This window comes from Yersinia artesiana, assembly GCF_902726545.1.
GTDB lineage: Bacteria > Pseudomonadota > Gammaproteobacteria > Enterobacterales > Enterobacteriaceae > Yersinia > Yersinia artesiana.
Genome location: NZ_CACVAD010000002.1, coordinates 1 through 57,671 on the forward strand (window position 1 = coordinate 1; position 57,671 = coordinate 57,671).

Sequence of the window (57,671 nt, forward strand, 5' to 3'; positions counted from 1 at the left end):
GGGTTGATCAGGTAGATAATAGCAATGCTGAATAGTAGCCAACTTTGTAGAAAATAGCCCCGCTTGAAACCATCTTCATTGATAAAGTAGAAAAGCACGTTCCAGAAAATGATAATAGTTATGATGGATTTTAATTTTCTGAGTATATCTGCTTGATCTATCTCATCATTTGAGTCGATATAGCCAATAATCATAAAAAACAGTGGAGTGGCGATAATCGACAAAAAGTAGAGAACACTCATCACTTCACCACCTAAAAAACACTGTTCGGTACAGGTTTTACTGGCAGAGTAAAAGGTAACGGCAGAAAAGCAGCTTAATGTCTTTAGCGCATGTAAACCGACATTTCTCATATAATCGTTCGGCTTAAAATAGGGTTAAATGAGATATCCAGCTGGTGATGGCGGAGGTATAGCATTAGAACTTTCCTATTTAGGTTACTAATTTTTCTCTATTTTCACATACTATCCAAATGCTGTCACGTCTGACAGATTTAACTCTAAATAAACAAATGAGAAATATTCTTTTGAGAAAAAGACGTTTCCTACATCCTCCGGTGTTGACTTCCTATATATCTCATTGCGCCTCTATGGTTTACTCAAATGTAAGGTGTTTCCGGGCTATCTTCATAATATTTAATAGTTTTTATTTCATCACAAACAGATGTGAGTTAACAATTCATAGAGTGCTGAAGCACTAGCGGGTGTGGCCAATATGATAAGCTGTATGATCGTTGATAATGATAAATATCAAACGCTAGGTATGGTAACTATCGTAAAAAAGATATTTACATCTCTAGGATTCAAAAAAGAGATCAAATTCTATCGTAAAGCATTTTATTCAGCAGATATCATTTTTATTGGGGTTGATGAGTTCAGTTTCTTCGATGCTCTAAAACGTTTGGATAAAGCGCCTTCAGAAGCCGATGTTTTTTTAATTTGTGATGCTCGTTTGAATAGCTTCTTGCAGGGTATCCCAAGATTCGGCAATGTAACAATGATCTTCAGAGAAGACTGTGTAGATACTGTTACTAATAAGATTACGACTGTTTTCAAACGTAAGCTTCGCGGACTTAAAGATAATTTATCTGAGCGAAAATCCACGAAAATTCTAAGCTTGCCGTCGTCAGAACGGCAGTATTTGACACCCAATGAAAATATCGTGTTGAAATTGTTTAATGAGGGCTTTTCTGGTGGTGATATCGCCAGGATTTTGAAAAAAAGTGAGAAGACAGTCAGTGGACAAAAAAGGTCTGCCATGAAAAAACTGGGGGCCCGTACTGACGTTGAGTTAATTAAAATGTTTATGTTCAAATAGTTAATACAAATAATGGACTGAATTTTTGGTTGCTTTTTCCGTCAACATCAGAGAATACCAAAGGGATTGTCTAGTGCTAGCGGGCAGGGATGCCAGCTTAAAAAACCGGGAATACCCGGACAGCCCCAAAGCTATTTGGGGCTGTTTATGGGGCCGCTTTGTTTTAGTAAAAGCAAATTGTGATTAAATACTCTTCAATTTGGCGATGGTACTGTCAATATCAACTTCATGTTCAGAGAATGTGTATGTGACATTTTGGAATGTTGTAATCGATAACATTTTCAATGGCACTGTTTTTTCTGAAATATCCTCTTCTTGCGGTCGGATTTTATTCATTAGTAAATTGACCGAAAGGATGGTATTGGCTTTATCGACTTCAGCCTGTGCAGGCACTTCTTTAGTGAAGGTATTGAAGGACTTGATGCTGGTGAGTTTAATTCTTTCATTGGCAATAAAAATGTATTTGCTCTCTATAGCCACTTTCACCGCAAATGCTGACAACCCTTTTGTATTGGTTGTTGGCTCGAAAGTCACCTCCGCACCTTTTTTAATCATCTCGGGATTAGCAACTTTAATAACGTGAAAATAACGGTTATCTCCATTTTCATCGGTGATGAAACCAAAACCTTTATCTTCAAAAAAAGTTGTTATTCTACCGTTCATCATGCATCTCGTATTAGCGTATCCAATGGACAAGTATAATACAGGTGAAATGCTTTCAGATACAGTCTGACCCTTTTTTAGGGCCAGTTAGGGTGAATTGTAAAAGAGAGAAATATGGATTTCTGTGCTAAAAATTGAGCATAAAAGGTGGGCTTTTCACTTTTTCTCTGTTTTTTGTGATCTCTGCCGTGGACAAAAAACAGTTCTATTGCTGTACTGTATTGGACACACATTTTGTGTCCAACATTCACGTAAAGGTAAGTTTGATGTCTAAGATTAAAGGTAGCGTAAAGTGGTTCAATGAAGCTAAAGGCTTTGGTTTCATTACCCCAGAAGATGGCAGCAAAGACGTTTTCGTTCATTTCTCAGCCATCGCTAGCAACGGTTTCAAAACTCTTGCTGAAGGCCAGCGTGTAGAATTTGAAATCACGAGCGGTGCCAAAGGGCCATCAGCTGCTAATGTTATCGCTATCTAAGTAGCCCATATTTCTTAAAACCCGCCTCATTGTTATCAGGCGGGTTTTTTATTTATAGCGTCGAAAAGTATATTGACGGGGAGTGGGCTAAAACAGATATGCCCTTAAAAAGGCAACAGTGATAGCCAGGCAAAAAATGATTGCCAGCCATTCGGTTCCGGTTTTAGGTAAACTAAACATAGGATCTATCCAGCACATCAGTCACCCCATTGGCTAACTGTTCTTTGCTAAATAATTATCCGGTTCGTAGATTAAGAAAACATTAAGATGCTGTAAACAGTGGCGCTCTTTTCTCCGCGATTATTGCCCAGCAAAGTAATTAACCAATATGAAAGCCAGCATTGTCATGGCGAGTGAACCGGCAAGATTAAGTGCAATTGTGCCAGCAGCCCAAGCTAATTTCCCATCCTGAAGTAAATAGACAACTTCAACAGAGAAGGTTGAAAATGTTGTCAGTCCACCACAAAAGCCTGTGGTAATGAGTAACTTCCAAACAGGATCAATGTGCGCAATTCGGGTGAACAGTGCTAATGTCAGACCGATAATAAAAGCACCGACCAGGTTTACAATAAGTGTTCCCACCGGGATATTGGGGGAAAAACTGTTTAGCTTCATACTGACCAACCAACGGGCGACACTGCCCACACCACCACCAATAAATACTGCAAGCAATGTATTAAACATAAACACCTTTCTTTAAATATCGCTACATCGGAATTTTGCTGTGATTTAACTTGCCAGTTCAATGCGGTTGCGCCCATTGTCTTTTGCCAGATATAGCGCTGAGTCGGCAGCTTTTAACCATTGCTGATAGTTAATCATATCATGGCGGTAATCCGCGATACCGGCACTGACTCTGAGTTGTAGGGGCGGTGCCTGGGTAAAAACTAAATCGGCCAGCCTTTCCTGAATTCGCATTAATACTTCCCGCGTTTGTTCGGCAGTCGTATTAGGTAAAATAGCACCAAATTCATCCCCACCATAGCGGCCAACAATATCAATAGCGCGTAACCCCAGCAGTAATTCTTCCGCGAGAACTGTAATAGCTTCATCACCCACTGCATGACCAAAGGTATCATTAATAGATTTAAAATTATCAATATCCAATAAAATGAGTGTTGCTCCATGTTGGTAGCGTCGGCAACTATCAAATTGATTATGGAGTTGGTGCTCCCAATGTCTGCGATTATACAGCCCTGTTAATCCATCCCTGACACTGATGCGCAATAACTCTTCTTTATTTTCGGCTAACCGTTTTGCGGTTCTATAGGTGACTAAGCCGAGTAGAGAAGGGTAGATTATTATCATCGGCAGGCAGGCATATACCTGAAGCGGAGAGGTTTCAGGTTTAAAGGGCAAATTAAATATCCACGCAGTCAGTAAACTACAGGCTATCTGCAATGCCAGTCCTTTACAAAAAACGTTTTTTCCACCAGAAGCAATATTATTCATACTCATCATTGAGAGAATAACGACGGATGGCAGAGCATTGAATGACATTATTGCAACCCAGACACCGCCTAGTGCTGAGTCTATTTTCATATTAATGATTTCTTGCTCGAGGGGTTGCTCCGAGCGTAAGGCCAGTAGGTATGCAATATGTGGCCAGGCCAATCCATTAAGGACGAGCATGAACCATAGCCATAATGAGGCATTTTGTGTGTAGAGCACGGAGCCGACACAAAACATGCCAATACCTAAGCCAAATACTCGGGGTAAATAAGTCCTTTTAGCAAAACTTAACCCGGATCGACGGGTATTGATTCTACTTGAATAAGGCAATTGGCGGCTCCCTCGTTTTTTCTGCTTTGGGGGGATGTTTACGGCAATGTCTCATCCGGGATGAGTCAAAATAAAGAAGAATAGACCCTTGAGTAAATCATAGTTCACTAACGAAATCTGTTACATATTACTCTTGTTTTAATCGGCAATTTATTCGTAAATAGCGCATGATTTAATGAACAGTGCTAATCAAGAAGGTGTGTATGGAAGGTATCAGTATTACCAAATTGCTGGTAGTCGGCATATTGATTGTGTTGTTGTTTGGTACCAGCAAATTGCGCACGCTGGGTGCGGATCTGGGCGCGGCTCTGAAAGGCTTTAAAAAGGCGATGGGCAATGACGATGCTCCTCCTGCCAATACGGCTGCGGAGTCTAAATCAGCAACTGAAGCCAAACCGCCTATTGAGCATAAAGACTGATTAAATCGCCAGGTAATAGAAATCGGGCTGAGAAACAAAAACGGATCTCCAATGGAAATCCGTTTTTGATTGTCTGCGATTTAAGGTGTAATAAAGTATTTCAATCAAACTTGCCTGAACAACTATTCAGGCTCGATTGGCTTATTTTACTTCCAACCCTTTTGCTTGCAGGTCAGCATGGTAAGAGGAGCGAACAAATGGGCCGCAAGCCGCATGGGTAAAGCCCATTGCCATTGCTTCCGCTTTCATTTCATCAAACTCCGCTGGGCTAACATAGCGCTGTACAGGCAGATGGTGACGGCTAGGTTGCAAATATTGCCCCAGTGTCAGCATCGTTACGCCGTGACGGCGTAAATCTCGCATCACTTCCACGATTTCAGCATTGGTTTCACCCAAACCGACCATCAAACCAGATTTGGTCGGAATATCTGGATGGGCCTCTTTAAAACGCTCCAATAATTTAAGTGACCATTCATAGTTAGCCCCTGGGCGAACCTGACGATATACCCGTGGAACGTTTTCCAAATTATGATTAAAGACATCAGGTGGTGTGACAGTCAAAATATCTAATGCGCGATCCATACGGCCACGGAAATCGGGTACTAATGTTTCGATTTTAATGGTTGGATTTTTGGCTCGAATCGCTGAGATGCAATCTGCAAAGTGTTGAGCACCGCCATCACGCAAATCATCACGGTCAACAGAGGTGATAACCACATAGCGCAAGCCCATGTCTTTGATAGTCTGAGCCAATTTCTCTGGCTCATTGGCATCCGGTGTCACTGGACGACCGTGGGCAACGTCGCAGAATGGGCAGCGGCGGGTGCAAATTGCGCCGAGGATCATAAAGGTCGCGGTACCGTGGTTAAAGCACTCCGACAGGTTGGGGCAGGAGGCTTCTTCACAAACCGAGTGCAGACCATTTTTACGCATTGCTGCTTTAATACCTTGAATGCGGCTGGAGTCAGCAGGAAGCTTGATTTTCATCCACTCGGGTTTGCGTAGCAGCTCTTGGCGTTCGGTAACCACGGTTTTAATCGGGATGAGCGCCATTTTATCTGCGTCGCGGTATTTGACGCCGCGTTCCATCTGAATCGGTTTACTCATAATCGTGCAGGTTCCAGTTCTGAATCTCTCAACTTGAGATTTTTAATTAAATTCAACGGGATGTGGCGTCGTTAAAAAATTTTTGAAAATTGTTTAAAAATTATATCATCTTTAGCCAGTCCCATTCAGCCCCCAATTTTGTAGGCGTTTGTAAATAGCGCCATATTGAGTCGCTGTAGGAGCGTTATTCATACTTTACATTGCTTATTGCCGGGTTATTGGACGTCTGGCGGTAAATAATCAGCCAATGACCACGGCTGCTGCTCGGCATCGGGATAACCTAGCTGGCGGGTAAATTCGTGCACCAATATCGGTTGAACATCAGCCATAGTGGTACCCGCTTTCAGCGCGCTGACTTGCGTCATTTGCATCCCTGCGTAGCCACAGGGATTAATGCGCTGGAAGGGTTCCAGATCCATTGCAACATTTAATGCCAGACCATGGAATGAACAGCCCCTGCGAATGCGCAGACCTAATGAGCAAATTTTCTGTTGACCCACATAAACACCGGGAGCATCCGGGCGAGCTTGTGATTCAATGTCTAAATGGGCTAGCGTCGCAATCACAGTGTTCTCAATAGCGGTCACTAACTGCCGTACACCCAATTTGGCCCGCTTGAGATCAATCATGATATACATGACTTGTTGGCCTGGGCCATGGTAAGTGACCTGGCCCCCGCGATCACTTTGGATAACCGGAATATCACCGGGCATCAAAACATGTTCGGCTTTTCCTGCCTGACCCTGAGTAAAGACTTGTTGATGCTCAACCAGCCAGATTTCATCCGCGCTGGCATCGGTGCGAAACTCAGTAAAATTATGCATGGCTTGAGATACGGGGGCATAGGGTTGTAGCCCTAGCTGGCGTAAAATGATCTTGTGTTGTTGCAAGCGAGGCATCATCTGGTTACAGAAATGGTGGCGCCAGTATACCAGCCCAGCCGTAAGGGGCCACCATTTTGACAAGTGAAAGCGATAATTTGGTCGTAAAAAATAAGGCCCGACGGCTGAGTAAGCTGTGTGGGCCATAGGTGAATGGTCAGTATTTGAACGGTATTACAGTACCATTCTGACCAATTCAAGATTACCTAATTCTTCATACAGCGTTTCCACTTGCTCGATGTGGGTCGCTGTGATGGTAATGGAAACAGAGTGATAGTTGCCTTTGCTGCTCGGTTTTACCTGTGGGGTATAATCGCCCGGAGCATGGCGCTGTACCACTTCAACCACCTGGTTAACCAGTTGAGGTTCAGCAATGCCCATTACCTTGTAGGTAAAGGGACAAGGGAACTCAAGCAGTTCGTTCAGTTTAGTTTTCATGTGCGCTCCTGGGGTTTGACGGACAGATTGTTGTCGGACAGGTGTTAGGATAAAAAATATCCGACTATAAAATTATAACTCCCGCCGGAGCGGGAGTTTCACATTATTTATAACGTGGGGGCAGTCTGCTGTTTTTCAAGCCCTGCGATTAGCCGAACCAGCGGTGGAACATCAGTTTGATGTAGTCCACCATGCGGCTGAAGAAACCGCCTTCTTTCACTTCATTCATGACAACCAGTGGGCGTTGATCGATGGTTTTGCCATCCAACTGGAAGTTAATCATCCCAACAACCTGGTTTTTCGCCAGTGGCGCATGGATTTCTGGAGTATTCAGAACATAGCTGGCTTTCAAGTCTTTCATTCGGCCGCGTGGGATAGTCAGATAGACGTCTTTATCCACACCTAACTGCACACGATCACTGTCACCGAACCAAACTGGCTCTGAAGCAAACTCTTTACCGACTTTCAATGGTGCGACGGTTTCAAAGAAACGGAAGCCCCAGGTCAGCAGTTTTTTGCTTTCAGTTTCACGGCCTTTATAAGTGTGACCACCCAAAACGGCTGAAATCAAGCGCATTTGCCCATCGGTAGCGGATGCCACCAGATTATAACCAGCAGCTTCGGTATGGCCGGTTTTGATACCATCAACATTCAAGCTGGTATCCCACAGCAAACCATTACGGTTCATCTGACGGATATTATTGAAAGTGAATTCTTTCTCTTTGTAGATAGCATACTCATCTGGCACATCACGAATCAGCGCTTGACCAATCAGCGCCATATCGCGTGCAGAGCTGTACTGCCCTTCGGCATCTAAACCGTGAACGGTTTTGAACTGGGTATTTTGCAGGCCCAGCGCTTTAACGTAATTATTCATCAGGTTTACGAATGAGTCCTGGCTGCCGGCAACGTAATCCGCCATAGCAACACAAGCATCGTTACCCGATTGCAGGTTGATACCACGAGTTAGTTTCGACACTGGCACACGGTCACCTGGTTTCAGGAACATCAACGACGAACCCTTGAATTCAGGATTGCCGGTCGCCCACGCATCTTTACCCACGGTAACCATATCTTCTGGCCCGATTTTACCTGCTTTGATGGCTTGCCCAATGACATAACTGGTCATCATTTTGGTCAGGCTGGCAGGATTGCGGCGTGCATCGGCATTCATTTCTGCTAATACTTTGCCGGAGTTGTAATCAATCAGAACGTAGGCTTCCGCGTCGATCTGTGGTACGCCGGGGATCATGGTTTTTAAGTTGACGTCATCAGCGTTTGCAGCAGATGCTGCGCTCATAACAATAACAGTGCCGAGCGCCAGGCTCTTGATAATACGAGAAGTAGTTACATATTTCATGATCAGGACAACAACATCCGTGGAAGTAAGTTAAAAAACGTGCCACATCATACCATAGCCTTCTGACTTGACGCTGCTGCCTTGCGACAGCGCCAATTATTTTGGCTATAAACTCATGTGGCGCTTATGCATTCAACCGTAACATTCTGTTAGCACAGGGAGTTACGGTTATTTTTGTTTGGTTGGCCTTAAATTGCTACAAGCTATGTATATTTAAGGTGCCGCAACCACAAAGGACTGCTGTTGAGCCTCGCTCGACAGGCGCTGTTGCAGTTCAACAGCCTGCTGGCGGCTACTAAATGGCCCAAGCTGAACACGGTGGACGCTGCCATTGGTAGCGACTTTCCCCGGTACACCAAAACGTTGACTCAGACTCTGCTGCCAGGTTTGGGCACGGCTTGCATCACTCAGTGCGCCCACTTGAACCACATAGCCACCAGATGATGGGACGGTGGCCGGTGTTGCTGCCACTGACGAGGTAACAGGGCCGGGGTTAGCGACTACCGGTGGCTGTACCGATTGTGAACTCAGCGCGGGTTCGGAACTTTCGAGCACACCTGCGGGTACGGGGGTTGCTGCCCGCAGGAAACCACTGCTTTGTGGTGCCACCGGCTGAGTCGCATCAGCACCGGACAAATGACTGTTATCGATAGGGCGCACAGGCGCACTTACTGCCGGAGCATCTTGCTGAATCGGGGTACCCATACCACTGGAAGTGAGGTCCGGGCGGCTGGGTAATGCATAGCTTTGCTTCGCGATGGTGGTGCCAACCATTCCGGGGCCGGATAATGAGCCATCAGGTGCTACATTGATAAAATCAATCTTCACTTTGGTATTATTCGAAATATTTAGGCGGTCAGCGGCAGCTTTGGATAAATCAATCACCCGGCCAGGGGTATAGGGGCCGCGGTCATTGACGCGCACCACAATCTGGCGACCATTGCTGATGTTAGTGACTCGCACATAGCTTGGGATGGGCAGAGTAGGGTGGGCGGCTGTTAATGCATTGGGATCAAAAATTTCGCCCGTTGCTGTAGAGTTGCCATTAGCCTCTTCACCGTACCATGCCGCCAGCCCCACTTGACTGAAGTTTTGCGGGTCTTTAACGATGCTGTAAGACTGGCCATTCACTTTATAATCCTGATTAAAGTTAGGATTGAAAGGTTCATAGCGTGGTTCTGCACCGCTTATTTCTACCACCGGGCCATTGTATGTCTGCTGCACCTGTTGCTGGGGGGCAGGAGGTTGACTGGTACATGCTGATAGCAATACACCTGCGATGCCGATCCAAAGCCATTCCTTACGCATTGCTCACCTCTATAAATTCTTAGATAACATTTTTCGATGAGTATGTATCGACATCACGATACCAAACCCGGCCATCAGCACTATCAGCGCCGAGCCTCCGTAGCTGACCAAAGGCAAAGGTACGCCAACCACAGGTAAAATTCCACTTACCATACCTATGTTAACAAACACATATACAAAGAGAATCAGCATTAGCCCGCCAACCATGACTCGGCCGAAGGTGGTTTGTGCATGAGCTGCAATCACCAAACCCCGCATAATCAGGCACAAATAGAGGGCTAATAGTACCAATACGCCGATTAAACCTAACTCTTCTGCCAGTACAGCAAAGATAAAGTCGGTGTGGCGTTCTGGCAGGAATTCCAACTGTGACTGAGTTCCGTGCAGCCAGCCTTTACCTGATAACCCACCGGAACCAATAGCAATTTTAGACTGAATAATATGATAGCCCGCACCGAGTGGATCACTTTCTGGGTCTAGCAGCATCATCACGCGGTCTCGCTGATAGCCATGCATCAGGAAGAACCACAAAATAGGAATAAATGCGGCGACCAAAATGGCTGCAATGGCAATCAAACGCCAGCTCATACCGGAAAGGAACAGGACAAATAAGCCGGAGGCGGCTATCAGGATAGAGGTACCCAGATCGGGTTGTGCGGCGACCAATAAGGTCGGCATAAAGATTAAAATCAGTGCGATACCGGTATTTTTCAAGGACGGGGGGCAGACGTCGCGGTTCATAAAGCGTGCGACCATTAAGGGAACCGCAATTTTCGCAATTTCAGAGGGTTGGAAACGAATAAAGCCCAAATCCAGCCAGCGCTGTGCACCTTTACTGATTTGGCCAAATGCATCAACCAAGACCAGTAAAATGACACAGACGAAATAGAGATAAGGCGCCCAGCTTTCATAGACGCGGGGCGGGATCTGCGCCATGACCAGCATCACAACCAGGCCCATTGCAATTTGACCGACTTTGCGTTCCATCATGCCCATGTCTTGCCCGCTGGCGCTCCACATCACGAAGGCGCTATAAGCCAGCAGCGCCAGTACGCAAAGCAGAAACGGCAGGTCAATGTGCATTTTGTACCACAAAGAGCCTTTTTGTTGATTATCAGTCATGAGTTACCTTAATCCGCTGCAACTAATCTGCTTTAGCTAGTCTGCTTCAACGCCCGGAGGCAGAGGAGCTGCATCCGGTAATTCAGTGTTGTTATCGCCCAATAAGATATGGTCGAGAATTTGACGGGTAATCGTCCCTACCGCAGGCCCGGCCCCGCCGTTTTCTAAAATCATGGCGACAGATACCGTCGGGTTCTCGTAAGGGGCAAAGGCAACCATTAACTTATGGTCACGTAAGTGCTCGGCCACTTTATGGGCATTATAGGTTTCATAGCTATACACTTGCGCGGTACCGGATTTGGCTGCTGCTTTATATGGCGTACCTTCAAAGAACTTACGCCCCGTTCCGTTCGGGCGGTTGGCTACGCCATACATGCCATCTTTAGCAATTTCCCAGTAGCCAGAATGAATATCGCCAATCTGAGTACTGTCTTCTTGCTTATAAGGCACTAAAACGCCATCAATCCGAGTGCTTTGCAGCAAATGAGGTGTTTTAACTGCACCATCATTGATCAGGGTCATCAGGGCTTTTGCCATCTGAATAGGCGTGGCAGTCCAATAGCCCTGACCGATACCTACGGGGATGGTATCCCCTTGATACCAAGGTTTTTTATGGCGTTTTTGTTTCCATTCACGGGTCGGCATGAGGCCAGCCCGCTCTTCAGATAAGTCGATACCGGTGTATTCACCGTAACCGAATTTACTCATCCATGAGGATAAACGATCAATCCCCATGTCATAAGCCACCTGATAGAAGAAGGTATCGGCCGACTCTTCCAACGCTTTGGTGACATTCAGCCGGCCATGGCCCCATTTCTTCCAGTCGCGAAAACGTTTTTCCGAACCGGGCAACTGCCACCAACCGGGATCAAATAGGCTGGTGTTTTTGGTAATAACACCGGCACTGAGAGCCGAAACCGCAATATAGGGCTTTACCGTTGAGGCAGGCGGGTAAACCCCTTGAGTGGCGCGGTTGATCAATGGGCGATTCGGATCGTTCAATAACCCTTGGTAATCTTTATTAGAGATACCATCGACAAACAAATTCGGGTCATAGCTTGGGTTTGACACTAAGGCCAATATGCCACCGGTGCGCGGATCTGTTACCACTACTGCCGCACGGCTACCACTTAACAACTGCTCAATATAGGTTTGCAAGTGCAAATCGAGTGTCAGATAAATGTCTTTACCGGCTTGCGGTGGTTGCTCATGTAATTGGCGGATCACCCGGCCACGGTTATTGACTTCAACTTCTTCATAACCGGTTTTGCCGTGTAATACTGATTCATAATAGCGCTCAATACCCAGTTTGCCGATATCGTGGGTGGCGGCATAGTTCGCGAGAATACCTTCTTTATCCAGCCGCTCAACGTCTTTGTCGTTAATCTTGGAAACGTAGCCGATAACGTGGGTCAGCGCTGAGCCATAAGGGTAGTAGCGGCGTTGGTAGCCTTTGACCTCAATGCCGGGGAAGCGGAACTGATTAACCGCGAAACGAGCGACCTGCACTTCGGTGAGCGGTGTTTTAACCGCAATAGAGGTAAAGCGGCGTGAGCGCTTACGCTCTTTTTCAAAATTGGCGATATCCTCATCCGTCAGATCTACTATCGGGCGCAGTGCATTGAGGGTCGCGGGGAGATCTTCAATTTTTTCCGGCATCAGTTCTAACTGATAAATCGTCCGGTTCATTGCCAGCGGAGTACCGTTACGGTCAAATATCATGCCGCGGCTAGGGGCGATAGGAACCAGTTTAATGCGGTTTTCATTGGAACGGGTGCGATAGTCTTCAAAACGGACGATCTGCAAATTGTACATGTTTGCGACCAATATCCCACTTAGCAGCAGGATACCGAGGAACGCCACGAGGGCACGGCGGACAAACAAGGCTGACTCAGCCGAATAGTCGCGAAAAGGATTAGGTTCTTTTTTCATCCCACTGCTACTTCATTTTGCCCAAAACCAGCATCTTACTCAGAGCTATCACTTTACTCAGGTTCATCGCCCGCTTATTCCCGATGATAAGGGTGGTTGGTCGTAATACTCCAGGCACGATAGAGGCTTTCAGCCACTAAAACGCGCACTAAAGGGTGGGGTAGCGTCAACGGAGAGAGCGACCAGCTCTGCTCTGCGGCGGCTTTACAGGCCGGGGCTAATCCCTCAGGCCCGCCAATCAACAGGCTGACATCACGGCCATCCTGTTTCCAGCGTTCTAATTGCTGAGCCAACTGCGGGGTCTCCCAGGGAGTACCTGGGATATCCAGCGTGACAATACGGTTGTTTTTGCCAACCGCTGCCAGCATCAGCTCGCCTTCTTTTTCCAAAATGCGTTTGATATCCGCATTTTTGCCCCGTTTACCTGCGGGTATCTCTACCAGCTCGAAGGGCATATCTTTGGGAAAGCGGCGCAGGTAATCGGTAAAACCTGTCTGCACCCAGTCTGGCATTTTGGTGCCGACGGCTACCAGTTGCAGTTTCACCGCTTAGCTCCAGAGTTTTTCCAGTTCATACATACGGCGGCTTTCTTCTTGCATCACATGCACAATCACTTCGCCTAAATCGACCACTACCCAGTCAGAAACACCCTGACCTTCGATACCCAAAGGTATCATGCCTGCCGCACGGGATTCCTGAACCAGGTTATCTGCCAATGCCATCACATGGCGGGTAGAGGTGCCGGTACAAATAATCATGTAATCAGTGATACTGGACTTACCCTGAACATCCAGAGTGATGATGTCCTGGCCTTTCAAATCATCGAGCTTGTCGATAACAAATTCTTGGAGCGCTTTACCTTGCAAAGGTTCCCCCTCGGGTGATTTCTGTCTATAACGTTCTCAGGTACTGTTTCACAGGATACCCCGTGGACAGTTACCGGTAGCGAACGGTTATGATGTATTTATCGGCAGGATGCCGCTGAAAGCCAGCTGTTTATGCTAATTCACAGGGGTTTTCAGCGAATACCTGAAATTTAGCGGCGGAGTATAACATGGGTCAATGCATCGCGATATAAACCCTCAGCCACGAATCGCTTTCATACTTGAAGCCACAGGGGTGTTCGCTACGTTCACTCACCCGAATCACTTACCTGAGTAAGCTCATCGGGGCTAATGAGCCTCATCCTTGAGGCTCACCCTACGGGCTAGCATAAATGCTGTTCAAATCGGTTCCCGACCGATTTGTCATTCTCTTGCTGCCTACCTGCAACTTCAATTATTTTGGCGATATAAACCTTGTAACTCAATATATCGCTGTACAGCACGTGGCAGGAGATCATCGCAACTTTCGCCGTTATGACGCCGATGGCGAATATCAGTGGCAGAAATGTCCAGTAAAGGCGTATCTGCCAGATAAATTGCACCATGCGGGCGCAGGCTCAGTGCTTGTGGATCAAAAACGCGATGAGCATCAAGCCATTGCTGTAGCTCTGGTGTTTCCAGTGTTTGCGCATAGCCTGGGCGAGCGCACACTAGCAAATGACACACATCTAACAATGACTGCCAGCGATGCCATTTATGCAGCGATAATAATGAATCTTGCCCAATAATAAACGCTAAGGGACGTTCAGCACCACGTTCTTTACGAAGTGACTCCAAGGTGTCAATGGTGAATGATGGGGTATCACGCAATAACTCTCGTGAATCAACACTGAACAATGGGTTGCCGGCCACAGCCAGTTCGACCATTTTTAGCCGCTGCTGTGCATTGGCCTCAGGTTGAGGGCGATGAGGTGGCACATGATTAGGTAGCAAAATAATGTGTTGCAAACCCACTTGTTGAGCCAATGCTTCAACAGGCTTTAAATGGCCATAATGAATGGGATCAAAAGTACCGCCGAACAGGGCATACAGGGTGCGAGTCGGGGATTTATTGGGCATCAAAAAAACTCTCAGGTAAAATTTTTCCACACATCAGCATAGATAGTGTTTCTAGCTCCGGCCAGATTGACTGACCGTAATCCTGTTTCAGGCGAACTTCCATCTGTGTCAGTAAACGCACGGCTTGTTGCAGTTGTGGCATGGAAAGACGTTGTAGCGCTTGGGTCATCATCGGACGACGATTTTGCCACACTTTAAATTGATCGAATAATGTTCGCAGTGGCACCTGCTCCATGCGGCGCTTTAGCGTTAACAATTGCAATAACTCGCGCTGAAGCGTGCGTAGCAAAATAACCGGCTCACTGTCTTCCTGCTGTAATTGTTGCAGGATATGCCAGGCACGTTTGCTTTTCCCCGCCAGCAAAGCATCAAGCCAGTGGTAAGGGGTGAAATGTGCGGCATCGTTGACGGCTTGCTCTACTTTGGGCAGTGTTAATTTACCGTCCGGATAGAGTAATGATAGGCGTTCCAATGCCTGTGATAACGCCAGCAGGTTACCCTCATAGCAGTAGCAAAGTAGCTGAACGGCGGCATCATCAATATCTAAATTTAGACTTTTGGCGCGCGTGCTTACCCAACGAGGGAGCTGCGCCTGTTCTGGTGTCTGGCAACTGACGAACACCGCATTTGGGCTGAGAGCTTTAAACCATGCGCTGTTTTCTTGCGCTTTAGTCAACTTATTGGCGCGCAATATCAGCAGAATATCTGGGTGCAAAAGGCCGGATAATTTGACCAATTGCTCATTCATCGGTGCAGTTAATCCACTGTCAGGGAAACTTAACTGTAATATTTGGCGGTTGGCAAATAAGCTCAGCGCCTGACAAAGGCTAAAAATATTGTCCCATTCAGTGTGGGCATCCAGTGAAAAACTGAAATACTCACTGAAATCATGCGCTGCTGCTACACGGCGAATATGGTCCTGACTTTCCTGTAATAACAAGGGTTCGTTACCACACAACAGATAACAAGCGCGCAGCCCCTCATGGAGCTGCGCGACAAGTTGTTCAGGATAAACTCGGATCATTGGGCAGAGGCACTGACGGCAGGTTTGCCAATATTAATTTCTTCGACATCAGCCATTTTAGCAGCACCGGTGGCAGTCTGACTGCCAGTGAGTGTATCGCCATTTTCCTGTGCGTTTTTTATTTCCGCGGCATGTACCACCAACAACTTACGCACTAACTGTTGCGCCGCCTGGTCACGCATTTCCTGACGCAGCACTTCGGCTTCAGCTTCTTTCGCCAGTGCGGTTAACGGGTTATCGAAGAAGGTACGGAAGACATTCACCCGAATTGGGTAAATATCATGACCTGGAATCAATACTTGCGCCTGAACGTGTAATACCAACTGATACTCGGCTGTCACACCGTTACGGAAGATAGACACGGTATCCTGACTCTGGGATGAACCGATAATCCGCAGTGTTGGCAAGTCTTTGCGCATCGGGTCATCAACAATAGTGACGTTACTTAAACGCAATTGTTGGCGTATCGCACGGGTTAACGGGCCATAAGGATCTCTACTTTCCAGCAACAGTTTTTGCAGTTCAGGTGGCACCTGAGTGGTGCCGCGCAGATTAAAGCCACAGCCCGCGGTGACCAGCACCGCCAACCCCAGCAACAGCATCAGAATACGATGTCGCACAACTCCTCCTTGCCTTAACCTACAACCAGGTTAAGCAGTTTGCCAGGGACATAGATGACTTTACGTACAGTAACCCCATCCAGGTATTTAGCCACCAAGTGTTCCTGACCAGCACGTTCACGCACTTGCTGTTCAGTGGCATCGGCTGGCACAGTAATGCGGCCACGCACTTTGCCATTAACCTGTACGACCACTAATTTAGAGTCTTCAACCATCGCCTGTTCATCAGCGACTGGCCATGGTGCGGTATCAATATCACCCTCGCCACCCAGCGCTTGCCACAAGCTGAAACAAACATGGGGGGTGAATGGATAAAGCATACGAACCACTGCCAGTAATGCTTCTTGCAGCAGAGCACGGTCTTGCTCGGTTTCCTGCGGTGCGCGGCCCAGCTTATTCATCAACTCCATCACCGCAGCAATCGCGGTATTGAAAGTTTGACGGCGGCCCACGTCATCAGTGACTTTGGCAATGGTTTTGTGCAGGTCGCGACGCAATGATTTCTGCTCTTCCGTCAGGCTGGCAACATCCAGTGGTGCGGTTGCTCCTTTGGCGGTGTGATCATAGGCCAGACGCCAGACGCGTTTCAGGAAGCGGTTAGCCCCTTCAACACCTGATTCCTGCCATTCCAGCGTCATTTCTGCCGGTGAAGCAAACATCATAAACAGGCGCACGGTATCAGCACCGTACTTTTCTACCATGACTTGCGGGTCGATACCGTTATTTTTCGATTTCGACATTTTGCTCATGCCTGCGTAAACCAGTTCATGGCCTTCGGCATCAGTCGCTTTAACAATACGGCCTTTATCATCACGCTCAACAATGGCATCAACCGGTGAAACCCAGATACGTTCACCGTTGGAACCGGTGTAGTAGAAGGCATCTGCCAGAACCATACCCTGACACAGCAGGCGCTTGGCTGGCTCATCAGAGTCAACTAAACCTGCGTCACGCAGCAATTTGTGGAAAAAGCGGAAATACATCAGGTGCATGATGGCATGTTCGATACCACCGACATATTGATCGACCGGCAGCCAATAGTTGGCGGCGGCTGGATCCAGCATACCTTTATCAAATTGTGGACAGGTGTAGCGCGCGTAATACCATGATGATTCCATAAAGGTATCAAAGGTATCGGTTTCACGCAGGCCGGGCATACCATTAACGGTAGTTTTTGCCCACTCAGGATCGGCCTTTATTGGGCTGGTAATACCATCCATCACCACATCTTCCGGCAGGATAACCGGCAGTTGATCTTCAGGTGTCGGTACCACGGTGCCGTCTTCCAGGGTCACCATCGGGATAGGCGCACCCCAATAACGCTGGCGGGAAACACCCCAGTCACGCAGGCGATAGTTGACTTTTCGCTGGCCCACGCCGAGGGCGACCAGTTTGTCGGCGACAGCATTGAAGCCATCTTCATAATTCAGACCATCAAACTCACCGGAGTTGAACAGTATGCCTTTCTCGGTCATGGCTTCCTGGCTCAAGTCTGGCTCACTGCCATCAGCGGCCAAAATAACCGGTTTGATTGGCAAATTATATTTAGTCGCAAATTCCCAGTCGCGGGCATCGTGGCCTGGAACCGCCATTACCGCACCGGTGCCGTAATCCATCAAGACAAAGTTAGCCGCCCAGATAGGTAATTTTTCACCTGTCAGTGGATGGATGGCGTACAGGCCGGTGGCCATGCCTTTTTTCTCCATGGTGGCCATTTCAGCTTCGGCAACCTTGGTGTTACGGCATTCAGCAACAAAATCAGCCAGTGCGGGGTTAGTCGCCGCGGCTTGTAATGACAGCGGGTGACCAGCAGCAACGGCTACGTAGGTTACCCCCATAAAGGTGTCTGGACGCGTGGTGTAAACGGAGAGCTTCTCTTCGCTATCCGCGACGTCGAAAATGATATCAACCCCTTCGGAGCGGCCAATCCAGTTACGCTGCATCGTCTTGACTTGTTCTGGCCAGCTTTCCAGCGTGTCCAGGTCATTAAGCAATTGATCAGCGTAATCAGTGATTTTAATAAACCACTGTGGGATTTCTTTACGTTCAACTTTGGTATCACAACGCCAGCAGCAGCCGTCGATAACCTGCTCGTTAGCCAAAACGGTCAGATCGTGTGGACACCAGTTAACCGCAGAGGTCTTTTTGTAGACCATGCCTTTCTCATACAATTTGGTGAAGAACCACTGTTCCCAACGATAGTAATCGGGGTCACAGGTGGTAATCTCGCGATCCCAATCGTAGCCGAAGCCCAGTAACTTTAACTGGTTCTTCATGTATTCGATGTTGTCGTAAGTCCAGGGGGCCGGAGCGGTATTGTTTTTTACCGCAGCACCTTCAGCTGGCAGACCAAATGCATCCCAGCCGATAGGCTGTAGCACGTTTTTGCCCAGCATGCGCTGGTAACGGGAGATAACATCACCAATGGTGTAGTTACGAACGTGCCCCATATGTAGGCGTCCTGACGGATACGGCAGCATGGATAGGCAGTAATATTTTTCTTTGCTGGTATCTTCAGTGACTTTAAAAGTTTGCTTCTCTTGCCAGTGAAGCTGTACTTGCGTTTCGATATCTTCTGGGCGGTATTGCTCTTGCATGGCGGCCGGTGGTCCTATAGTGAAAAACAGCTACGCCTGTAGCATCATCTGTTTCATATCATAAAGAGAGATCCGCATAGCATAGCTGATAAGCGGCAGCGGCAACAACACTCTGCATCCTACAGGAGGCTTTTTCTGCGCAGTGAATGGCAGAAATCATCAAAGCGGGGCAGGAACAACCTGATGATGACGTGACTTCAGTCATTTACGACTAAAATAATTAACGTTAGCTTTAATATCAGAGAAAGTATGAGCAGATAACAGAGACGGGTAACTCAAGCAGATGACAGGCCCTATTTTCTTTGTCACAACGTTGGCTTTATCACAATTTGCTTTATCACAATTTGCTTTATCACAACCGTGGATCGAGGAGACTGTATGAACAAGGTAGCTCAATATTATCGTGAGTTGGTGACATCACTGACTGAACGCTTGAAAAATGGTGAACGTGATATCGATAAGCTGGTGGACAGCGCCGAACAGCGGTTGGATGCCGTAGAAGAGTTATCCCGCAGTGAAGTTGAGCAAATTATCCAGGCGGTGCGGCGTGATCTGGAAGAGTTTGCTCGTAGCTATGAAGAAAGTAAGGATGAATTCACTGATAGCGTATTTATGCGTGTTATCAAAGAAAGCTTGTGGCAAGAACTGGCTGATATCACCGATAAAACGCAATTAGAGTGGCGTGAAGTGTTTAAAGATGTCAGTCATCATGGGGTTTATCACAGCGGAGAGGTGGTTGGCTTAGGCAATCTGGTCTGTGAAAAATGCCACTATCATCTGGCTTTCTATACCCCAGAAGTGCTGCCAGTCTGCCCAAAATGCGGCCATGATCAGTTTACGCGTCGGCCATTCCAGCCTTGATAGCGGGTGGTACATATACAATCTCCCCCATCAATGTGGGGGAGTTATAGCCATTAATTAATGCAGGATTTTCGCCAGGAAGTCTTTAGCGCGATCAGATTTAGGATTATTAAAGAAATCATCTTTGTTGCTGTCTTCGACGATTTTCCCTTCATCCATGAAAATAACCCTGTTAGCCACTTTCCGGGCGAAGCCCATTTCGTGGGTGACGACCATCATGGTCATGCCTTCCAGTGCCAGTTTGACCATAACATCCAACACTTCGTTAATCATTTCAGGGTCAAGGGCTGAAGTCGGTTCGTCAAACAGCATGGCGATAGGATCCATACAAAGCGCGCGGGCAATCGCAACACGCTGTTGCTGGCCGCCAGATAACTGCGAGGGGAATTTATCCGCGTGGGTGGAAAGACCGACACGCTCTAACAGCTTTAGCCCTTTCTCGCGTGCTTCCGCTTTGTCGCGTTTGAGCACTTTGACTTGCGCCAGTGTCAGGTTTTCAATAATAGACAGGTGTGGGAACAGTTCAAAATGCTGGAATACCATGCCGACTTTGGAGCGTAATTGCGCCAGATTGGTGCCCTTATCATTCACACCAATACTATTGACTGTAATGCTGCCTTTCTGGATAGGCTCCAGTCCATTAACCGTTTTGATTAAGGTTGATTTGCCTGAGCCGGAAGGGCCGCAGACTACCACGACCTCGCCTTTTTTAACTTCGGTAGTGCAGTCAGCCAGCACCTGAAAGTGGCCGTACCACTTAGAAACATTTTTCAGGGAAATCATCAAACAGTCCTTTTCTTCAAATAGTTAACCAGCATCGACGCGGAAAAACTGATAACGAAATACACCAAACCGGCAAACAGCACCATTTCGACCTGAGTACCGTCCCGCTCGCCAATCGTGGTCGCGGTGCGGAAGAAATCGGCCAGACTAAGGACATACACCAGCGATGTATCCTGAAATAACACGATCCCTTGGGTTAACAGTAATGGCACCATGGCGCGGAAAGCCTGCGGCAGGATAACCAATCTCATTGACTGGCCTTGGGTCATGCCCAACGCCAGGGCCGCAGAGGATTGCCCACGAGAGATGCTTTGGATCCCGGCACGGATAATTTCTGAGTAATAAGCCGCTTCAAATAATGAAAAGGCTACCATGGCAGAGATTAAGCGAATATCAGTTTTTGGTGATAAGCCCAGCACATTTTGTAATAAGCTCGGCACGACCAGATAAAACCACAACAGCACCATGACCAACGGAATGGAGCGGAACACGTTGACATAAGCGGTAGCGAACCAACTGATAGCTTTAACTGGCGACAGACGCATCACCGCCAGAACTGTGCCCCACACTATCCCGAACACAATGGCGATGAGGGTTATTTTGGCAGTAACCGCCAAACCTTGCAGCAGGTATGGCAGGCTGGGTGCGATGGAACTCCAATCAAATTCGTACATTATTTACTCCCCAGATTGCCGGGTAACTGCACTTTCTTTTCAACTATTCGCATCAACAGCATGATCACGGCATTGATCAGTACATAGCCAAGGGTGATGGCGGTGAATGACTCATAGGCGTGAGCTGAGTAATCCAGCAATTTACCCGCCTGCGCAGCCATATCTACCAGCCCGATGGTGGAAGCGATCGCTGAGTTTTTAACCAGATTGAGCATTTCTGAGGTCATCGGGGGAATAATCACCCGATAAGCATTGGGCAATAAAACATAGCGATAAGTCTGTGGCAGGGTTAATCCCATCGCCAGACCGGCCGCTTTCTGACCGCGAGGCAGAGATTGGATCCCGGCTCGAACCTGCTCACAAACACGGGCGGCGGTGAACAAGCCAAGACACATCATTGATGAGAGGAAGAACTGTATATTCGGATCCAATTCGCTTTTGAACCACATGCCAAGATCGGCTGGCAATAATTCAGGGACCACCAAATACCAGGTAAAGAATTGCACAATCAGCGGCACATTACGGAATAGCTCTACGTAACAGGCCCCAATACTCGATAAAATGCGGTTGGGGACTGTTCTTAAAATCCCAAATAAAGAACCGACGAAGAAAGCGATAACCCAGGCGCATAATGATAATGCGACAGTGACCTGAAAGCCGGACCAGATCCAGCCAAGATAGGTGGTATTACCGAAAGGGGCCGGTTGCAGAAAAATGCCCCAGTTCCAGTCTATTGACATAAAAAACTCCCTTAAAAGGATGGGTAAGCCACCCTGATGACTGATGATTCAATGCGTTGCGGCCTCCCGAGGGTGAGAAAAAAATGCGGAGTGGGGAACGGCCACCCCGCATCCTGTCTTTACCCTGCATCTTTCAAATTGCAGATGTGTTGGCTACCCTCGTTCACCTGAATCACTTATTTGCATAAGCTCATCAGGATTCTCTTGCTTGCCGCCTTCCTGCACTCTGAAATCTATTGGGTATCCCATCGGTCCATCATCAATCTGTAGGGCTAGCAGAGCTGGCCCTGATTATTATTGTTAGTTCAATGCTTTATCGTTAGGGGCTTTGAACAGCACCTTCATCTCATCAGACAGTGAGAAATTCAGGTTAAGATTTTTCGGTGGAATTGGGTTTTTGAACCAACGGTCAAAGGACTTCTCAGCCACACCAGAGGTTTGTGCGGTTGCGATGGTTTCATCCAACAGCGTTTTAAAGGCTGGATCGTTTTTACGTAGCATGCAGCCGTAGGCTTCCTGAGATTGTGGCGTACCGACGATATCCCATTGATCTGGTTTCTTAGCTTTGGCACGTTCGCCAGCCAGCAAGGCATCATCCATCATAAAGGCGACAGCACGGCCACTTTCCAGGGTACGGAAAGAATCGCCGTGGTCTTTGGCGCTGATGATGCGCATGTTCATTTTATCTTTTTCATTCAATTTATTGAGCAGCACTTCAGAGGTGGTACCGGAGGTAACGACCACTGGTTTCCCTGCCAAATCTTTGAAATCTTTAACTTCAGAACCTTTTTTGGTCAGCAGACGCGTGCCAACAACAAAAATGGTGTTAGAGAACGCGGCTTGTTGCTGACGTTCCAGGTTGTTGGTGGTAGAACCACACTCGAAATCAAAGGTCCCGTTTTGCAGCAATGGAATACGGTTCTGCGAAGTGATGGGGATCAGTTTTACCTGGAGGTCTGGGGCATTGAGTTTTTTCTTGATCGCATCGACGATCAGATTGGAATAATCTTGTGAATAACCCACGACTTTCTGCTGGTTATCGTAGTAAGAGAATGGAACGGAAGACTCACGGTGACCGACGACGATAACGCCGTTATCTTTGATCTTCTTCAGTGTGTCAACCGAAGCATCTGGTTTTGCTGCATCTTCTGCATGGGCAACACCACTTGCCATCCCAGCTAACAGTAGCGCTAACGCCAATTTACGCATATGCATGTCCAACTCCTTTGATGTTGTTTTTTACTTAATGTTTTCTGACTCGATGTTGTGATACTTAAAATGTAGTCATGTGACAAACGTGAAATGCCAAAAACTGTCTTATTTTGTTGCGCTTGCATAACCACAGATATTTGTTGGTTAACAGGCTATTTTCATTGTTACTTGTATCAGATTATCTTTAAAAAATAGCTAATTGTTATGCAAATGATGAATAAATGTTTGTTTTTTGAGACGCAAATCGCACCAAAGAGAGGCAGTAAAACACTAGCGCACTAATGCGGTGCGTGGTTCGCCCCATAAATGTGCATGCCAGGAATGGCAATTCTCTCATTTGAAACAGACCGCATCTATTCAGCGGGGCCATGCCCTTTGATCACTTAATACAAAGCAGAAATTGGTAGATAGCTAACACTATTTGATTAGAAACAATGCAAGGTCTGTGCCAGTCGCGGAAAATAGCGAGGATAAATAGCCCTGTTTATCAGGGCTATGAAATATCATTCGGGGGAGGTGGGTTAATTAATCAGTCGCCGCAGGTGGCATACTATCGATTAGTTTAACTATTGGTCATTTTTATAGCAGGTTAACTTAACTGGTGATTATTGATTGCCAGATGAGCTTTAAAAACTTCCAGTGCGGTTGGCACACTTTCTTTACCGGCATGTTTCTCTGGGTTCCACAGGTCGGCAAAGGTGATTGCGCGGCCACAGTGGATAAATACCTCATCGACTTCAATGACTAACACACTGCGGGCTGGTTGGCCATTTTGGCTAAAACGCTGGCACAGTTCAGGATCGACGGAAATTTTTGCCCGGCCATTAACCCGAAAACCTTCTGTCCAGCCAGGGATCAGGAACAAGATGCCGACAAAAGGGTTATGCAACAGATTGCGGATACCATCCAGACGGTTATTGCCCGGTCGGTCTGGCAACATCAGTGTTTTACTATCCTGCACATGAATAAAACCCGGTTCGCCACCTTTAGGTGAACAGTCGACTCCGTTAGCACCCAGCGTTCCCAATACCGCGAATGGCGCGGCGGCAATCAGTTTTTTGGCATAATCATCAATATGATCAATTTGTTTCTTCAACACATTCTTATTAGGCGCGGCGTAATGTTCTCTTAATTGCGCTTCAGTTGTGAGGATAAATTCAGGTTTCAGTGACATAACGATGCTCAAGTTACGGGGTTATTTTTATCAGCTCGACATTGCTTGTCAGAGCGACAACGGGCGGCGCGGTATAGCGTCAATGTCCCCAGTATCAATGTGATAATCCACATTGGCCACGAACCAAACCGGGCATAAGGGGTAATACCGGTGGTGGGTGTGACCTTAACTTCCAGCACTTGCTGAGTAAATTGTGGAATTTGCGCCAGGACTTCACCGCTTGGTCCAACTGCAGCCGTAATGCCATTATTGGTACTGCGCAACAGAGGACGACCCAATTCAAGCGCGCGCATACGTGCCATCTGGAAATGCTGCCATGGCCCGATAGAGTGACCAAACCATGCATCATTGGAGACAGTCAGCAAGAAGTTGGTATCAGGGTTGAAGTTATCCCGAACCTGTTGACCCAAGACGATTTCATAACAAATGGCGGCGGTTAGGTTAAATCCAGCCACATTAAGCTGTGGTTGCACATAGTCGCCCCGACTGAAAGATGACATCGGTAAATCAAAGAACGGTGCCAGTGGGCGCAGTAGTGTTTCCAGCGGCACAAACTCGCCAAAGGGCACCAGGTGGTGCTTGCTGTAGCGGTTGTGAGTTGGATATTGGTATGGTTCTTGATCCCCCAACACGATAATGCTGTTGAAAAAGTGGTATCCCTTACCTTCTGGGCGGCGCTGGGCATCAACAATACCGGTAATCAGGCTGCTGTGGTTTGCCCGCATCAGACCATCAACCATCGTCAGGAAGGTAGTTTGATCGGTTTCAATATCTGGGATAGCCGATTCCGGCCAAATGATAATGGGAGCTTTGCCCATAAATGGGCGCGTTTCATCGAGATAAATTTGTAATGTTTTGAGCAGGACTTTGGGATCCCACTTCATGGACTGAGCAATATTACCTTGCACCATCGCGATATTAACTGCGCGTTCTGGCTCCGGTGTGAACCAATGCAACTGGCGCAGCGGCCAGGGTAACAATAACATTGCTATGGCAATTATTGCCGCGGTGACACGGCGTTGATAGCAAGCGTACACCAGTAACCCACTGATGGACATCAGCATAAAGGTGATGCCATCGACACCGAGAATCGGCGCAATACCGCGCAGTGGGCCGTTTATTTGGCTGTAGCCGAATTGCAGCCACGGGAAGCCAGTTAATACCCAGCCGCGCAAGAACTCAGTTAACTGCCACACCACAGGTGCTGCAATAGCCAGTCGCCACCAGGTTGTTTTAGGGCATACACGGGCTAACACACCGGCAAATAGCATGGTGTAGAGCGAGAGATAGGCCGCCAGTAACACCACCAGGAAGATATTGATGGCCGTTGGCATGCCGCCGAATTCGGAGATGCTGACATAGACCCAGTTAATACCTGTGCCAAACAGCCCCATACCCCAACAAAAGCCGATAAATGCGGCTTGTTTAGTGGTGCGATTCAAGGTCAGGCTGAGTAAGCCAAACAGCGAAACAATGGCCGCAGGCCAACTATCAAATGGAGAATAGGCCAGCGTACCGCTGGCGCCAAAAAATAGCGCCAGTAGGGCGCGAACCCACTGGCGTTGAAGGTATGAAGCGATAGACATCGAGGATTTATTCTTCCAGTTTGGGTTGCGGAGCATCATCCGGGATTTTCACATGAACCTGAATAATACGTCGGCTATCCGCCATGGCAACTTTAAATAAGTAACCTTGAATTTCAATGGTTTCACCGCGAGCAGGTAAATGACCAAACGCCTGCATCACCAAACCACCGATAGTGTCCACTTCATCGTCGCTGAAATGGGTGTTGAAGACTTCATTGAAATCTTCAATGGGTGTCAGCGCACGAATAGTGTATGTGTGCCGACTGAGTTGACGAACATCTCTGTCTTCTTCATCGTCATACTCATCTTCAATTTCGCCAACGATCAGCTCAAGAATATCTTCAATGGTTACCAGGCCAGAAACACCACCAAACTCATCAATGACAATTGCCATGTGATAGCGCTGGGAGCGGAACTCTTTCAGCATCCGATCGACACGCTTACTTTCTGGCACAACAACCGCCGTCCGTAAGACTTTATCAATGCTGAACGGCTCAGAATCTGTGCGCATAAACGGCAGCAAATCCTTAGCCATCAGAATGCCTTCAATGTGATCTTTATCTTCACTGATCACCGGAAAGCGGGAGTGAGCTGATTCAATAATGACATCCAGACACTCATCCAGCGTTTGATTACGCTTTAATGTAACCATCTGAGAGCGGGGGATCATGATGTCCCGTACGCGCTGTTCGGCGATATCCATCACCCCTTCCAGCATGTCGCGGGTATCGGGATCGATCAGATCGTTTTGCTCAGAATCACGGATAAGCTCGACCAGATCGCCACGGTTCTTGGGTTCGCCGTGGAATAACTGGTTAAGGATGAGAGTAAAGAACCCTTTCTTGGGACTGGGGCTATCATTGTTTTGTGAGTGGTCGTCGCTCATGGCGTTTTAGTTAAGTTTACCCATGTAAGATTATATTTTATCGGCAGTGGTAAACACACACTGCCGACAGCTTTACCCCGACTAACTGGGGTATACACCCAGTATAACGGGGTTACTCGGGGTCTTTCTCTGAAATATACGGGTCTGGGTAGCCCAAACTTTGCATTATTTCAGTTTCAATCGACTCCATTTCTTCTGCTTCATCGTCAACGATGTGGTCATACCCTAGCAGATGCAGACTGCCGTGAACAACCATATGCGCCCAATGAGCCAATAGTGCTTTCTCTTGCTCTGCCGCTTCTTGTTCAACTACCTGACGGCAAATGATCAAATCACCCAGTAGTGGCAGCTCAATCTCAGGTGGGGCCTCAAATGGAAAAGACAAGACATTGGTCGGTTTATCTTTACCGCGATAGGTGAGATTCAGCTCATGGCTTTCTGCTTCATCAACCACACGGATAGTGACTTCAGAGACTTCCTGAAATTGAGGTAATACGGCTTCCAGCCAATGCTGAAAATCTGCTTCGGTCGGTAAACCCTGGCTGTCAGCGCAGGCAATTTGTAGATCGAGAATAACCTGGCTCACGGAGCCTCCTGCTCAGACGGGGTGTGAGTTTCCCGCTTACGTTGTTCGGCGATGGCATCTTTACGTTTTTGTTCGGCAGCTTCCCAGGCTTCATAAGCAATGACCACTTGGGCGACGACGGGGTGGCGCACCACATCTTCGCTATGGAAGAAGTTAAAGCTCAGCTCTTCTACCCCGGATAATACTTCAATGGCATGGCTTAAGCCGGACTTCTGATGGCGTGGCAAGTCAGTTTGCGTGACATCACCGGTAATTACCGCTTTAGAGTTGAAGCCCATGCGGGTCAGGAACATTTTCATCTGTTCGATGGTGGTGTTCTGGCTTTCATCTAAAATGATAAACGCATCATTCAGTGTGCGGCCGCGCATATACGCCAGCGGAGCTACTTCAATCACATTGCGCTCAATCAGTTTCTCCACTCGCTCAAAGCCCAGCATTTCAAACAGAGCATCATAGAGTGGGCGCAAGTAAGGATCGACTTTTTGGCTGAGATCACCGGGTAAGAAGCCCAGTTTCTCACCGGCTTCAACCGCCGGGCGGGTTAGTAAAATGCGCCGTACGTTTTGGCGCTCCAGAGCATCCACTGCTGCGGCAACGGCCAGATAGGTCTTACCCGTACCGGCTGGCCCAATCCCGAAAGTAATATCATGATCGAGAATATTAGCAATGTATTGTGCCTGATTGGGTGTGCGAGGCTTGACCATCCCGCGCTTGGTGCGAATGTTTACGGCTTTGCCGTAATCCGGCACACTCTCAGCGGTTTGTTCTAACACGCGACTTTCTTTCACCGCGAGGTGAATAGCTTCGGGATCGATATCGGGGATGACACCACGGATAGGGGCCGTATCAACATACAGATGGCGCAGGATATCTGCCGCTGCAACCACGCAGATATTCTTACCGACTAACTTGAAACGATTATCACGACGATTAATTTCAATACCTAACCGGCGTTCCAACTGTTTGATGTTGTCATCAAAAGGACCGCATAAACTCAGCAGACGCTGATTATCGGCGGGTTCCAGCAAGATTTCTTGTGTCACTACGTGCAAACTGTTTCTCTGAGTCACTGCGTTCCTCTGGGTCACTAAGGGCCGGTTTATTTGAAGCCTGACTGTCGCTCCCATTACTGGGGGATAATATTCACTGATGTAACGTCAATCATACATGTCATCTGCGAATTATTCATGGTGCACCGTGTGGACGCAAGTGTGCGGCTTATGAATCTGTGCCTTCGGACCCTATTCAAATAGCGGCCAGCAGATGGTGCAACTTAAAAAATCCGAATCTGCGTAACGTTCCGCTAAAATAAAACAGGCACTGACAATGCAGCGCCTGCTGGTGCGGATTGGCTCGTAAAATTGCAATCAAGGTTGATACAGGCCGACACCTAACTCATTTTCTTTACGGGTACGGGCAATCACTGATTGCGGCGACTCATGAATTCGCAAATCCATCTGATCTTCGGTGCGCAGCACAATGCCACGGAGTGAACTGGCATAAACATCAACGATTTCAACATCGACAAACTTACCGATCATCTCTGGTGTGCCTTCAAAGTTCACCACACGGTTGTTTTCAGTGCGCCCCGCCAATTCCATCACACTCTTACGGGATGTACCTTCCACCAGAATACGTTGCACGGTACCGACCATCTCGCGGCTGATTTCCATAGCTTGTTGAGCAATGCGCTCTTGCAAGATGTGCAACCGCTGTTTTTTCTCCTCTTCGGATACATCGTCCGGCAGGTCAGCCGCCGGTGTGCCGGGGCGTGGCGAGTAAATAAAGCTGTAACTGGTATCAAAACGGACATCTGCCACCAGTTTCATGGTTTGCTCAAAATCTTGCTGAGTTTCACCGGGGAAACCGATAATAAAATCAGAACTAATCTGGATATCAGGCCGAGCCTGACGCAATTTACGGATGATAGCTTTGTATTCCAGTGCGGTATGCGCCCGCTTCATCATGGTCAAAATGCGGTCAGAGCCACTTTGTACCGGCAAATGCAGGAAACTCACCAGTTCGGGAGTATCCCGATAAACGTCAATAATATCATCAGTAAACTCAATCGGATGGCTGGTGGTAAAGCGCACTCTATCGATACCATCAATGGCAGCAACCAGCCGCAATAGCTCGGCAAAACTACAGATATCACCATCATAAGTGGCACCACGATATGCATTGACATTCTGGCCGAGCAAGTTCACTTCCCGCACACCTTGGGCGGCTAACTGTGCGATTTCAAACAAGATATCGTCACTTGGTCGACTGACTTCCTCGCCACGGGTATAAGGTACGACACAGAATGTGCAGTATTTATTGCAACCTTCCATAATGGAGACAAATGCTGTCGGCCCTTCAGCACGAGGTTCTGGCAGGCGGTCAAATTTTTCAATTTCTGGGAAACTGATATCCACCACCGGGCTGTGTGTGCCTTGCACGTGATTAATCATTTCCGGCAAACGATGCAGGGTTTGCGGACCGAAAATGACATCAACACAAGGAGCACGTTGGCGCAGATGCTCACCTTCCTGAGATGCCACACAACCACCCACACCAATAATGAGTTCTGGATTTTTCTCTTTCAGCAGTTTCCAGTGCCCAAGCAGGCTGAATACTTTTTCTTGTGCTTTTTCGCGGATTGAGCAGGTATTGAGCAGCAGTAAATCCGCCTCTTCGGGGATTTCTGTCAACTGATAGCCATGGGTGCTGGCCAACAAATCGGCCATTTTAGATGAATCGTATTCATTCATCTGGCAGCCCCAGGTTTTGATGTGTAGTTTTTTAGTCATTGCCTATCTACCGCCAAAAAATTCATCATAAAAGTCACATCGCACGGCGCAATGCTCTGTGCAGTGCTCCGTCATCGAATAGTGGGTAGCACAAAGGCCCCGTGGTTATAGGGCTATTGTAGTCATTTGCCGTTGCGATGACCACCGCATAACGGCTTACTTGTCCTGTGGAGTCATGAAAAATCCGGTACACTGTCTGCCGACAAAATACAGGTGTTATTTTAACTTCTAAGAATGGCCAAAATGGATAAATCGCAACCAAATTATGATGTTGTGGTCGTGGGCGGAGGCATGGTAGGTGCCGCTGCCGCGCTTGGACTGGCACAAACTGGCTGGTCAGTGGCGTTACTGGAACATGAGGCTCCGCAGCCGTTTGAGGCTGAAAGTGTGCCGGACTTACGGGTTTCCGCGATTGGATGCACCTCGGTGTCCTTGCTGAAACAGCTCGGCGTCTGGCCGCAAGTGCAACAGATGCGCTATGCACCTTATCGTCGATTGGAAACATGGGAACAGCCGGGTTCTCAAGTAGTTTTTGATGCGGCGTCGCTGTCATTGCCTGAACTGGGCTTTATGGTCGAGAACCGGGTTTTGCAGTTGGCGCTATGGCAACAGATGGCAACATGCCCTAATTTGACGTTACTGTGCCCGTCACGGCTGCAAACCATGGTCAGAGTAGATGACTATTGGAAAATCACGTTAGATGCACAGCGAGAGATACAGAGCCATTTAGTGATAGGTGCAGATGGAGCTAATTCTCTGGTACGCCGTTTAGCTGGGATTGGCACTAGCGGTTGGCAATATCGCCAGTCCTGTATGTTAATTACCGTCGAGACCGACACTGCGCAGCAAGATACCACCTGGCAGCAGTTTTTCCCTTCAGGCCCAAGAGCGTTCCTGCCATTATTTGATCACTGGGCATCATTGGTTTGGTACGACAGCCCTCAGCGTATCCGTCAGCTTCAGGCGTTGCCGCTGGCACAATTGAATCAAGAGATTGCCGCGGCTTTCCCATCCCGTTTGGGAGCTGTCAACGCCATTGCTGCAGGTTCTTTCCCTTTGGTTCGCCGCCATGCGCAGCAATATGTGCAGCCGGGGTTAGTATTACTGGGCGATGCGGCGCATACCATCAACCCATTGGCGGGGCAGGGAGTTAACTTGGGATATCGCGATGTTGATGCGTTGCTGGAGGTATTAAACCAAGCGCGGGAACAGGCTGAATCCTGGCATAGCGAGCAGGTATTGCAGCGTTATCAGCGCCGCCGCCGTACCGATAATTTGATTATGCAAAGTGGAATGGATGTGTTTTACACCGCGTTCAGTAATGACTTACCTGCGGTAAAATTTGTGCGTAATTTGGCGCTGATGGCGGCTCAACGTGCGGGGAAACTCAAAGAGCATGCATTGAAGTATGCACTAGGATTGTAGATATTTTTATCACTTGTCGCCAGAAGCGTTGTTTTCTGGCGGCGGCGGGCGCGGTTCTTGCTAAGCAAAACTCAAATTTTATCGCGGCGAAAAAATCTCATTACAGCGAAAAAACAAAATATAGAAAAGCAAAAAGCCCGCCGAAGCGAGCTTTTCTAAATTTGGCTGGGGTACGAGGATTCGAACCTCGGAATGCTGGAATCAGAATCCAGTGCCTTACCGCTTGGCGATACCCCAAAAGATGGTGGCTACGACGGGAATCGAACCTGTGACCCCAGCATTATGAGTGCTGTGCTCTAACCAGCTGAGCTACGTAGCCATCTTAAAATCTTTAACCTTGAGAAATTGTATGGCTGGGATACCAGGATTCGAACCTGGGAATGCCAGGATCAAAACCTGGTGCCTTACCGCTTGGCGATATCCCAACTGAAATACAATTCTTTTTACTGACTTAGCACAACTGGTGTCTAACAGTGTTTGTGTTTAACGACAAACCATTTCAGAAAAATGGCTGGGATACCAGGATTCGAACCTGGGAATGCCAGGATCAAAACCTGGTGCCTTACCGCTTGGCGATATCCCATCTACTGTGACAACCGATGAAAATGGTGCGGGAGGCGAGACTTGAACTCGCACACCTTGCGGCGCTAGAACCTAAATCTAGTGCGTCTACCAATTTCGCCACTCCCGCATACATGAAAAAAGATGGTGGCTACGACGGGAATCGAACCTGTGACCCCAGCATTATGAGTGCTGTGCTCTAACCAGCTGAGCTACGTAGCCATCTTTTTTCTGCACAACCTTCATCGGCGTTGCGGGGCGCATTATGCGTATATGGCCGATTTGCGTCAACTAATTTTTTCCCAAAAAAGCGTTGAAGGGGTTCGTTTGTTTGGCTTGTGAACAGTCTGGTGATTAAAGCAGCACTTATGATGATTAATTGTTGAATTTGCCAACAAAAAACAAGGCCACCCGAGGGCGGCCTTCAGACTGCTGACAAACCCTAAGGACTCGATCTGGCAAGGTGAAGGTAGGCAGAAGAGTAAAGCGTCCGCGCCAGGGAAGGCGCGGCTCGAACCCCCAGGGATGGGTTTACGGCGTCTTTACGATCTGCCTGTTTTCACCACTACAGGCACTTTGTCATTAAGTTGAGGCCACCGAAGGCGGCCTTGAGAGCTGAATAGTTGATGCAGTTAGGGTGGACTTACCCTCAGCTACCACGTCAGTTATTTATAAGCATCCTGATGCACGCCTACAGCGCGACCTGAAGGGTCATCCATGCTTTTGAATGATTCATCCCATTCAATGGCTTTAGCCGATGAACATGCTACTGAAGGGCCGCCAGGGACACATTCCGCTGCACTTGGCAGTGGGAATAGCTCTTCAAAAATTTCACGATACAGATAACCTTCTTTGGAGGAAGGGGTGTTATACGGGAAACGGAAGTGCGCAGTTTCCATTTGTTGATCAGTGACTTGCTCGGCAGCTTTCTCTTTTAATGTATCAATCCAGCTGTAACCCACACCATCGGAGAATTGTTCTTTCTGACGCCATGCGACGCTATGTGGCAGGTAGGATTCAAAACATTCACGCAGGACATGTTTTTCCATTTTGCCATTGCCGCACATTTTATCCTGCGGGTTAATTCGCATCGCCACATCAAGGAAGTTTTTATCCAGGAAGGGTACTCGCGCTTCCACACCCCAGGCAGACATCGCTTTGTTGGCACGAGCGCAGTCATACATATGCAGGGCTAACAGTTTGCGCACGGTTTCTTCATGCAATTCTTTGGCATTTGGCGCTTTGTGGAAATAGAGGTAACCGCCAAATACTTCGTCAGAACCTTCACCAGATAGCACCATTTTGATACCCATCGCCTTGATTTTACGTGACATCAAGTACATTGGTGTCGAAGCGCGGATAGTAGTGACATCATAAGTTTCAATGTGATAAATCACATCCCGAATGGCATCCAAACCTTCCTGCACGGTGAAGTGAATTTCATGATGCACGGTACCCAAATGGTTGGCGACCTCTTGCGCGGCGCGCAAATCAGGTGACCCGACCAAACCCACGGCGAAGGAGTGCAGTTGTGGCCACCAGGCTTCACTGCGTTCATCATCTTCTACGCGACGAGCCGCAAATTTTTTGGTGATAGCCGAAATAACCGAGGAATCCAGACCGCCAGAGAGCAGCACGCCATAAGGAACGTCGGACATCAAATGACTTTTAACCGCATCTTCTAACGCATTTGCCAGTTCAACTTTATTGGTGACATTGTTTTTGACATTATCGAAATCAAACCAGTCGCGATGATAATACTCGCGGATTTCTCCATCCTGACTCCACAGATAGCTTCCGGCTGGGAATTCTTTGATGGTACGGCAAACCGGAACCAAGGCTTTCATTTCTGAAGCCACAAACATATTACCGTGCTCGTCGTGGCCCATGTACAGCGGGATAATACCCAGATGGTCACGCCCAATCAGATAAGCATCTTTTTCCGTATCATACAGAACGAAAGCGAACATACCTTGCAGATCGTCAAGGAATTCAGGCCCTTTCTCCTGATACAGCGCCAGAATGACTTCACAGTCAGAGCCGGTCTGGAATTCATAACGGTCGCCGTATTGCTGGCGTAATGCCTGATGATTATAAATTTCACCATTGACCGCCAGAATATGTGTGTGCGCCGCGTTAAACAGGGGCTGTGCACCGGTATTGACATCAACAATAGATAAGCGTTCATGGGCGAGTATGGCTTTATCATTTGCCCACACACCTGACCAGTCCGGGCCGCGGTGGCGCATTAAACGTGACATTTCCAGCGCTTTTTTGCGTAACTCAATGGGGTCAGTTTTAAGGTCGAGGACCCCGAAAATAGAACACATAGTAATCTCCCTAACTTCTCTGCTTTGGCGGTGATGATGTTGAGTTTGAGTCGTTCATCGCTGGAACTGTTTTTCATGCACTTGCTTTTGATTGATGCAAGCTGTGCCCCATGACGATGCATTCATCCGAATAATTTGTAGAAAGTAATGCAAAAAACACGCCAATTTAGTGCGATATAGATTTGTCGCTATAGCTGGCATGGCGGCTTCAAGGACAAAGTGTATAGAAAGAAAATGCGCCAAAATGGGGAGAATTAGCAAGAAACTTTGGTGCACCGCACTAAAAAAGGGCGCAGTGCTAAAAAAGGGGTATCACAAAAGGTGGGATGGCGGCCGGAACCGCCAACGAGAAATTAGATGATGTCAATTTCTGCAACAGATGGGTAAAAGTAGCTTGGGCGGAAGGGCATTGCTTCAATATCTGTTAATGTCGATACGCCGGAAAGAACCAAAATAGTCTCAAGACCCGCCTGGAAACCGGCCAAAATATCGGTACGCAGATTATCACCGACAATGACGGTACTTTCCGAATGTGCCTGCATTTTATTGAGTGCAGCGCGGATAATCCACGGGCTAGGTTTGCCGACATAAAATGGTTTACGACCAGAGATTTTCTCGATAGGCGCACATAGCGCTCCACAGGCAGGCGCAAAGCCGTGGCCGTGACTATCGGGGTTAGTAGCAATAAAACGCGCACCATTGGCAACGAAATAGGCTGCTTTATGCATCATGTCCCAGTTGTATGAGCGGGTTTCACCCACAATCACAAAATCAGGATTGATATCGGTAATGGTAAAGCCAGCTTTATACAATTCGTGAACTAATGCGCCTTCACCTACCACATAAGCTTTTTTACCATCCTGGCGGCGCAGAAAATCGGCTGTTGCCATCGCCGAGGTGTAAAAAGCACTTTCTGGCACTTCCAGCCCGGCAGAACTAAAACGGTTAGCCAGATCCTGAGCGGTTTGTGACGGATAGTTGGTCAAAATAACCAGCGGCATGCCAGCTTCTTGAATTCGGGCCAGAAAAGTATCGGCGCCGGGGACGGGATGATTATCATGCAACAAAACACCATCGATATCGCAAATAACGCTTTTAATTGTCATTGTTTAAATTACTCTTTTAGCCGCAGCAATGAGTCACTATAACATGGTCGATAATGAAACTGACCCTGCCACTATCTTATGCCTGTCATCTTTCAAGATACAGGGCTGTTGGCTGCTATTACTTACCCAACACATTGAGTTATCTTTACTTATTGTGTTCATTCCGTTGCCGCCTACCTGCAACTCGAAATCTATTGGGTGAATAAATGATTAGTTTTCTAACAGGCGTTGCAATAATACACCGTTTAACATGGCGCGCTTGGCCAGTGCAAAAGCCCCAATAGCTGATTGATGATCAAGCTGCGAGGTGACCACCGGTAGATTTTGGCGGAAGTTTTTCAACACTTGGGTATTAATGCAACCTTGAATCGCGGGGAGCAATATTTTGTCGGCTTCAATGATTTCACCGGCAATAACCACCTTTTGCGGGTTGAATAAGTTGATGGCGATAGAAATGGCTTTACCCAAATAACGGCCCACATGTTCAATCACCTCAGTTGCCAGCAAATCACCTTTGTTAGCGGCTTTGCAGATAGCACTAATATGGCAATCATCCAATGTTAATTTGCTTGGATATCCCTGCGCGAGCAGGTGGCGTACGCGGTTTTCAATTGCTGCATTCGATGCGACAGTTTCCAGACAACCAAAATTACCGCAATAGCAGCGCTCACCCAATGGATCAATCTGGATATGACCGATTTCGCCTACGTTACCATTGCTGCCAAGAAATATTTGGCTGTTAACAATAATACCGGCACCGGTACCGCGATGCAGACGAACCAAAATAGAGTCTTCGCAGTCGCGAGTTGCACCAAAATAGTGCTCGGCCAGTGCCAAACTGCGAATATCGTGGCCGACAAAGCTGGTGACATTGAAACGATTTTGCAGATTTTCGACTAACGGCCAATTACTCACACTGATATGTGGCATATAGCGCACGATACCTTTGCTCGGTTCAACCAGGCCAGGGAGGATGACGGCGATAGCGATCAGTTCACGCAATTTGCGCTGATAAGCTTCGATAAACTGACTGATGGTATTAAATAATGCATGCTCGAGAGTTTCTTGCGTACGCTCTGGCAGAGAATAGTGTTCTTCGCCCAGCGATTTACCGCTCATATCAAACAGCGTAATAGTGGCATCATGGCGGCCCAAACGGACAGCAATGGTATGGAAGTGGCGATTTTCCGTCACGATAGAAATCGCGCGACGACCACCGGTGGAGGCTTGCTGATCGACTTCTTTGATCAGCCCGCGCTCCAACAGTTGACGAGTAATCTTGGTGACACTGGCGGGAGCTAGCTGGCTGAGATCGGCAATTTGAATGCGCGAAATCGGGCCTTGCTGGTCAATGAGCCGATATACCACGGCACCATTGAGTTGTTTCACAAGATCCACATTACCAATTTGTGACTGTCCGCCGGTGCTCATCAATAAAATTACTCGCTTATTTTAAAACCTCGTTACCATTAACGATGGTTTTAGTGATTTTATAATCGCGGGTAAAGGCAGTCAGGTTGGCCACTTTGCCGACTTCAATACTCCCTAACTGCTTATCCACGCCAATCGCTCGGGCCGCATAAAGTGTGGCCATACGCAATGCTTCGTCCAGCGCGATGCCCACATGCTCAACACTATTTTGGACCGCTTCTATCATGGTCAGTGCTGAACCGCTTAATGTGCCATTTTCATCCACACATAAACCATCGCGATAGTATATTGTTTTACCAGCAAAAATAAATTGATCAATTTCAGCGCCCGCTGGTGCAGTTGCATCAGTTACCAGCACTAATTTCTCACCTTTCAATCGCTTAGCATTGCGAATGTTGGCCCAATCCACATGCAAACCATCGGCAATGACACCGGTGTACACTTCCGGCGTATCAAATATTGCCCCAATCAGGCCCGGTTCGCGCCCGGAGATGTAAGGCATTGCATTATATAGGTGCGTTGCAAAGCGGATACCGGCAGCAAAACCTTGACGAGCTTGCTGATACGTCGCATTTGAATGGCCGGAGGAAACCAAAATACCGGCTTCTGTCAATTGACGAATATATTTGGCATCAACCATTTCAGGTGCCAAGGTCACTTTAGCGATCACATCGGCATTGGCACACAGATAATCAATCATTTCAGCGTCAGGTTTACGAATAAACGCCGGGTTATGAGTCCCTTTCTTCTGTGGGCTGATATAAGGCCCTTCCAGATGCAGACCCAACGCCTGATGCTGGTTTTTTTGCAGATATGAACGCATGACATTAATGCCGTGCTTCATATATTCATCACTGCAAGTAATGAGTGTCGGCAGGAAACTGGTGCAGCCGGACTTTTCATTCGCGCGCTGCATAATTTCCAGCGTTTTTTCGGAGATAGCTTCAAGTGAATCATTGAATTGCACACCACCGCAGCCATTAAGCTGAACATCAATAAAACCGGGGGCCAGGATGGCGCCACCCAAGTCGCGTACCTCAATGCCAGCCGGAAGTTCATCGGCAGGACAGATACGTTCGATCAATCCGTTAGCCACGACAACAGCGTGATTATCCAGTATTTCATGGCTGGTATAAATACGGCCGTGAGTTAAAGCGTACATCTTAACCCCCTAATAACTGTTACAGATTCTTGATGTTTTCAGCTTCTAATTCGCTGAAATATTTTACAGTTTTAACCTTCAATTCCATAGTCGAAGGTTCATCGCACACCATAATGGCTTTCGCATGCAGTTGCAGGCAACTGATGGTCCACATGTGGTTGATGCTGCCTTCAACTGCGGCTTGCAAGGCTTGTGCTTTGCCACGGCCAGTTACCAGAATCATCACTTCTTCTGCATCCAACAGCGTGCCCACACCTACAGTAAGTGCATATTTCGGCACGAGGTTTGCATCACCACCAAAGAAGCGTGAGTTTGCTTCACGAGTTTCTTCGGTCAGCGTTTTGATGCGAGTACGAGAAGCTAAAGAAGATGCTGGTTCATTAAAAGCAATGTGGCCGTCAACGCCGACACCACCCATGAACAGGTGAATTTTGCCATAAGACTTAATCTTTTCTTCGTAACGGCGACATTCTTCATCAATATCAGGCGCATTACCATTTAGAAGATTGATGTTTTCAGCAGGAATATCCACATGATCAAAGAAGTTGCTGTGCATGAAGGTGTAGTAGCTTTCCGGGTGCTCTTGCGGCAGCCCAACATATTCATCCATGTTGAAAGTAACCACATTTTTGAAACTCACTTCACCTGCTTTATACAGCGTAACCAAGTGCTTATACGCTTCCATCGGTGTGCCGCCCGTTGGCAGCCCCAGAACAAATGGACGCTCAGCGGTCGGTTTAAATGCATTGATGCGGTTAACGATATAACGTGCGGCCCATTTACCAACTTCTGTGGTGTTTTTCAGTGGGATAAGTCTCATCTTGCACCTCTTTGATTGCTAATAGTGGCTATACTCTACGCGGTTTGAATCATTCAGCTAAGCGTAACTCAGATTTTGACTCATGCGTTGGTACAATGCTTTGTTCATTTTTCGAATGATAAAATAAGTTTTATGTCATGGCTAGTGAATTGGTGCTTTTTGACTGGTTTTTGGTGACATTTATCACAAAATAGGGGGTTTTAATTTGCGTTACGAAATAAATTTTTTACACTCCGGAATGAGTCATTTATATCGTGAATAAATAGCGTGCCGTAAATAAATAAAGATGTGCCATGCGTTTTTCTAAAAGGTAGTGAATCAAATAAATAAACTACTTAAAGGGTCCGATATCGGACGAATAGGGGGAAAGGTGAATATTCTTAGTTACTTGCAAAAAGTGGGTCGGGCTTTGATGGTACCTGTGGCCACACTGCCTGCAGCCGCGATATTGATGGGTGTGGGCTACTGGATAGACCCAGTCAGCTGGGGTGGTGATAATGCGCTAGCGGCATTGTTTATCAAGTCTGGTGCCGCCATCATCGATAATATGTCCGTGCTGTTCGCCATTGGTGTGGCTTATGGTATGTCAAAAGATAAAGATGGTGCTGCTGCATTGACCGGCTTTGTTGGCTTCCTGGTGTTGACGACGCTATGTTCGCCAGCCGCGGTTTCGATGATTCAAAAGATCCCGGTTGATCAGGTTCCTGCTGCCTTCGGCAAAATCAACAACCAGTTCGTGGGTATCCTGGTAGGTATCATTTCAGCTGAGTTGTACAACCGCTTCAGCGGCGTTGAATTGCCAAAAGCTCTCTCCTTCTTCAGTGGCCGCCGTCTGGTTCCGATTCTGACGTCTTTCCTGATGATCGTGGTTGCCTTTATTCTGATGTACGTTTGGCCACTGATTTATAACGCATTGGTGACTTTCGGCGAATACATCAAAGATATGGGTTCTGTGGGTGCAGGTATTTATGCCTTCTTCAACCGCTTACTGATCCCAGTCGGCCTGCATCACGCCTTGAACTCAGTGTTCTGGTTTGACGTTGCCGGTATTAACGATATCCCTAACTTCCTGGGTGGCCAACAGTCTATCGATAGCGGTAAAGCGGTTGTCGGTATCACCGGCCGTTATCAGGCAGGTTTCTTCCCAATCATGATGTTTGGTTTACCTGGTGCTGCGCTGGCGATTTATCACTGTGCGCGTCCGGAAAACAGAGCAAAAGTGGCCGGTATCATGTTGGCGGGGGCATTCGCTGCCTTCTTCACCGGTATCACTGAACCACTTGAATTCTCCTTCATGTTCGTTGCCCCTGTGTTGTACTTTATCCACGCCGTACTGACCGGGATTTCTGTGTTCATTGCCGCCAGTATGCATTGGATTGCAGGCTTTGGTTTCAGCGCCGGTCTGGTGGATATGGTGTTGTCTTCCCGCAACCCGCTGGCGACACACTGGTACATGCTGATCCCACAAGGTCTGGTGTTCTTCGCGATTTACTACGTGGTATTCCGTTTCACCATCAAGAAATTCAACTTGCTGACTCCAGGCCGTGAACTGGCGGTTGAAGGTAGTGAAGAAGATGGTTATGACGTCAATGTGGATAAAACTCCAGAAGTTAACGAAAGCGAAATTAATGGTCTGGCGCGTCGTTACATTGGAGCCATCGGCGGCTCAGATAACCTGACAGGGATTGATGCATGTATCACCCGTCTGCGTTTGAACGTTAAAGATTCTGCCTTGGTGAATGACGGTATTGCCAAACGCTTAGGTGCTTCTGGTGTTATTCGTCTGAACAAACAAAGTGTGCAAGTCATCGTCGGTACTCGTGCGGAACTGATTGCTTCGGCAATGCGTAACGTGTTGGCCGGTGGCCCGGTTCCTGCAGCAAGCGGCACGACAGCTCCTGCTGCGACCAAGCCTCAGGCTGTCATTAACACCGCGAAAGCCGCCTCATTGGTATTGGTTTCTCCAATTACCGGCGATGTGGTTGCTTTGGAAGAGGTTCCTGATGAAGCCTTTGCCAGCAAAGCTGTCGGTGAGGGGATTGCCATCCGCCCAACGGATAAAACTGTGGTTGCTCCGGCAAACGGCACCATCGTAAAAATCTTCAACACTGACCATGCTTTCTGCCTGGAAACGGAAACCGGCGCTGAAATTGTGGTGCATATCGGGATCGATACGGTGAAACTGAACGGCCAGGGCTTTGCACGTCTGGTTGAAGAAGGTGCCACTGTGGTTGCTGGTCAACCGGTGCTTGAGCTGGACTTGGCTTACCTGAATGCGAATGCGCGCTCAATGATTAGCCCAGTTGTCGTCAGTAATATTGATGATTATGCCGGTATCTCGGTGTTGGCGGGTGGTTCGGTGGTGGCCGGTCAAAGCCAGTTATTTGAGATTCAAAGCAAATAATCGGCTTAAGGCTGACGGTGAAAAGGGACTGCTGTCCTGAATAATCGATTTAACTTTTAGCCGAACCCACGGGAAGAGAGCAATCTCTTCCCGTTTTTTGTTTTGTTTGCTGTAACAAACGGTTGTTTCCGGGCCGGGCTTGTTGGATTATATGCGGTTATATTTGTTGCGTTTGCATTGAGGAATAGAACAATGAGTGAGGCAGAAGCCCGCCCAAGTAATTTTATCCGTCAGATCATTGACGAAGATTTAGCCAGCGGCAAACACACGTCGGTTCATACCCGCTTCCCACCGGAGCCAAACGGCTACTTGCATATTGGCCATGCGAAGTCTATTTGCCTGAACTTTGGTATTGCCCAAGACTATCAAGGGCAATGCAATCTGCGTTTTGACGACACCAACCCAGTGAAAGAAGATGTGGAGTTCGTGGAGTCAATTAAACGCGACGTAGAGTGGCTAGGCTTCACCTGGAGCGGTGATGTACGTTACTCCTCAGACTATTTTGACCAATTGTACCAGTACGCTGTAGAGCTGATTAACAAGGGCCTGGCGTATGTTGATGAATTAACGCCTGAGCAGATGCGCGAATATCGCGGCACGTTGACTGCGCCGGGTAAAAATAGCCCATATCGCGACCGCAGTGTGGAAGAGAATCTGGCGCTGTTTGAAAAAATGCGTGCCGGTGGCTTTGCTGAAGGCACCGCATGCTTGCGCGCAAAAATTGACATGGCGTCACCGTTTATTGTGATGCGTGATCCGGTGTTGTACCGCATTAAATTTGCCGAACATCACCAGTCTGGCAACAAGTGGTGCATCTACCCGATGTATGACTTCACCCATTGCATTTCTGATGCGATTGAAGGGATTACACATTCACTTTGTACTTTGGAGTTCCAGGATAACCGTCGCTTGTATGATTGGGTGCTGGATAATATCTCTATTGAATGCCATCCACGTCAGTATGAGTTCTCTCGTCTGAATCTCGAATACTCCATTATGTCTAAGCGTAAGCTGAACCTACTGGTGACCGAGAAGGTCGTCGAGGGCTGGGATGACCCACGTATGCCAACCATTTCTGGCTTGCGTCGCCGTGGCTACACCGCCGCATCAATTCGTGAATTCTGCCGCCGTATCGGTGTGACCAAGCAGGATAACAATGTTGAGATGATGGCACTGGAATCCTGTATCCGTGATGATCTGAACGAAAATGCGCCACGGGCAATGGCTGTGCTGGATCCAATCAAAGTGGTCATCGAGAACCGTGCGGCAGGGGAAGAGTGGCTGACCATGCCAAATCACCCGAATAATCCGGATATGGGCACCCGTCAGGTACCTTTTGACAGTGAGATTTATATCGATCGCGCTGATTTTCGTGAAGAAGCCAATAAGCAATACAAGCGTCTGGTGCTGGGTAAAGAAGTGCGCCTGCGTAATGCTTATGTCATCAAAGCCGAGCGTGTTGAGAAAGACGCCGAAGGTAATGTCACGACACTTTATTGCAGCTATGACGCAGAAACTTTAAACAAAGACCCTGCCGACGGCCGTAAAGTGAAAGGGGTTATCCATTGGGTTTCTGTTAAGCATGCATTGCCTGCTGAAATTCGCCTATATGACCGTTTGTTTAGTGTACCAAACCCAGCGGCGGCAGAAGACTTCTTGTCTACCATTAACCCTGAGTCTTTGATTATCCGTCAGGGCTTTGTTGAGCCAAGCCTGGCTGATGCAGTTCCAGAAAAAACTTATCAGTTTGAACGTGAAGGTTATTTCTGTGCTGATAGCCACTATTCACGCCCCGATGCGTTGGTATTTAACCGCACAGTGGGTCTGCGTGATACCTGGGCTGCTAAGGTGACTAACTAATCTAGTCCCCGGATTCACCTTAATTGGCGTGGCTTAGTCCACGCCTTTTTTATCTCTGTCTAACAGTTATTGTTAGTTTTACTAAACACGGACCTATCCTTGTAATTTTCTCTCCTTCCCGTCCTATTCTTTGGTCAATCTCAACAGATTGCATTCTTTTCTCTGCTTTGAGCGGCTATCTGTAAGTCTTTCTTAAATATTCGCTTTACGAATTAACTAAGGAAATAACCTTCTTTTATCCGGATAAAACTTCTGTTTTATTGCTTCGGCTGAAACCATTCAAGATGTCAATATGAGACTATTTCCTTTTAAAAATATCATGTTATGCATTGTTTTTTAAGCTTTTGTGAACTCTGTAATATTTTTTCACAGTTATGTGCTCGTTGTCATATTTTGAATAATTAGCTTCATTTTTGATTGATAATTCGCGTCGCGAAAAATAGTCTGTATTCCAGCAGCAACCTCCGCGAGTGTGTATTTAGAAAGCGAAGTTTGTTTTTTTAATGAGCAATTGCTGGTGGAGGTTTCTTCCCAGCAAAACTTTACCCACTAGGGTTTTTTGAGGCTAAACCTGTGAGCTGTGGTGGACACAGGGACGGCACTTTAAATGTGATGTCAAAGAGGAATTTTTTCATATGGTTACGCACGGTGCTAAACGTAAAACATTAGCGCTCGCAGTCGCGGGTGCATTGTTAGGAACGGGGTTTATGGTAGCCCCAGAGGCCAAGGCAGAAGGCTTTGTTGATGATTCATCACTGACGGGTGGTATTTACTATTGGCAGCGTCAGCGTGACCGTAAGGATTTAACGCCAGGTAGCGCAGAGTATGGCAAGTATGTCGCTAACCTGCATCACTCCACATTTAACGCCAACCTGGACTTCTCTTCCGGTTATGCCGCAGATATGTTCGGTATCGACTTAGCGGCTTTCGGCGCGGTTGAAATGACCAACAGTGGCCCTGCTGCACCAAACGAAATTGGTTTCAGTGATGCCAAAACCCGTTGGGACGAAAAATGGACCGGCGATAAGAGTGGTGTGAGTATTTACAAAGCCGCAGCCAAATTCAAATTAGGTGATTTCTGGGCGCGTGGTGGTTATATCCAACCCACTGGTCAGACCCTGCTAGCCCCACACTGGAGCTTTATGCCGGGCACCTATCGCGGTGCTGAAGGTGGTGCGAAATTTGATTTTGATACGGCGGGCGCACTGTCCATGTCATACATGTGGACTGATGAATATAAAGCGCCGTGGTATCAGAATATGTACAACTTCCGTCAAGCTGATGGTAAAACTGGTATCAGTTATCTGCACTCAATTGGCGCTAAATATGACTTTAAAAACAAGCTAGTACTGGAAGCAGCATTCGGTCAAGCCAAAGATTACATGGACCAATACTTTGCGAAAGCCTCTTATGCTTTCCCGGTGGCGGGTAATGATCTGCGAACGTCTTATCAGTTCTACGGTGCGAAAGACAAAGTTGATGGCGGCTTCAAAGATGTTAATGACGTCTATGACGGTCTTGCCTGGTTGCAAGCATTGACTCTGGGTTATACCACCGGGCCATTTGATTTGCGTCTGGAAGGTACCTGGGCCAAAGCTGACGGCAACCAAGGCTACTTCTTGCAACGTATGACTCCGGGCTATGCCACTTCCAATGGTCGCTTAGACGTGTGGTGGGATTCGCGCTCTGACTTTAACGCCAACGGTGAAAAAGCGTTGTTTGGTGGCGTGATGTATGACCTGAAAAACTGGAATTTGGCCGGTTGGTCAGTCGGAACTTCCTATGCTTATGGTTGGGATGCCAAACCAAGCACCAATCCAATTTATGACCAAAATACCCGTTTGAAAGAATCTGCATGGAACTTTGACATTCTTTACACCCTGCAAGAAGGCCGTGCGAAAGGCACATTATTCAAACTGCATTACACCATGTACGACAACCACACCAACATCCCAAGCTATGGTGGCGGTTTCGGCAACGTATTCCAGGATGAAAAAGACGTTAAATTCATCGTGATTGCGCCATTTACGATCTTCTGATTTTTCCCCTTTTGATTGCCATCCCCGGCCGCTGTGCCGGGGACATAATGGAGTGCCACCATGAAAAAAGTCCTTTTTATCATCGCCGCAGTCATGGGATTAAGTGCTTGTGCCCCACAAACTCCCGTCCAGCCGGAAGACAGCAAACTTAAGCAAGCATACAGCGCTTGTATCAATGCCAGCGAAGGTCAACCAGAAAGGCTGATCCCTTGCAAAGCGGTGCTCAACGTCTTGAAACAAGAGAAAGCGCATCAAGCCTTTACCGACAAAGAAACAGTACGAGTGTTGGATTACCAGCGTTGTATTGATGCGGCCCACACTGGCAATGGTCAGGCCTATGACGCGCAGTGCGGCAAACTTTGGCAAGAAATTCGCAACAATAATTGATTTAACGATAATTTATTTAACAACAATTGATCTAACAATAATTCTGTCAGCGGCAATACTTCAGTAGCGACTTTGGCAGCGGTTATTCATTATGGATGAGGTTAGTGATGAACAAATTCAGATTAAATGCGCTAGCGGTGATCACCGCAACCTTTGGCTTGATGGGCGCTGCCCATGCAGATGCCACCAACCAACAGATTGTTGATCAACTCAGCGCTTTGAAAGTTAACTACAAAGTGTTGGATAACCGCGCTGCTGAAAATGGCGTAGATTGTGCCAGGTTGGGAGCTGACTGGGCATCATGTAATAAAGTATTGATTACTCTGACCAATACCGGGGATGAGATCAAAGGCCAGGACTGGGCCATTTACTTCCATAGTATTCGTCAAATTCTCACCGTAGATAATGATCAGTTTAAAATTACTCACCTGACGGGTGATCTACATAAAATTGAACCTACCGCCAAATTTACTGGTTTCCCTGCTAATCAGGCGGTTGAAATCCCGATCACCGGCGAATACTGGCAGTTATTTGCCACCGACTTTATGCCGCGCTGGTATGCCACTTCGGGTGATGCAAAACCAAAAGTTCTGAAAAGTACTGATACTGAAGATATTAATGAATATCTGACTCAGTTTACGGGCGATCAGTGGAAACGTACTAAGGACGACAATAACGTATTAATGACGCCGGAATCTCGCTTCGTCAAAAATGAGGCGGTAAAAACACTGGCGGCGGCTAACCTGCGCGGGCAGATTATTCCGACACCAATGGAAGTGAAGGTTCATCAACAAGATGCTGACTTGAGCCAAGGTGTGGCGCTTGACCTGAGCACTTTATCCAAACCGGCTGCCGAGGCGGCGCAGCAGCGCTTTGAATTACTTGGCTTGAAGTTGGCTCCAACGGGGTTCCCGATTAAAACCTTAATTCAGCCGTCTGCCTTCAAAGGTGACTTAGCCGTCTCAGGGGCATATGAGCTGAAAATCGGTGAAAAGGGCGCGCAAGTCATTGGTTTTGACCCGGCAGGTGTGTTTTACGGCCTGCAATCTATTCTTTCTTTAGTCCCGACTGATGGCAGCCAGAAGATTGCGACATTGGATGCCAAAGATGCGCCACGCTTTGAATACCGTGGTGTTTTTCTGGATGTCGGGCGTAACTTCAAAACTAAAGATGCAGTATTGCGTTTGCTCGATCAGATGGCCGCTTACAAACTGAACAAATTCCACTTCCATCTGAGTGATGATGAAGGCTGGCGTATTGAAATCCCCGGCCTGCCAGAACTGACCGATGTGGGCAGCAAACGTTGCCACGATTTAACGGAAAATACCTGCTTACTGCCACAATTAGGTTCTGGCCCGGATAGCACTAATTTGGGTTCCGGTCACTTTACCCGTGATGATTACATCGACATTTTGAAGTACGCCAAAGCCCGCCAAATTGAGGTCATTCCTGAGATTGATATGCCCGCCCACGCGCGTGCGGCGGTGGTCTCGATGGAAGCTCGTTACAATAATTTGATGAAGCAGGGTAAGGAAAAAGAAGCCAACGAGTTCCGCCTGGTTGACCCGACAGATGATTCCAACACCACTTCTGTTCAGTTCTATGAGCGCAAAAGTTATCTCAACCCGTGTCTGGATTCGTCTAAACGTTTTGTCGACAAAGTGATCGGCGAAATGGCTCAAATGCACAAAGAGGCGGGTATGCCGCTGAACACTTGGCATTTTGGCGGTGACGAGGCGAAAAATATTCGTCTGGGGGCGGGCTTCCAGGACAAAAATGGCACGATTGAGCCGGGTAAAGGCATTATTGATAAGAGTGTTGAAGATAAGCCGTGGGCCAAATCACAAGTTTGCCAGGATATGGTCAAGCAAGGAAAAATTCAGGATGTTGAGCACCTTTCCAGCCACTTTGCTATTGAAGTCAGCAAACTGGTGAATGCTCATGGCATTGAAAAAATGCAAGCCTGGCAAGACGGTCTTAAAGATGCCAAGTCGTCGAAAGACTTCGCCACCAAACGGGTGGGCGTTAACTTCTGGGATACCCTCTATTGGGGCGGAGCCGATTCAATCAATGATTGGGCCAATAAAGGCTATGAAGTGGTCGCGTCGAATCCGGATTATGTCTATTTCGACATGCCATATGAAGTTAACCCAAATGAGCGCGGTTATTACTGGGCCACTCGCTTCAGCGACGAAGCTAAAGTCTTTAGTTTCGCGCCGGATAACATGCCACAAAATGCGGAAACATCAGTCGACCGTGACGGTAATCATTTCAGTGCTAAAAGTGATAAACCCTGGCCGGGTGTGCACGGTATTTCCGGTCAATCGTGGAATGAAACAGTGCGCACTGATGAGCAGATGGAATACATGATTTTCCCTCGTGTATTACCACTGGCCGAACGTGCCTGGCATCGTGCGTCTTGGGAGCAGGATTATAAAGCCGGTCGCGAATACAAAGGTGGTGAAACGCACATGGTTGACACCAAGGCGTTGAGTACCGATTGGCAGCGTTTTGCCAACATCATGGGGCAACGCGAATTAGCAAAACTGGATAAAGCCGGGGTGTCTTACCGCTTACCGATTCCGGGAGCCCGCGTTGTCGCAGGGGTGCTGGAAGCTAACATCTCCTTGCCGGGGCTGATAATTGAGTATTCCACCGATGGTGGTAAGCAATGGCAGAAATATGATGCCAAAACACAACCTAAAGTTAGTGGTGATGTGTTGATTCGTTCCACCAGCCCGGATGGCAAACGTAGTAGTCGTGCGGAGCCGGTTAAAGTCTGATTATTGCTGTCAAAGTGCTGTGTCTGATGTTATCTCCTGTTTGCTGAGGTTTAGGTAAACAACATTAAGTGAAGTTGAGTTGATGGTTTTCCCCCGGCAAGTCCGGGGTTTTTTTTGCTTTGAATTTATGCAGGTATTTGAATTTATGCTGGTAGTAATAGGGTATAAATAAGAATGACCACCTAACTTGGCGCTCGGATTACTGAGCGGGAAAGGCGGCCATCTTGCAGGTTGTTTATTTCAGCAGCGCTTAAAATCTTTATAAGTCAACGCGATAAAACTAAATTATCTTTTATCGTGCGCAGATTCATTTTCACGGCAATCGCCGCTTTCACAGTGGCCGTACAGATACAGACTGTGATTGGTCAGCTTGATGCCATGTTGTTTAGCAATTTCACGTTGAAGCGATTCAATGGATTCATTACTAAATTCGATCACTTTGCCGCAATCCAGACAAATCAGGTGATCGTGATGATGTTGCTGCGTCAGCTCAAAGACTGATTTGCCGCCTTCGAAATTATGGCGGGTAACAATACCGGCATCATCAAACTGGTTCAGCACACGGTAAACCGTCGCCAGGCCAATTTCTTCACCGATATCGATCAGCTTTTTATAAAGATCTTCCGCGCTGACGTGATGGCACGCCGGATCTTGCAACACTTCCAGAATCTTAAGCCGGGGCAGTGTTACTTTAAGGCCTGCGTTTTTTAAGGCTTTGTTGTTGTCAGTCATGCGGATTCAGTCCTGTTACTATCGATTCAAATTAAGGCTGTTCAGCCTATGACATCCGTGGCGCAATATTCTCAATTGCGTCTCATTATAGAACTGCTAGCCCCAAATGAAAACCGTGGTTGTTAACAAAGATATAATTGCACACTTTGCCCGATTAATCATGCAATGTATTGATGAATGGGATTACTGCATCATTTAAGTATATGACTGCAAAATATAAGGTTACAAATTTGTAGCGGAATATTTTCATTTTGCACGGAGGAAGATGCGGATCTGTGGGCGGCTTAACAGAGTATGGCTGCAGGCGAGAAAGTAACGGAAACGCGTGGCAATATTAAATTTTACCCTCGCGTTTCCGGCACGACAAATTAACCGGTAATTTCTGCCAGACTCAGTTCTTCGCTGATCTGTTTTACCCAAGCTTCAACGCGCTCATTTGTCAATTCTGGCTGGCGATCTTCATCTATCGCTAAACCAATAAAGTGATCGTCATCCGCCAGGCCTTTGGACGCTTCAAAGTGGTAACCCGCTGTTGGCCAGTGACCGACAATAGCAGCACCGCGTGGTTCGATGATATCGCGCACCGTTCCCATCGCATCACAGAAATATTCTGCGTAATCTTCCTGATCGCCACAGCCAAATATAGCCACCAGCTTGCCGTTGAAATCAATCTCTTCCAGTGTCGGGAAGAAATCATCCCAATCGCACTGCGCTTCACCGTAATACCAGGTTGGGATACCGAGCAGCAGGATATCGAAGCCTTCTAAATCTTCTTTACTGCTTTTGGCAATGTCGTGAACCTCAGCAACATCTTTGCCCAGTTGCTTTTGGATCATCTTGGCAATGTTTTCGGTATTGCCAGTATCGCTGCCAAAGAAAATGCCTACAGTTGCCATATAACTTAATACCTTTTAAATTCAAATTGTTATGCAAATCACTGAGCGCCAGACCCAATAATATAACACATGTATAGGCCGATATAATGCCAGAAAACCTCGTCCGGCCGATATCAAGATTATGCGATATTAAATTTTTGTGAGTGGCTCAACCTTATAACCTCATTGCCGATAACAGCGGTGTAACCGAATGGTTGCAATTTGCAGTGAAGGAGAACAAACATGCAGTTTTTAAGAAATATTTCTATCAGAGCCGCGCTGCTTTGGGTGCTTGGGGCATTTTGCCTGCTATGGGGCGGTGTATCTGGTTATACGTTGCTATCGCTGAATCAACTGACTCAATCGTCTAATGCTAATAGTGTGTTGGTTGAAAACATGAATTTGGTCAATCAGGGGACGGATCAATATTTTCGGATGGTGACACGTCTGGCTCGTTCAGTCGATTACCGTCAGAGCGGCAATATTGCGGATGCAGATAAGGAACTTAAATCATCCAGTGCAGCACTTGAAAATCTGAAACAGAAGTTGGCACAGTTTAAAGCCATCGACCATGCACAGATTGATCCCGCGTTGGTCAATGGGGTGATTGATGGATGGAGCGGATTAATTGATCAAGGTGTTACGCCGCTGTATCAGGCGGCAATGGCTAATAATAGTGCGGCTTATCAGGATCTAGCGAAAAAGACGGTGCCAGCATTGAGTCGCCAATATGGCTCTGTTGCGGAGAATTTTAATCAAGCTGCATCCAAGGCCATCGGGGTAGCTAAAGAGCAATTTGCTCACCTGACAAAAGTGAGCAGCATGACATTAATCTCTGCTTTGGTGGCCGGATTAGTGATTTTACTGGCAACTGATCGCTACCTGTTGGCTAATCTGGTTCGGCCATTGGATGATATTCGTGCACATTTTCGTGTGATTTCCTCCGGCCAACTGGGCCAGCCCATTACCGATTTTGGTCGTAATTGTGTTGGGCAATTGTTTCCGTTGCTACGTGATGTGCAAGCCAGTTTGGTCAATACGGTAAAAGCTATCCGCAGTAGCACTGATGGAATTTATCACGGAGCGGCAGAAATCTCTGCTGGTAATACGGATTTATCATCGCGCACTGAGCAGCAGGCGGCTGCATTGGAAGAGACGGCTGCCAGTATGGAGCAGTTAACAGCCACGGTAAAACACAATGCGGATAATGCACATCATGCCAGCCAACTGGCGGCAAATGCTTCTATCACCGCCAAAAAAGGTGGGGCGCTGGTGGCCGATGTGGTTCATACCATGGATGAGATTTCAGCCAGTTCACGCAAAATAGCCGACATTACAACCGTAATTAATAGTATCGCTTTCCAGACCAATATTCTGGCACTGAATGCTGCCGTTGAAGCGGCCAGAGCAGGTGAACAAGGCCGTGGCTTCGCCGTGGTTGCCAGTGAAGTCCGTAATTTGGCCCAACGCAGCGCTCAAGCGGCAAAAGAGATTGATAGCCTGATAACCGAGTCTGTCAGCAGGGTTAGCAGCGGTTCGGCTTTGGTAGAAAGTGCCGGAATAACCATGGATGAAATTGTTCGCTCCATCACCAATGTCACCGATTTAATGGGTGAGATAGCATCGGCATCAGATGAGCAAAGCAAAGGCATCACTCAGGTCGGGCAGGCGGTGGCTGAAATGGACAGTGTGACTCAGCAAAATGCCGCGCTGGTACAGCAAGCTTCGCGGGCGGCTGCTGCATTAGAAGAACAGGCAACTCAGTTAAACCAGGCCGTGGCAGTGTTTAAATTGCAATCAGATGATGCGCGGGTAAAACCGGTAGCCAAACCTCGGGCGACGGTATTAACAGCAGCGCCTGTTGCCAAGATAGACAACAACGCAAACTGGGAAACTTTCTAAAACTGGGGGTAGGGATATTGGCGTGGCGTAATCACTTACGCCACGCCGTCGTGATAACCGATAGGGTCAAAACCCTTCTTGTGAGTGTGCTAATTGAGCCAACAACATCTGTTCAATCAGTTCACTACGGCTGATGTTACGTTGCTCAGCAAGGCTATTGAGAGCATCGACGGCATCGGCATTAATTTTCAGTTCCACGCGCCGTAAACCACGTACTTTATCGCGCCGTAGTTGATTTCGCTTATTAATTCTAAGCTGTTCATCACGGGATAATGGGTTTGTTTTCGGGCGCCCCGGACGGCGTTCATCTGCGAACAGATCCAGCGTCGTGCGATCCGTTTGTTCTTTTGCCATAGGTAGCGGTACTACAAGGGATTTACATCAGAAATTTCTGACGATTCGGTTTACACGTTTCAGGCCGATACCTTTCTGACTTGATGCTGCTGATAACGCCACAACATCCATTCAGTTGGGTATGAACCAACAGCCTGAATTTGCATTTGCTACCAAACACCGGAGCAAATTTATAGCGCGCCATAATACCCTAGCCAACCGAGCAACGACAATGCCTTACTGTGATTAGATTGGGCTAATTCATTCTTTTTTGCACAATTTTTCCACAGGAAATACATTTCTTTTCCCCAGGGTATGATTTTTAATCAACATCCATCACGCGTAGTTCGCTTTTTGTTCAGTGTTATTTTTCGCCAGCGCTATCTTCATCAATAAAGCGGTGAATGGCGCGTAAGACAGAATCTGGTTTTTCTGCATGCACCCAGTGACCGGTTCCGGCGACAACATGGGCGCGAGCTTGTGGGAATTGACGGGCAATCTCATCGCGATAGCTGTCTTGAATATAAGGTGATAATTCACCGCGAATAAACAAAATGGGATGCGGCCAGGGAGGAATAGGTTGCCAGCCGACAATATTTTCGTATTGATCCCACAATGCCGGCACATTAAACCGCCACTCACCGTTATGGAATGATTTCAATAAGAACTGAATGACACCTTCTTCCTTTATTAACTCGCGCATCAGTTGAGCGGCTTCCTGGCGTTGAGTCACACCTGCGGCGCTCACTGCATTAATAGCGGTAAAAATACTATCATGACGGCGCACTTGATAATCGATGGGGGCGACATCTATTACTATCAGCTTTTCGATGCGGTCGGACGCAATTGCTGTCATGGCCATCGCCACTTTCCCCCCCATGGAATGCCCAATGATAATTGCTTTTTTGATCTCAAGCCCTTCCATCAGTTCCAGCACATCCTGCGCCATATCAGGATAATTCACCTCAGGTGATCGCGGGGATAAACCGTGATCGCGCAAATCGACCTGAATCACGTCATGGTCTTTGTGTAAATCGCGAGCTAATACACCGAGGTTATCAAGGTTACCAAATAACCCATGAATCAAGATGATCGGCAGGGAAGCTGTGGGATAAAGTGCATTTTGTCGGCGGAAGTTTAATTTCATGGCAAAGTTCATACTGAGAGATATTGTGGTTAGGGTATCATGACTCAGCGAGGCTGTACTGCTTCACGATTAGGGTTAATGTGGGTTATTTAAGTCGTGGCTAATGTATTGGGCATTTATCGCGGATAAAGGTACTCGTTAGCGCGCTTTGACTTTATAATCCTAAGATATGCATAAGAAAGTAGAAAACCGTACTGGATAAAGATGAAAACTATTGAACTCGACGAAGAACTTTATCGCTATATTGCCAGCCATACGCAACACATTGGCGAAAGCGCGTCCGATATTTTACGACGTATGCTGAAGTTTACGGCCGGTCAGCCGGTAGCGGGCTTATCTACCAATAATGTTGCCGGTCATGATGTCGCCAAAACAGCGACGGCTCCAGCACCGAAGGATAGGGTTCGCGCGGTACGTGAATTACTGTTATCTGATGAGTATGCTGAGCAAAATCGGGCGGTTAACCGTTTTATGTTGGTGCTTTCGACTTTATATACCTTAGATGCTCAGGCATTTGCCGAGGCAACGGAGTCCTTACATGGTCGCACCCGGGTCTATTTTGCCGGTGACCAACAGACTTTGTTGCAAAACGGGACACACACCAAACCTAAACACGTACCTGGTACGCCATACTGGGTTATTACCAATACTAATACCGAGCGTAAACGCAGCATGGTGCAACATATCATGCTGGCGATGCAGTTCCCGCCGGATTTGACTGACAAGGTGTGTGGAACTATCTAATTTCGTTGAAACGATCCCCCAAGAAGTTGGAGTTGCAGGCCGCGAATACTCCTGCAATTTGCACAATGATGGATAGATAGGGAGTAGTAACTGTGGCTAATCACCCTCGTGCCGGGCAAGCGACCCAGCAAAGCGATTTGATTAATGTTGCTCAGTTGACGTCGCAATATTATGTATTGCAACCTGAAGCTGAAAATCAGGCCCATGCGGTCAAATTTGGGACGTCAGGCCACCGTGGCAGCTCATTGCGCCACAGTTTTAATGAAGCCCATATTTTGGCAATCGCTCAGGCGATAGCTGAAGTTCGTCACCAGCACGGTATTACTGGCCCGTGCTATGTGGGTAAAGATACTCATGCGCTGTCAGAGCCAGCCTTTATTTCCGTATTGGAAGTATTGACCGCGAATGGCGTGAATGTGGTGGTGCAGCAAGATAATGGTTTCACACCGACCCCAGCTATTTCCCACGCGATTTTGTGCTATAACGCGCAAGGCAAAGATCTGGCTGACGGCATTGTTATCACGCCGTCACACAACCCGCCGGAAGATGGCGGTATCAAGTACAATCCACCGAATGGCGGCCCGGCCGATACCAATCTCACCTCGGTGATTGAAAAACGCGCCAATCAGTTGCTCAGTCTGAAATTAGAGGGTGTTAAACGCCAGACACTGGATAAAGCCTGGCGTGGTAATCATCTGCGTGAGCAGGATTTGATTCAGCCATACGTAGAAGGTTTGGTCGATGTAGTTGATATCCCCGCGATTCAAAAGGCCGGTTTGAAATTAGGTGTTGATCCCCTCGGTGGCTCCGGTATTGCCTACTGGCAGCGGATTGGCGAGCACTATAAGTTAGATCTGACACTGGTTAATGATTCCATTGATCAGACATTCCGCTTTATGCATCTGGATCATGATGGTGTGATCCGTATGGATTGTTCATCTGAATGCGCGATGGCGGGTTTGCTGGCTTTGCGTGATAAATTCGATTTGGCCTTCGCCAATGATCCCGATTATGACCGTCACGGCATCGTCACACCTGCGGGCTTAATGAACCCTAACCATTATCTTGCGGTATCAATCAATTACCTGTTCCAGCATCGTCCACAATGGGGCGCAGATGTGGCGGTGGGCAAAACGCTGGTTTCCAGCGCGATGATTGATAGAGTGGTGGCTGATTTGGGCCGTAAGCTGGTGGAAGTACCGGTGGGTTTCAAATGGTTTGTGGATGGTCTGCACGACGGCAGCTTTGGGTTTGGTGGTGAAGAGAGCGCCGGAGCATCTTTCCTGCGTTTTAACGGCAAGCCTTGGTCGACGGATAAAGACGGCATTATCATGTGCTTGTTGGCGGCAGAGATCACCGCGGTTACCGGTAAGAATCCGCAACAGCATTATGACGATTTAGCACGCCGCTTTGGTGCACCAAGCTATAACCGTATTCAGGCTCCGGCAACACAGGCACAGAAAAATGCCTTGTCCAAGTTGTCCCCTGAAATGGTGAAAGCCAGTACACTGGCAGGTGACGCTATCACCGCGCGTTTAACCGCCGCGCCAGGTAATGGCGCATCCATAGGTGGGTTGAAAGTGATGACGGAAAATGGCTGGTTTGCTGCGCGCCCATCGGGTACCGAAGACGCCTACAAGATTTACTGTGAAAGCTTCCTTGGCGCAGAGCACCGCGAAAAGATAGAGCAGGAAGCCGTCGATATTGTTAGCGACGTACTGACAGGTAAGCCGTAGTCTCGGGCAAGAAATAGCGCCAAGTGGCGCTATTTCGCCTATGATAATTTAAATAACGTATGACTTTTACTGATTTTTTGCCGTAATAACGCTGTTGACGTAATTGTTCAGCGCCATCTGGCGATTTAAATAATTTATATTGAATTGTGCAGCTTCCTTGGGCGCAAAAGAAGAAAGTGCATGAGTAATATAACTGATATCGGGTGAATTATCGCCAAAATACAAAGTGTTTTCCAAATACATTTCGCGCAATGCATTATTTTTTTCGATCAGAATATCACTTAGTTTTCTCTCTGACGTTTTCTCAGTATCAGGCATTTTATCGCAAAAAACTTCAGATAAATCAGTGTAATAATGATCACCAAAATCTTTTATATGGTTTAATTTCATTAATGTTTTTTCAGGGTTTTGTGCATTTCTGTTTACTATATTATTAATTACCATTGTATGACATTTTTTATCATTCTCGCTGCCATGGCGAAGGTATGATCGGGTATGTAAATTTTTAACTTTATAACCATCTTCAGCATATTGATTATGGATAACGATAACGAGATTATTCGCATGAGATTCTGTGCTCGATATCATTAGATGATTACCGTAGCGTTCGAATTTCAATTGATGGAAAAAATAATCATCTATACTAATAGTATTATTTTCATCACTATATTCAACTATCATGTTAATGCCATCATGAGCAGAGAATACATATAAATCATTACCTGCCCCCCCCGCTAAATAGTCATTATTTTTTTGCCCTTCAATTCTATCGTTTCCTTTCCCACCAAATATTATATCATTGCCGCGTTGACTACCGTCATGAGGGGATATGGTGCGAGACTCACTGTGTTCATCATCGCCATATAAATCATCTATACCGTCACCGCCATCGAGAATGTCATTACCCGCTCCCCCCCATAAGCCATCATTACCTTCACCACCAATTAATATATCATTATCCTCCTGGCCAAACAGGGAATCAAAAGACTTATTACCAATAATAATATCGTGACCTTTACCACCCGCCAAGTTATCATTCTTATCCCCACCAATAATAATATCATTATCAGCACCAGCAATGACTTTACGACTAATTACGGGTGACTGATTTTCGCCATTGAACGGTTTTTCTTTATTTTCCGCTCTAATTTGTTGATGATTCAAAGTGATTTCCTTTTTATTGAGATGTGAGTGGCTTTTCTCCTTTGGGATTTTAATGAATAGTAGGGTGATGATAAACTTAAATTATATTAAAGTTTATGCATTGCTCTTTAATTAAAGAAATATGTGCATTAATATTTCAAATTAAAATTAATTATAGAATAAGCCTGAAGAACAGGCTTGATAATATAACTTCCTGTTAATATTAATAATAAATTATCCTAATGCCACCATTAAAGCTCCGGCGGTAATCAGTGCTACACCTAACCCGGCAATTAATGAAATTTTCTCACCAAATAGAATAAACGCCAGAATAACCGCGAAAACCACACTGAGTTTATCTATTGGCGCGACTTGGGAAACATTGCCACTTTTGATAGCCATAAAGTAAAACAGCCAGGATAATGCCCCAGCAACACCGCTTAAGACCACAAACAAGAGCGCTTTTTT

50 protein-coding genes, 6 tRNA genes and 1 pseudogene (1 of these 57 running past the window's edge) are annotated in these 57,671 nt (G+C 47.2%); 13 read left to right on the forward strand and 44 right to left on the reverse strand.

Features of this window, described 5'->3' with window-relative positions; genetic code table 11:
- Positions 1–353, reverse strand: a pseudogene (locus HU019_RS00820) (acyltransferase); the annotation flags it as partial.
- A 373-nt stretch (positions 354–726) separates the two neighbouring features.
- Here HU019_RS00820 and HU019_RS00825 point away from each other — a divergent pair.
- Positions 727–1,317 (forward strand): helix-turn-helix transcriptional regulator, encoded by a 591-nt coding sequence (locus HU019_RS00825; RefSeq protein WP_174848034.1) that lies wholly within the window; start codon positions 727–729, stop codon positions 1,315–1,317.
- Positions 1,318–1,500: 183 nt separating this feature from the next.
- Here HU019_RS00825 and HU019_RS00830 read toward each other — a convergent pair whose 3' ends face one another.
- Positions 1,501–1,980 (reverse strand): cold-shock protein, encoded by a 480-nt coding sequence (locus HU019_RS00830; RefSeq protein WP_077293636.1) that lies wholly within the window; start codon positions 1,978–1,980, stop codon positions 1,501–1,503.
- 266 nt (positions 1,981–2,246) lie between these two features.
- Here HU019_RS00830 and cspE point away from each other — a divergent pair, with 266 nt between their 5' ends.
- The gene (gene cspE, locus HU019_RS00835; RefSeq protein ID WP_004716300.1) at positions 2,247–2,456 is read left to right on the forward strand and encodes a transcription antiterminator/RNA stability regulator CspE; all 210 of its coding nucleotides are present in this window, start codon (positions 2,247–2,249) and stop codon (positions 2,454–2,456) included.
- 300 nt (positions 2,457–2,756) lie between these two features.
- Here cspE and crcB read toward each other — a convergent pair whose 3' ends face one another.
- Together crcB and HU019_RS00845 are read right to left on the reverse strand one after the other, a co-directional pair.
- Positions 2,757–3,140 carry a fluoride efflux transporter CrcB gene (crcB, locus tag HU019_RS00840; RefSeq protein WP_174848033.1) on the reverse strand — a complete coding sequence of 128 codons (384 nt, stop codon included), beginning with the start codon at positions 3,138–3,140 and terminating at the stop codon, positions 2,757–2,759.
- 45 nt (positions 3,141–3,185) lie between these two features.
- Positions 3,186–4,238 (reverse strand): diguanylate cyclase, encoded by a 1,053-nt coding sequence (locus HU019_RS00845; RefSeq protein WP_174848032.1) that lies wholly within the window; start codon positions 4,236–4,238, stop codon positions 3,186–3,188.
- A gap of 203 nt (positions 4,239–4,441) precedes the next feature.
- Between HU019_RS00845 and tatA the strand changes: the two genes are divergently transcribed.
- Positions 4,442–4,657 (forward strand): Sec-independent protein translocase subunit TatA, encoded by a 216-nt coding sequence (gene tatA, locus HU019_RS00850; RefSeq protein ID WP_174848031.1) that lies wholly within the window; start codon positions 4,442–4,444, stop codon positions 4,655–4,657.
- A gap of 141 nt (positions 4,658–4,798) precedes the next feature.
- Here tatA and lipA read toward each other — a convergent pair whose 3' ends face one another.
- The 13 genes from lipA to leuS all read right to left on the reverse strand — a co-directional run bounded on the left by lipA (position 4,799) and on the right by leuS (position 18,989).
- Positions 4,799–5,764 carry a lipoyl synthase gene (lipA, locus tag HU019_RS00855; protein ID WP_004712243.1) on the reverse strand — a complete coding sequence of 322 codons (966 nt, stop codon included), beginning with the start codon at positions 5,762–5,764 and terminating at the stop codon, positions 4,799–4,801.
- 215 nt (positions 5,765–5,979) lie between these two features.
- Positions 5,980–6,666 (reverse strand): lipoyl(octanoyl) transferase LipB, encoded by a 687-nt coding sequence (lipB, locus tag HU019_RS00860; protein WP_174848030.1) that lies wholly within the window; start codon positions 6,664–6,666, stop codon positions 5,980–5,982.
- A gap of 153 nt (positions 6,667–6,819) precedes the next feature.
- A complete protein-coding gene (ybeD, locus tag HU019_RS00865) occupies positions 6,820–7,083 on the reverse strand; it encodes a DUF493 family protein YbeD (RefSeq protein ID WP_050077656.1) in 264 nt (87 codons plus the stop codon).
- A 148-nt stretch (positions 7,084–7,231) separates the two neighbouring features.
- The gene (dacA, locus tag HU019_RS00870) at positions 7,232–8,443 is read right to left on the reverse strand and encodes a D-alanyl-D-alanine carboxypeptidase DacA (RefSeq protein ID WP_050077657.1); all 1,212 of its coding nucleotides are present in this window, start codon (positions 8,441–8,443) and stop codon (positions 7,232–7,234) included.
- Positions 8,444–8,656: 213 nt separating this feature from the next.
- Positions 8,657–9,751 (reverse strand): endolytic peptidoglycan transglycosylase RlpA, encoded by a 1,095-nt coding sequence (gene rlpA, locus HU019_RS00875; RefSeq protein ID WP_174848029.1) that lies wholly within the window; start codon positions 9,749–9,751, stop codon positions 8,657–8,659.
- A gap of 9 nt (positions 9,752–9,760) precedes the next feature.
- Entirely contained in the window at positions 9,761–10,873 is a 1,113-nt protein-coding gene (gene mrdB, locus HU019_RS00880; RefSeq protein ID WP_011816839.1) for a peptidoglycan glycosyltransferase MrdB, read from the reverse strand.
- A 36-nt stretch (positions 10,874–10,909) separates the two neighbouring features.
- Positions 10,910–12,805 carry a peptidoglycan DD-transpeptidase MrdA gene (gene mrdA / locus HU019_RS00885; protein ID WP_174848028.1) on the reverse strand — a complete coding sequence of 632 codons (1,896 nt, stop codon included), beginning with the start codon at positions 12,803–12,805 and terminating at the stop codon, positions 10,910–10,912.
- Between the two features lie 74 nt (positions 12,806–12,879).
- On the reverse strand, positions 12,880–13,350 hold the full coding sequence (gene rlmH / locus HU019_RS00890; protein WP_174848027.1) for a 23S rRNA (pseudouridine(1915)-N(3))-methyltransferase RlmH: 471 nt from the start codon (positions 13,348–13,350) through the stop codon (positions 12,880–12,882).
- A gap of 3 nt (positions 13,351–13,353) precedes the next feature.
- Complete coding sequence (gene rsfS, locus HU019_RS00895; RefSeq protein WP_050077660.1) at positions 13,354–13,671, reverse strand: ribosome silencing factor; 318 nt, start codon at positions 13,669–13,671, stop codon at positions 13,354–13,356.
- A gap of 408 nt (positions 13,672–14,079) precedes the next feature.
- Complete coding sequence (gene nadD, locus HU019_RS00900) at positions 14,080–14,748, reverse strand: nicotinate-nucleotide adenylyltransferase (RefSeq protein ID WP_174848026.1); 669 nt, start codon at positions 14,746–14,748, stop codon at positions 14,080–14,082.
- Positions 14,738–15,772, reverse strand: coding sequence for a DNA polymerase III subunit delta (gene holA / locus HU019_RS00905; RefSeq protein WP_174848025.1), 1,035 nt, complete (start codon positions 15,770–15,772; stop codon positions 14,738–14,740). Before holA ends, nadD begins: the two co-directional genes overlap by 11 nt.
- Positions 15,769–16,392: an LPS assembly lipoprotein LptE gene (gene lptE, locus HU019_RS00910; protein ID WP_174848024.1), complete on the reverse strand. Its 624-nt coding sequence runs from the start codon at positions 16,390–16,392 to the stop codon at positions 15,769–15,771. The genes holA and lptE overlap by 4 nt, the downstream gene beginning before the upstream one ends.
- 14 nt (positions 16,393–16,406) lie before the next feature.
- Entirely contained in the window at positions 16,407–18,989 is a 2,583-nt protein-coding gene (gene leuS / locus HU019_RS00915) for a leucine--tRNA ligase (RefSeq protein WP_174848023.1), read from the reverse strand.
- A gap of 378 nt (positions 18,990–19,367) precedes the next feature.
- On the opposite strand from leuS, the gene HU019_RS00920 reads away from it, so the two are divergent.
- A complete protein-coding gene (locus HU019_RS00920) occupies positions 19,368–19,850 on the forward strand; it encodes a zinc ribbon-containing protein (RefSeq protein ID WP_019081193.1) in 483 nt (160 codons plus the stop codon).
- 57 nt (positions 19,851–19,907) lie between these two features.
- Here the strand turns inward: HU019_RS00920 and HU019_RS00925 are convergent, their stop codons facing one another.
- The 10 genes from HU019_RS00925 to miaB all read right to left on the reverse strand — a co-directional run bounded on the left by HU019_RS00925 (position 19,908) and on the right by miaB (position 30,283).
- Positions 19,908–20,633 (reverse strand): amino acid ABC transporter ATP-binding protein, encoded by a 726-nt coding sequence (locus tag HU019_RS00925; protein ID WP_174848022.1) that lies wholly within the window; start codon positions 20,631–20,633, stop codon positions 19,908–19,910.
- Entirely contained in the window at positions 20,633–21,307 is a 675-nt protein-coding gene (gltK, locus tag HU019_RS00930; protein WP_005167916.1) for a glutamate/aspartate ABC transporter permease GltK, read from the reverse strand. Before gltK ends, HU019_RS00925 begins: the two co-directional genes overlap by 1 nt.
- Positions 21,307–22,047, reverse strand: a complete 741-nt coding sequence (locus HU019_RS00935) for an amino acid ABC transporter permease (protein ID WP_005158409.1) — start codon at positions 22,045–22,047, stop codon at positions 21,307–21,309. Before HU019_RS00935 ends, gltK begins: the two co-directional genes overlap by 1 nt.
- Positions 22,048–22,347: 300 nt before the next feature.
- On the reverse strand, positions 22,348–23,262 hold the full coding sequence (locus tag HU019_RS00940) for an amino acid ABC transporter substrate-binding protein (RefSeq protein ID WP_005167919.1): 915 nt from the start codon (positions 23,260–23,262) through the stop codon (positions 22,348–22,350).
- 586 nt (positions 23,263–23,848) lie between these two features.
- Positions 23,849–24,433, reverse strand: a complete 585-nt coding sequence (locus HU019_RS00945) for an MSMEG_1061 family FMN-dependent PPOX-type flavoprotein (protein WP_174848021.1) — start codon at positions 24,431–24,433, stop codon at positions 23,849–23,851.
- A gap of 8 nt (positions 24,434–24,441) precedes the next feature.
- Complete coding sequence (lnt, locus tag HU019_RS00950; protein ID WP_174848020.1) at positions 24,442–26,019, reverse strand: apolipoprotein N-acyltransferase; 1,578 nt, start codon at positions 26,017–26,019, stop codon at positions 24,442–24,444.
- 7 nt (positions 26,020–26,026) lie between these two features.
- Positions 26,027–26,905: a CNNM family magnesium/cobalt transport protein CorC gene (gene corC / locus HU019_RS00955; RefSeq protein WP_174848019.1), complete on the reverse strand. Its 879-nt coding sequence runs from the start codon at positions 26,903–26,905 to the stop codon at positions 26,027–26,029.
- 112 nt (positions 26,906–27,017) lie between these two features.
- A complete protein-coding gene (gene ybeY / locus HU019_RS00960; protein WP_174848018.1) occupies positions 27,018–27,491 on the reverse strand; it encodes an rRNA maturation RNase YbeY in 474 nt (157 codons plus the stop codon).
- Positions 27,488–28,561 (reverse strand): PhoH family protein, encoded by a 1,074-nt coding sequence (locus HU019_RS00965; protein WP_019081188.1) that lies wholly within the window; start codon positions 28,559–28,561, stop codon positions 27,488–27,490. Before HU019_RS00965 ends, ybeY begins: the two co-directional genes overlap by 4 nt.
- A 297-nt stretch (positions 28,562–28,858) precedes the next feature.
- Positions 28,859–30,283 (reverse strand): tRNA (N6-isopentenyl adenosine(37)-C2)-methylthiotransferase MiaB, encoded by a 1,425-nt coding sequence (miaB, locus tag HU019_RS00970; protein WP_174848017.1) that lies wholly within the window; start codon positions 30,281–30,283, stop codon positions 28,859–28,861.
- Between the two features lie 243 nt (positions 30,284–30,526).
- Between miaB and ubiF the strand changes: the two genes are divergently transcribed.
- Positions 30,527–31,708 carry a 3-demethoxyubiquinol 3-hydroxylase gene (gene ubiF / locus HU019_RS00975; RefSeq protein WP_174848016.1) on the forward strand — a complete coding sequence of 394 codons (1,182 nt, stop codon included), beginning with the start codon at positions 30,527–30,529 and terminating at the stop codon, positions 31,706–31,708.
- 162 nt (positions 31,709–31,870) lie between these two features.
- On the opposite strand, the gene HU019_RS00980 is transcribed toward ubiF, so the two are convergent.
- The 11 genes from HU019_RS00980 to nagB all read right to left on the reverse strand — a co-directional run bounded on the left by HU019_RS00980 (position 31,871) and on the right by nagB (position 39,118).
- Positions 31,871–31,945 (reverse strand) — tRNA-Gln (locus tag HU019_RS00980).
- Between the two features lie 5 nt (positions 31,946–31,950).
- A tRNA-Met gene (locus HU019_RS00985) sits at positions 31,951–32,027 on the reverse strand.
- 31 nt (positions 32,028–32,058) lie between these two features.
- Positions 32,059–32,133, reverse strand: a tRNA-Gln gene (locus HU019_RS00990).
- An 83-nt stretch (positions 32,134–32,216) separates the two neighbouring features.
- A tRNA-Gln gene (locus HU019_RS00995) sits at positions 32,217–32,291 on the reverse strand.
- Positions 32,292–32,314: 23 nt separating this feature from the next.
- Positions 32,315–32,399 (reverse strand) — tRNA-Leu (locus HU019_RS01000).
- A gap of 15 nt (positions 32,400–32,414) precedes the next feature.
- Positions 32,415–32,491 (reverse strand) — tRNA-Met (locus HU019_RS01005).
- A gap of 443 nt (positions 32,492–32,934) precedes the next feature.
- Positions 32,935–34,599 carry an asparagine synthase B gene (asnB, locus tag HU019_RS01010; RefSeq protein WP_174848015.1) on the reverse strand — a complete coding sequence of 555 codons (1,665 nt, stop codon included), beginning with the start codon at positions 34,597–34,599 and terminating at the stop codon, positions 32,935–32,937.
- A gap of 353 nt (positions 34,600–34,952) precedes the next feature.
- Positions 34,953–35,705, reverse strand: coding sequence for an HAD-IIA family hydrolase (locus HU019_RS01015; protein ID WP_174848014.1), 753 nt, complete (start codon positions 35,703–35,705; stop codon positions 34,953–34,955).
- Between the two features lie 210 nt (positions 35,706–35,915).
- Positions 35,916–37,136 (reverse strand): DNA-binding transcriptional regulator NagC, encoded by a 1,221-nt coding sequence (nagC, locus tag HU019_RS01020; RefSeq protein ID WP_174848013.1) that lies wholly within the window; start codon positions 37,134–37,136, stop codon positions 35,916–35,918.
- Between the two features lie 16 nt (positions 37,137–37,152).
- Complete coding sequence (gene nagA, locus HU019_RS01025) at positions 37,153–38,298, reverse strand: N-acetylglucosamine-6-phosphate deacetylase (protein ID WP_174848012.1); 1,146 nt, start codon at positions 38,296–38,298, stop codon at positions 37,153–37,155.
- A gap of 19 nt (positions 38,299–38,317) precedes the next feature.
- Positions 38,318–39,118, reverse strand: coding sequence for a glucosamine-6-phosphate deaminase (gene nagB, locus HU019_RS01030; RefSeq protein ID WP_174848011.1), 801 nt, complete (start codon positions 39,116–39,118; stop codon positions 38,318–38,320).
- A gap of 370 nt (positions 39,119–39,488) precedes the next feature.
- Here nagB and nagE point away from each other — a divergent pair, with 370 nt between their 5' ends.
- The 5 genes from nagE (at position 39,489) to HU019_RS01055 (ending at position 48,591) form a co-directional block, all read left to right on the forward strand.
- Entirely contained in the window at positions 39,489–41,522 is a 2,034-nt protein-coding gene (nagE, locus tag HU019_RS01035) for an N-acetylglucosamine-specific PTS transporter subunit IIBC (protein WP_174848010.1), read from the forward strand.
- 192 nt (positions 41,523–41,714) lie between these two features.
- Positions 41,715–43,382: a glutamine--tRNA ligase gene (gene glnS / locus HU019_RS01040; RefSeq protein ID WP_005163363.1), complete on the forward strand. Its 1,668-nt coding sequence runs from the start codon at positions 41,715–41,717 to the stop codon at positions 43,380–43,382.
- A 635-nt stretch (positions 43,383–44,017) separates the two neighbouring features.
- The gene (chiP, locus tag HU019_RS01045) at positions 44,018–45,421 is read left to right on the forward strand and encodes a chitoporin ChiP (RefSeq protein WP_174848009.1); all 1,404 of its coding nucleotides are present in this window, start codon (positions 44,018–44,020) and stop codon (positions 45,419–45,421) included.
- A gap of 60 nt (positions 45,422–45,481) precedes the next feature.
- Positions 45,482–45,808 (forward strand): ChiQ/YbfN family lipoprotein, encoded by a 327-nt coding sequence (chiQ, locus tag HU019_RS01050; protein ID WP_174848008.1) that lies wholly within the window; start codon positions 45,482–45,484, stop codon positions 45,806–45,808.
- A gap of 107 nt (positions 45,809–45,915) precedes the next feature.
- Complete coding sequence (locus HU019_RS01055) at positions 45,916–48,591, forward strand: beta-N-acetylhexosaminidase (protein ID WP_174848007.1); 2,676 nt, start codon at positions 45,916–45,918, stop codon at positions 48,589–48,591.
- A 285-nt stretch (positions 48,592–48,876) separates the two neighbouring features.
- Here the strand turns inward: HU019_RS01055 and fur are convergent, their stop codons facing one another.
- Both fur and fldA read right to left on the reverse strand, forming a co-directional pair.
- Positions 48,877–49,323 carry a ferric iron uptake transcriptional regulator gene (fur, locus tag HU019_RS01060; RefSeq protein WP_050077750.1) on the reverse strand — a complete coding sequence of 149 codons (447 nt, stop codon included), beginning with the start codon at positions 49,321–49,323 and terminating at the stop codon, positions 48,877–48,879.
- A 368-nt stretch (positions 49,324–49,691) separates the two neighbouring features.
- Positions 49,692–50,219, reverse strand: a complete 528-nt coding sequence (gene fldA, locus HU019_RS01065; RefSeq protein ID WP_174848006.1) for a flavodoxin FldA — start codon at positions 50,217–50,219, stop codon at positions 49,692–49,694.
- A 222-nt stretch (positions 50,220–50,441) separates the two neighbouring features.
- Here fldA and HU019_RS01070 point away from each other — a divergent pair, with 222 nt between their 5' ends.
- Positions 50,442–52,100, forward strand: a complete 1,659-nt coding sequence (locus tag HU019_RS01070) for a methyl-accepting chemotaxis protein (RefSeq protein ID WP_174848005.1) — start codon at positions 50,442–50,444, stop codon at positions 52,098–52,100.
- 66 nt (positions 52,101–52,166) lie between these two features.
- Here HU019_RS01070 and ybfE read toward each other — a convergent pair whose 3' ends face one another.
- Both ybfE and ybfF read right to left on the reverse strand, forming a co-directional pair.
- The gene (ybfE, locus tag HU019_RS01075; protein WP_005163374.1) at positions 52,167–52,454 is read right to left on the reverse strand and encodes a LexA regulated protein; all 288 of its coding nucleotides are present in this window, start codon (positions 52,452–52,454) and stop codon (positions 52,167–52,169) included.
- A gap of 343 nt (positions 52,455–52,797) precedes the next feature.
- Positions 52,798–53,580, reverse strand: a complete 783-nt coding sequence (ybfF, locus tag HU019_RS01080) for an esterase (protein WP_174848004.1) — start codon at positions 53,578–53,580, stop codon at positions 52,798–52,800.
- A gap of 204 nt (positions 53,581–53,784) precedes the next feature.
- Here ybfF and seqA point away from each other — a divergent pair, with 204 nt between their 5' ends.
- Together seqA and pgm are read left to right on the forward strand one after the other, a co-directional pair.
- Positions 53,785–54,324 (forward strand): replication initiation negative regulator SeqA, encoded by a 540-nt coding sequence (seqA, locus tag HU019_RS01085; RefSeq protein WP_174848003.1) that lies wholly within the window; start codon positions 53,785–53,787, stop codon positions 54,322–54,324.
- Between the two features lie 92 nt (positions 54,325–54,416).
- Positions 54,417–56,060 carry a phosphoglucomutase (alpha-D-glucose-1,6-bisphosphate-dependent) gene (gene pgm, locus HU019_RS01090; protein WP_174848002.1) on the forward strand — a complete coding sequence of 548 codons (1,644 nt, stop codon included), beginning with the start codon at positions 54,417–54,419 and terminating at the stop codon, positions 56,058–56,060.
- Positions 56,061–56,126: 66 nt separating this feature from the next.
- Here the strand turns inward: pgm and HU019_RS01095 are convergent, their stop codons facing one another.
- Positions 56,127–57,224, reverse strand: coding sequence for a calcium-binding protein (locus HU019_RS01095; protein WP_227739416.1), 1,098 nt, complete (start codon positions 57,222–57,224; stop codon positions 56,127–56,129).
- 213 nt (positions 57,225–57,437) lie between these two features.
- Positions 57,438–57,671: the 3' portion of an EamA family transporter gene (locus HU019_RS01100; RefSeq protein WP_174849779.1), read on the reverse strand. 195 nt of this gene lie beyond the right edge of the window; only the last 234 of its 429 coding nucleotides appear in the window; its start codon lies beyond the right edge, outside the window; it ends in the stop codon at positions 57,438–57,440.

Excerpts from the sequence above, each read along its gene's own strand:
- HU019_RS00825 (WP_174848034.1), top strand. The coding sequence starts at position 727 with ATGATCGTTGATAATGATAAATATCAAACGCTAGGTATGGTAACTATC.
- HU019_RS00830 (WP_077293636.1), bottom strand. The coding sequence starts at position 1,980 with ATGAACGGTAGAATAACAACTTTTTTTGAAGATAAAGGTTTTGGTTTC.
- cspE (WP_004716300.1), top strand. The coding sequence starts at position 2,247 with ATGTCTAAGATTAAAGGTAGCGTAAAGTGGTTCAATGAAGCTAAAGGC.
- crcB (WP_174848033.1), bottom strand. The coding sequence starts at position 3,140 with ATGTTTAATACATTGCTTGCAGTATTTATTGGTGGTGGTGTGGGCAGT.
- tatA (WP_174848031.1), top strand. The coding sequence starts at position 4,442 with ATGGAAGGTATCAGTATTACCAAATTGCTGGTAGTCGGCATATTGATT.
- lipA (WP_004712243.1), bottom strand. The coding sequence starts at position 5,764 with ATGAGTAAACCGATTCAGATGGAACGCGGCGTCAAATACCGCGACGCA.
- lipB (WP_174848030.1), bottom strand. The coding sequence starts at position 6,666 with ATGATGCCTCGCTTGCAACAACACAAGATCATTTTACGCCAGCTAGGG.
- ybeD (WP_050077656.1), bottom strand. The coding sequence starts at position 7,083 with ATGAAAACTAAACTGAACGAACTGCTTGAGTTCCCTTGTCCCTTTACC.
- dacA (WP_050077657.1), bottom strand. The coding sequence starts at position 8,443 with ATGAAATATGTAACTACTTCTCGTATTATCAAGAGCCTGGCGCTCGGC.
- rlpA (WP_174848029.1), bottom strand. The coding sequence starts at position 9,751 with ATGCGTAAGGAATGGCTTTGGATCGGCATCGCAGGTGTATTGCTATCA.
- mrdB (WP_011816839.1), bottom strand. The coding sequence starts at position 10,873 with ATGACTGATAATCAACAAAAAGGCTCTTTGTGGTACAAAATGCACATT.
- mrdA (WP_174848028.1), bottom strand. The coding sequence starts at position 12,805 with ATGAAAAAAGAACCTAATCCTTTTCGCGACTATTCGGCTGAGTCAGCC.
- nadD (WP_174848026.1), bottom strand. The coding sequence starts at position 14,748 with ATGCCCAATAAATCCCCGACTCGCACCCTGTATGCCCTGTTCGGCGGT.
- holA (WP_174848025.1), bottom strand. The coding sequence starts at position 15,772 with ATGATCCGAGTTTATCCTGAACAACTTGTCGCGCAGCTCCATGAGGGG.
- leuS (WP_174848023.1), bottom strand. The coding sequence starts at position 18,989 with ATGCAAGAGCAATACCGCCCAGAAGATATCGAAACGCAAGTACAGCTT.
- HU019_RS00920 (WP_019081193.1), top strand. The coding sequence starts at position 19,368 with ATGAACAAGGTAGCTCAATATTATCGTGAGTTGGTGACATCACTGACT.
- HU019_RS00925 (WP_174848022.1), bottom strand. The coding sequence starts at position 20,633 with ATGATTTCCCTGAAAAATGTTTCTAAGTGGTACGGCCACTTTCAGGTG.
- gltK (WP_005167916.1), bottom strand. The coding sequence starts at position 21,307 with ATGTACGAATTTGATTGGAGTTCCATCGCACCCAGCCTGCCATACCTG.
- HU019_RS00935 (WP_005158409.1), bottom strand. The coding sequence starts at position 22,047 with ATGTCAATAGACTGGAACTGGGGCATTTTTCTGCAACCGGCCCCTTTC.
- HU019_RS00940 (WP_005167919.1), bottom strand. The coding sequence starts at position 23,262 with ATGCATATGCGTAAATTGGCGTTAGCGCTACTGTTAGCTGGGATGGCA.
- HU019_RS00945 (WP_174848021.1), bottom strand. The coding sequence starts at position 24,433 with ATGTCACTGAAACCTGAATTTATCCTCACAACTGAAGCGCAATTAAGA.
- lnt (WP_174848020.1), bottom strand. The coding sequence starts at position 26,019 with ATGTCTATCGCTTCATACCTTCAACGCCAGTGGGTTCGCGCCCTACTG.
- corC (WP_174848019.1), bottom strand. The coding sequence starts at position 26,905 with ATGAGCGACGACCACTCACAAAACAATGATAGCCCCAGTCCCAAGAAA.
- miaB (WP_174848017.1), bottom strand. The coding sequence starts at position 30,283 with ATGACTAAAAAACTACACATCAAAACCTGGGGCTGCCAGATGAATGAA.
- ubiF (WP_174848016.1), top strand. The coding sequence starts at position 30,527 with ATGGATAAATCGCAACCAAATTATGATGTTGTGGTCGTGGGCGGAGGC.
- asnB (WP_174848015.1), bottom strand. The coding sequence starts at position 34,599 with ATGTGTTCTATTTTCGGGGTCCTCGACCTTAAAACTGACCCCATTGAG.
- HU019_RS01015 (WP_174848014.1), bottom strand. The coding sequence starts at position 35,705 with ATGACAATTAAAAGCGTTATTTGCGATATCGATGGTGTTTTGTTGCAT.
- nagC (WP_174848013.1), bottom strand. The coding sequence starts at position 37,136 with ATGAGCACCGGCGGACAGTCACAAATTGGTAATGTGGATCTTGTGAAA.
- nagA (WP_174848012.1), bottom strand. The coding sequence starts at position 38,298 with ATGTACGCTTTAACTCACGGCCGTATTTATACCAGCCATGAAATACTG.
- nagB (WP_174848011.1), bottom strand. The coding sequence starts at position 39,118 with ATGAGACTTATCCCACTGAAAAACACCACAGAAGTTGGTAAATGGGCC.
- glnS (WP_005163363.1), top strand. The coding sequence starts at position 41,715 with ATGAGTGAGGCAGAAGCCCGCCCAAGTAATTTTATCCGTCAGATCATT.
- chiP (WP_174848009.1), top strand. The coding sequence starts at position 44,018 with ATGGTTACGCACGGTGCTAAACGTAAAACATTAGCGCTCGCAGTCGCG.
- chiQ (WP_174848008.1), top strand. The coding sequence starts at position 45,482 with ATGAAAAAAGTCCTTTTTATCATCGCCGCAGTCATGGGATTAAGTGCT.
- HU019_RS01055 (WP_174848007.1), top strand. The coding sequence starts at position 45,916 with ATGAACAAATTCAGATTAAATGCGCTAGCGGTGATCACCGCAACCTTT.
- fur (WP_050077750.1), bottom strand. The coding sequence starts at position 49,323 with ATGACTGACAACAACAAAGCCTTAAAAAACGCAGGCCTTAAAGTAACA.
- fldA (WP_174848006.1), bottom strand. The coding sequence starts at position 50,219 with ATGGCAACTGTAGGCATTTTCTTTGGCAGCGATACTGGCAATACCGAA.
- HU019_RS01070 (WP_174848005.1), top strand. The coding sequence starts at position 50,442 with ATGCAGTTTTTAAGAAATATTTCTATCAGAGCCGCGCTGCTTTGGGTG.
- ybfE (WP_005163374.1), bottom strand. The coding sequence starts at position 52,454 with ATGGCAAAAGAACAAACGGATCGCACGACGCTGGATCTGTTCGCAGAT.
- ybfF (WP_174848004.1), bottom strand. The coding sequence starts at position 53,580 with ATGAAATTAAACTTCCGCCGACAAAATGCACTTTATCCCACAGCTTCC.
- seqA (WP_174848003.1), top strand. The coding sequence starts at position 53,785 with ATGAAAACTATTGAACTCGACGAAGAACTTTATCGCTATATTGCCAGC.